The sequence below is a fragment of the Candidatus Methylacidiphilales bacterium genome (assembly GCA_028713655.1).
Taxonomy (GTDB): Bacteria; Verrucomicrobiota; Verrucomicrobiia; order Methylacidiphilales; family JAAUTS01; genus JAQTNW01.
The window spans coordinates 1-45,393 of the sequence record JAQTNW010000026.1 but is presented as its reverse complement, the minus strand read 5'-3'; the positions used below and the strand labels follow the sequence as shown (position 1 = coordinate 45,393).

At 56.1% G+C, this 45,393-nt stretch carries 56 protein-coding genes, 1 tRNA gene and 2 pseudogenes; 51 read left to right on the top strand and 8 right to left on the bottom strand.

The genetic code is table 11. The features are described 5' to 3' along the window. From PHD76_09795 to PHD76_09640, 32 genes and pseudogenes are all read left to right on the top strand, one after another. A partial coding sequence (locus PHD76_09795) for an EF-Tu/IF-2/RF-3 family GTPase (GenBank protein MDD5262124.1) occupies positions 1–1,122 on the top strand: 1,122 nt, incomplete at its 5' end. 4 nt (positions 1,123–1,126) lie between these two features. Beyond that, entirely contained in the window at positions 1,127–1,435 is a 309-nt protein-coding gene (rpsJ, locus tag PHD76_09790; protein ID MDD5262123.1) for a 30S ribosomal protein S10, read from the top strand. Positions 1,436–1,497: 62 nt separating this feature from the next. Continuing rightward, entirely contained in the window at positions 1,498–2,148 is a 651-nt protein-coding gene (gene rplC / locus PHD76_09785) for a 50S ribosomal protein L3 (protein MDD5262122.1), read from the top strand. After that, positions 2,149–2,760 (top strand): 50S ribosomal protein L4, encoded by a 612-nt coding sequence (rplD, locus tag PHD76_09780; GenBank protein ID MDD5262121.1) that lies wholly within the window; start codon positions 2,149–2,151, stop codon positions 2,758–2,760. A gap of 6 nt (positions 2,761–2,766) precedes the next feature. Then, the gene (gene rplW, locus PHD76_09775; GenBank protein MDD5262120.1) at positions 2,767–3,051 is read left to right on the top strand and encodes a 50S ribosomal protein L23; all 285 of its coding nucleotides are present in this window, start codon (positions 2,767–2,769) and stop codon (positions 3,049–3,051) included. A gap of 10 nt (positions 3,052–3,061) precedes the next feature. Beyond that, positions 3,062–3,895 (top strand): 50S ribosomal protein L2, encoded by an 834-nt coding sequence (gene rplB, locus PHD76_09770; GenBank protein ID MDD5262119.1) that lies wholly within the window; start codon positions 3,062–3,064, stop codon positions 3,893–3,895. 12 nt (positions 3,896–3,907) lie between these two features. Then, positions 3,908–4,186 (top strand): 30S ribosomal protein S19, encoded by a 279-nt coding sequence (gene rpsS / locus PHD76_09765; GenBank protein ID MDD5262118.1) that lies wholly within the window; start codon positions 3,908–3,910, stop codon positions 4,184–4,186. 3 nt (positions 4,187–4,189) lie between these two features. Beyond that, entirely contained in the window at positions 4,190–4,903 is a 714-nt protein-coding gene (locus PHD76_09760) for a hypothetical protein (protein ID MDD5262117.1), read from the top strand. Between the two features lie 4 nt (positions 4,904–4,907). After that, positions 4,908–5,237 (top strand): annotated as a pseudogene (rplV, locus tag PHD76_09755) (50S ribosomal protein L22). 95 nt (positions 5,238–5,332) lie between these two features. Next, a complete protein-coding gene (rpsC, locus tag PHD76_09750; GenBank protein ID MDD5262116.1) occupies positions 5,333–5,974 on the top strand; it encodes a 30S ribosomal protein S3 in 642 nt (213 codons plus the stop codon). A 7-nt stretch (positions 5,975–5,981) separates the two neighbouring features. Then, the gene (gene rplP, locus PHD76_09745; GenBank protein ID MDD5262115.1) at positions 5,982–6,407 is read left to right on the top strand and encodes a 50S ribosomal protein L16; all 426 of its coding nucleotides are present in this window, start codon (positions 5,982–5,984) and stop codon (positions 6,405–6,407) included. Beyond that, positions 6,404–6,616 (top strand): 50S ribosomal protein L29, encoded by a 213-nt coding sequence (gene rpmC, locus PHD76_09740; GenBank protein ID MDD5262114.1) that lies wholly within the window; start codon positions 6,404–6,406, stop codon positions 6,614–6,616. Before rplP ends, rpmC begins: the two co-directional genes overlap by 4 nt. 23 nt (positions 6,617–6,639) lie before the next feature. Beyond that, positions 6,640–6,903, top strand: coding sequence for a 30S ribosomal protein S17 (rpsQ, locus tag PHD76_09735; protein ID MDD5262113.1), 264 nt, complete (start codon positions 6,640–6,642; stop codon positions 6,901–6,903). A gap of 5 nt (positions 6,904–6,908) precedes the next feature. Beyond that, positions 6,909–7,274, top strand: coding sequence for a 50S ribosomal protein L14 (gene rplN / locus PHD76_09730; protein ID MDD5262112.1), 366 nt, complete (start codon positions 6,909–6,911; stop codon positions 7,272–7,274). Next, entirely contained in the window at positions 7,271–7,561 is a 291-nt protein-coding gene (locus PHD76_09725) for a 50S ribosomal protein L24 (GenBank protein MDD5262111.1), read from the top strand. Before rplN ends, PHD76_09725 begins: the two co-directional genes overlap by 4 nt. A 9-nt stretch (positions 7,562–7,570) precedes the next feature. Continuing rightward, complete coding sequence (gene rplE, locus PHD76_09720; protein ID MDD5262110.1) at positions 7,571–8,125, top strand: 50S ribosomal protein L5; 555 nt, start codon at positions 7,571–7,573, stop codon at positions 8,123–8,125. Positions 8,126–8,152: 27 nt separating this feature from the next. After that, positions 8,153–8,338, top strand: a complete 186-nt coding sequence (locus tag PHD76_09715) for a type Z 30S ribosomal protein S14 (GenBank protein ID MDD5262109.1) — start codon at positions 8,153–8,155, stop codon at positions 8,336–8,338. A 17-nt stretch (positions 8,339–8,355) separates the two neighbouring features. Next, on the top strand, positions 8,356–8,748 hold the full coding sequence (gene rpsH, locus PHD76_09710; protein MDD5262108.1) for a 30S ribosomal protein S8: 393 nt from the start codon (positions 8,356–8,358) through the stop codon (positions 8,746–8,748). Between the two features lie 5 nt (positions 8,749–8,753). Next, the gene (gene rplF / locus PHD76_09705) at positions 8,754–9,296 is read left to right on the top strand and encodes a 50S ribosomal protein L6 (protein ID MDD5262107.1); all 543 of its coding nucleotides are present in this window, start codon (positions 8,754–8,756) and stop codon (positions 9,294–9,296) included. An 18-nt stretch (positions 9,297–9,314) separates the two neighbouring features. Beyond that, positions 9,315–9,683, top strand: coding sequence for a 50S ribosomal protein L18 (rplR, locus tag PHD76_09700; protein ID MDD5262106.1), 369 nt, complete (start codon positions 9,315–9,317; stop codon positions 9,681–9,683). A gap of 276 nt (positions 9,684–9,959) precedes the next feature. Continuing rightward, on the top strand, positions 9,960–10,487 hold the full coding sequence (rpsE, locus tag PHD76_09695; protein ID MDD5262105.1) for a 30S ribosomal protein S5: 528 nt from the start codon (positions 9,960–9,962) through the stop codon (positions 10,485–10,487). A 4-nt stretch (positions 10,488–10,491) separates the two neighbouring features. Further along, positions 10,492–10,986 carry a 50S ribosomal protein L15 gene (gene rplO / locus PHD76_09690; protein MDD5262104.1) on the top strand — a complete coding sequence of 165 codons (495 nt, stop codon included), beginning with the start codon at positions 10,492–10,494 and terminating at the stop codon, positions 10,984–10,986. Between the two features lie 32 nt (positions 10,987–11,018). Next, complete coding sequence (secY, locus tag PHD76_09685) at positions 11,019–12,515, top strand: preprotein translocase subunit SecY (protein MDD5262103.1); 1,497 nt, start codon at positions 11,019–11,021, stop codon at positions 12,513–12,515. Between the two features lie 6 nt (positions 12,516–12,521). Continuing rightward, positions 12,522–13,286 carry a type I methionyl aminopeptidase gene (map, locus tag PHD76_09680; GenBank protein ID MDD5262102.1) on the top strand — a complete coding sequence of 255 codons (765 nt, stop codon included), beginning with the start codon at positions 12,522–12,524 and terminating at the stop codon, positions 13,284–13,286. Further along, positions 13,259–13,489 (top strand): translation initiation factor IF-1, encoded by a 231-nt coding sequence (gene infA / locus PHD76_09675; GenBank protein ID MDD5262101.1) that lies wholly within the window; start codon positions 13,259–13,261, stop codon positions 13,487–13,489. The genes map and infA overlap by 28 nt, the downstream gene beginning before the upstream one ends. Next, complete coding sequence (ykgO, locus tag PHD76_09670; protein ID MDD5262100.1) at positions 13,486–13,602, top strand: type B 50S ribosomal protein L36; 117 nt, start codon at positions 13,486–13,488, stop codon at positions 13,600–13,602. The genes infA and ykgO overlap by 4 nt, the downstream gene beginning before the upstream one ends. A 5-nt stretch (positions 13,603–13,607) precedes the next feature. Then, positions 13,608–14,003: a 30S ribosomal protein S13 gene (gene rpsM, locus PHD76_09665; GenBank protein MDD5262099.1), complete on the top strand. Its 396-nt coding sequence runs from the start codon at positions 13,608–13,610 to the stop codon at positions 14,001–14,003. A 154-nt stretch (positions 14,004–14,157) separates the two neighbouring features. Continuing rightward, positions 14,158–14,529 (top strand): 30S ribosomal protein S11, encoded by a 372-nt coding sequence (gene rpsK / locus PHD76_09660; GenBank protein MDD5262098.1) that lies wholly within the window; start codon positions 14,158–14,160, stop codon positions 14,527–14,529. Positions 14,530–14,550: 21 nt separating this feature from the next. After that, positions 14,551–15,159, top strand: coding sequence for a 30S ribosomal protein S4 (rpsD, locus tag PHD76_09655; protein ID MDD5262097.1), 609 nt, complete (start codon positions 14,551–14,553; stop codon positions 15,157–15,159). Positions 15,160–15,256: 97 nt separating this feature from the next. Next, the gene (locus tag PHD76_09650; protein MDD5262096.1) at positions 15,257–16,276 is read left to right on the top strand and encodes a DNA-directed RNA polymerase subunit alpha; all 1,020 of its coding nucleotides are present in this window, start codon (positions 15,257–15,259) and stop codon (positions 16,274–16,276) included. Further along, positions 16,273–16,638: pseudogene (gene rplQ / locus PHD76_09645) on the top strand (50S ribosomal protein L17). The gene PHD76_09650 and the pseudogene rplQ overlap by 4 nt, the downstream one beginning before the upstream one ends. Before the next feature lie 328 nt (positions 16,639–16,966). Further along, positions 16,967–18,292 carry a family 43 glycosylhydrolase gene (locus tag PHD76_09640; protein ID MDD5262095.1) on the top strand — a complete coding sequence of 442 codons (1,326 nt, stop codon included), beginning with the start codon at positions 16,967–16,969 and terminating at the stop codon, positions 18,290–18,292. On the opposite strand, the gene PHD76_09635 is transcribed toward PHD76_09640, so the two are convergent. Genes PHD76_09635 through PHD76_09625 form a run of 3 tightly spaced genes read right to left on the bottom strand, consistent with a single transcriptional unit; the run spans position 18,289 to position 20,105 of the window. Further along, positions 18,289–18,621, bottom strand: coding sequence for a hypothetical protein (locus tag PHD76_09635; protein ID MDD5262094.1), 333 nt, complete (start codon positions 18,619–18,621; stop codon positions 18,289–18,291). The genes PHD76_09640 and PHD76_09635 overlap by 4 nt on opposite strands. Before the next feature lie 6 nt (positions 18,622–18,627). Then, a complete protein-coding gene (locus PHD76_09630) occupies positions 18,628–19,257 on the bottom strand; it encodes a hypothetical protein (protein ID MDD5262093.1) in 630 nt (209 codons plus the stop codon). A 20-nt stretch (positions 19,258–19,277) separates the two neighbouring features. Beyond that, the gene (locus tag PHD76_09625; protein ID MDD5262092.1) at positions 19,278–20,105 is read right to left on the bottom strand and encodes a LysM peptidoglycan-binding domain-containing protein; all 828 of its coding nucleotides are present in this window, start codon (positions 20,103–20,105) and stop codon (positions 19,278–19,280) included. Positions 20,106–20,220: 115 nt separating this feature from the next. On the opposite strand from PHD76_09625, the gene PHD76_09620 reads away from it, so the two are divergent. Further along, positions 20,221–20,293 (top strand) — tRNA-Ala (locus PHD76_09620). 154 nt (positions 20,294–20,447) lie between these two features. Here PHD76_09620 and PHD76_09615 read toward each other — a convergent pair. Further along, positions 20,448–21,452 carry an AEC family transporter gene (locus PHD76_09615; protein MDD5262091.1) on the bottom strand — a complete coding sequence of 335 codons (1,005 nt, stop codon included), beginning with the start codon at positions 21,450–21,452 and terminating at the stop codon, positions 20,448–20,450. A gap of 180 nt (positions 21,453–21,632) precedes the next feature. Here PHD76_09615 and PHD76_09610 point away from each other — a divergent pair, with 180 nt between their 5' ends. The 9 genes from PHD76_09610 (at position 21,633) to PHD76_09570 (ending at position 34,006) form a co-directional block, all read left to right on the top strand. Continuing rightward, positions 21,633–22,151, top strand: coding sequence for an ORF6N domain-containing protein (locus PHD76_09610; GenBank protein MDD5262090.1), 519 nt, complete (start codon positions 21,633–21,635; stop codon positions 22,149–22,151). Positions 22,152–22,359: 208 nt separating this feature from the next. Then, on the top strand, positions 22,360–22,806 hold the full coding sequence (gene mce, locus PHD76_09605) for a methylmalonyl-CoA epimerase (GenBank protein MDD5262089.1): 447 nt from the start codon (positions 22,360–22,362) through the stop codon (positions 22,804–22,806). 15 nt (positions 22,807–22,821) lie between these two features. Further along, positions 22,822–24,375, top strand: coding sequence for an acyl-CoA carboxylase subunit beta (locus PHD76_09600; protein ID MDD5262088.1), 1,554 nt, complete (start codon positions 22,822–22,824; stop codon positions 24,373–24,375). A gap of 14 nt (positions 24,376–24,389) precedes the next feature. Beyond that, positions 24,390–24,776, top strand: a complete 387-nt coding sequence (locus PHD76_09595) for a hypothetical protein (protein MDD5262087.1) — start codon at positions 24,390–24,392, stop codon at positions 24,774–24,776. A gap of 41 nt (positions 24,777–24,817) precedes the next feature. Continuing rightward, complete coding sequence (locus PHD76_09590; GenBank protein MDD5262086.1) at positions 24,818–25,195, top strand: biotin/lipoyl-binding protein; 378 nt, start codon at positions 24,818–24,820, stop codon at positions 25,193–25,195. Positions 25,196–25,220: 25 nt separating this feature from the next. Then, positions 25,221–25,952: a biotin--[acetyl-CoA-carboxylase] ligase gene (locus PHD76_09585; GenBank protein MDD5262085.1), complete on the top strand. Its 732-nt coding sequence runs from the start codon at positions 25,221–25,223 to the stop codon at positions 25,950–25,952. Beyond that, positions 25,949–27,451, top strand: coding sequence for an acetyl-CoA hydrolase/transferase family protein (locus PHD76_09580; GenBank protein ID MDD5262084.1), 1,503 nt, complete (start codon positions 25,949–25,951; stop codon positions 27,449–27,451). Before PHD76_09585 ends, PHD76_09580 begins: the two co-directional genes overlap by 4 nt. Positions 27,452–27,756: 305 nt before the next feature. After that, positions 27,757–32,349, top strand: coding sequence for a glutamate synthase large subunit (gltB, locus tag PHD76_09575; GenBank protein MDD5262083.1), 4,593 nt, complete (start codon positions 27,757–27,759; stop codon positions 32,347–32,349). 178 nt (positions 32,350–32,527) lie between these two features. Further along, complete coding sequence (locus PHD76_09570; GenBank protein ID MDD5262082.1) at positions 32,528–34,006, top strand: glutamate synthase subunit beta; 1,479 nt, start codon at positions 32,528–32,530, stop codon at positions 34,004–34,006. Between the two features lie 219 nt (positions 34,007–34,225). Here PHD76_09570 and PHD76_09565 read toward each other — a convergent pair whose 3' ends face one another. The 4 genes from PHD76_09565 to PHD76_09550 all read right to left on the bottom strand — a co-directional run bounded on the left by PHD76_09565 (position 34,226) and on the right by PHD76_09550 (position 36,831). Further along, positions 34,226–34,459 carry an addiction module protein gene (locus PHD76_09565; GenBank protein MDD5262081.1) on the bottom strand — a complete coding sequence of 78 codons (234 nt, stop codon included), beginning with the start codon at positions 34,457–34,459 and terminating at the stop codon, positions 34,226–34,228. A 377-nt stretch (positions 34,460–34,836) separates the two neighbouring features. After that, positions 34,837–35,124, bottom strand: coding sequence for a hypothetical protein (locus PHD76_09560; protein ID MDD5262080.1), 288 nt, complete (start codon positions 35,122–35,124; stop codon positions 34,837–34,839). A gap of 107 nt (positions 35,125–35,231) precedes the next feature. Then, complete coding sequence (locus PHD76_09555; GenBank protein MDD5262079.1) at positions 35,232–35,558, bottom strand: SMR family transporter; 327 nt, start codon at positions 35,556–35,558, stop codon at positions 35,232–35,234. Between the two features lie 7 nt (positions 35,559–35,565). Next, complete coding sequence (locus tag PHD76_09550; GenBank protein ID MDD5262078.1) at positions 35,566–36,831, bottom strand: CHASE2 domain-containing protein; 1,266 nt, start codon at positions 36,829–36,831, stop codon at positions 35,566–35,568. 344 nt (positions 36,832–37,175) lie between these two features. Here PHD76_09550 and atpB point away from each other — a divergent pair, with 344 nt between their 5' ends. From atpB to PHD76_09505, 9 genes are all read left to right on the top strand, one after another. Beyond that, entirely contained in the window at positions 37,176–37,979 is an 804-nt protein-coding gene (gene atpB, locus PHD76_09545) for a F0F1 ATP synthase subunit A (GenBank protein ID MDD5262077.1), read from the top strand. Between the two features lie 78 nt (positions 37,980–38,057). Then, positions 38,058–38,273: an ATPase gene (locus tag PHD76_09540; GenBank protein MDD5262076.1), complete on the top strand. Its 216-nt coding sequence runs from the start codon at positions 38,058–38,060 to the stop codon at positions 38,271–38,273. A 34-nt stretch (positions 38,274–38,307) separates the two neighbouring features. After that, a complete protein-coding gene (atpF, locus tag PHD76_09535) occupies positions 38,308–38,808 on the top strand; it encodes a F0F1 ATP synthase subunit B (protein ID MDD5262075.1) in 501 nt (166 codons plus the stop codon). Positions 38,809–38,820: 12 nt separating this feature from the next. After that, positions 38,821–39,210 carry a F0F1 ATP synthase subunit delta gene (locus PHD76_09530; protein ID MDD5262074.1) on the top strand — a complete coding sequence of 130 codons (390 nt, stop codon included), beginning with the start codon at positions 38,821–38,823 and terminating at the stop codon, positions 39,208–39,210. Between the two features lie 12 nt (positions 39,211–39,222). Further along, the gene (gene atpA / locus PHD76_09525) at positions 39,223–40,758 is read left to right on the top strand and encodes a F0F1 ATP synthase subunit alpha (GenBank protein MDD5262073.1); all 1,536 of its coding nucleotides are present in this window, start codon (positions 39,223–39,225) and stop codon (positions 40,756–40,758) included. Positions 40,759–40,810: 52 nt separating this feature from the next. Continuing rightward, positions 40,811–41,686 (top strand): ATP synthase F1 subunit gamma, encoded by an 876-nt coding sequence (gene atpG / locus PHD76_09520; GenBank protein ID MDD5262072.1) that lies wholly within the window; start codon positions 40,811–40,813, stop codon positions 41,684–41,686. Positions 41,687–41,744: 58 nt separating this feature from the next. Continuing rightward, positions 41,745–43,157: a F0F1 ATP synthase subunit beta gene (gene atpD, locus PHD76_09515; protein ID MDD5262071.1), complete on the top strand. Its 1,413-nt coding sequence runs from the start codon at positions 41,745–41,747 to the stop codon at positions 43,155–43,157. A 33-nt stretch (positions 43,158–43,190) separates the two neighbouring features. Next, a complete protein-coding gene (gene atpC / locus PHD76_09510) occupies positions 43,191–43,601 on the top strand; it encodes an ATP synthase F1 subunit epsilon (GenBank protein MDD5262070.1) in 411 nt (136 codons plus the stop codon). A gap of 853 nt (positions 43,602–44,454) precedes the next feature. Next, positions 44,455–44,760, top strand: coding sequence for a hypothetical protein (locus PHD76_09505; protein MDD5262069.1), 306 nt, complete (start codon positions 44,455–44,457; stop codon positions 44,758–44,760). Positions 44,761–45,393 lie beyond the last annotated feature (633 nt).

Below are 45,393 nucleotides of genomic sequence, written 5' to 3'. Positions count from 1 at the left end.
CCGTTTGTCGGCAAACTCATTTTCTTCCGCGTTTACAGCGGCAAGCTCAGCAAGGGCGACACCATTTATAATCCGCGCACCAACAAGCGCGAGCGCGTCAGCCGCATCATCCAGATCCAGGCCGACAAGCGCGAGGACGTCGATTGCGTGTTTGCGGGCGACATTGCCGCGACCGTCGGCATGAAAGACATCCGCACCGGCGACACGCTGGTTGATGAAGATTTTACAATCGTGCTGGAACCGCCGTCCTTCCCGGATCCGGTTATCTCCATGGCCATCGAGCCCAAGACCAAGGGCGACCGCGAGAAGCTGGGCGAAGGCCTGCAGCGTCTTTCGGAAGAAGACCCGACCTTCCAGGTACAGTCGAACGAGGAAACCGGCCAGACCATCATCAAGGGGATGGGCGAGTTGCACCTCGAAATTATTTGCGACCGGTTGAAGCGCGAGTTCAACGTACAGACCAATGCCGGCGCGCCGCAGATCGCGTACCGCGAAACCATCACCAAGGTTGCCAAGGGCGAAGGCAAGCTGATCAAGCAGTCCGGCGGACGCGGCCAATACGGCCATGTGATTTTGGATGTGACTCCTGTCGAGCGCGGCAAGGGCGTTACGATTGAAAACAAGGTCGTCGGCGGCAACATTCCGAAGGAATACATCGGCGCGTGCCGCAAGGGCGTGGAAGAAGCGGTCGGCAACGGCGTTGTCAACGGCAGCCAGGTCATTGACCTTGAGATCCGGATTCTTGACGGTTCCTACCACGAAGTGGATTCCAACGAATTGGCGTTCAAGCTGGCGGCTTCCTTTGCTTTGAAGGACGCGCTGCAGAAAGCCGGATCGATCCTGCTGGAGCCGATCATGAAGGTGGAAGTCATCACGCCGGAAGAATATCAGGGCGACATTTTGGGCGACGTGAACCGCCGCCGCGGCAAAATCAATTCGATGGAAACCAAGAACGGCGCATGCGTCATGCAGGCTGACGTTCCGCTGGCCGAAATGTTCGGTTATGTGAACACATTGCGCTCGCTGTCGCGCGGACGCGCGGCCTACTCGATGGAGCCCTCGCATTTCGAGCAGGTGCCGGCGCAGATCCTGGCCCAGATTTTGGAGCAGAAGAAAGGTTAAATTTATGGCTGGAACGAGAATACGCATCCGTTTGAAAGGTTTTGACTACCGCTTGATCGACAAGGCGGCGTCGGAGATTGCCGAGACGGCGGTCCGCACCGGTTCCCGGGTCTCCGGGCCCGTGCCGTTGCCGGCGAAGATCGAGCGTTACACCGTGAACCGCTCGCCGCATGCCGACAAAAAGAGCATGGAACAATTTGAAATCCGGACCCACAAGAGGCTGATCGATATTGTGGACCCATCCGCCAAGACGGTGGATGAGTTGAAGAAGTTAAACCTGCCCGCGGGCGTGGACATCACGATCAAGATTTAAGTTTTTATTTTTGAGAAGGCGGCCTCCGGCTTTGAAAGCCAGGCAGCCCAAAGGAGTTAACCATGAGCATCGGAATAATTGGCAAGAAAGTCGGAATGACCCGGGTTTACGATGAAACCGGCACGGCCACGGCTGTGACGGTGATCGAGGCCGCTCCGAACATTGTAACCCAACTGCGCACCGAAGACAGCGACGGTTACAAAGCCGTGCAGTTGGCGTTTGACGATGTGAAGGAATCGCGCTCGAGCAAGCCGCTCCAGGGCCATTTCAAGAAGGCAAACACGACCCCGAAACGGATCGTGCGCGAGTTTGAGATGGACGGCCAGGAGATGACGCTGGGCGGACAGGTGACCGTCGCCAAGTTCCAGGTCGGCCAGATGGTTGATGTGATCGGCGTTTCCAAGGGCAAAGGTTTTCAGGGCGTTGTCAGGCGCTTCCATTTCGCCGGACAGGGCGAGACGCACGGCTCGATGATGCACCGCCGTCCGGGCGCCATCGGTTGCCGCAACAAGCCGGGCCGCGTTTTCAAGAACCAGAAACTTCCCGGCCACATGGGCGCCAAACGGATCACGGTACAGAATTTGAAAGTGGTGCAGATTCGCGAGAACGACCACCTGCTCGTCATCAAGGGGGCGATCCCCGGCGCGCGCGGCAGTTATGTGATCATACGCGACTCCGTCAAAGGCGCCAGAATTCCGGAGGCCAAGAAATAAATGAAAACCAAAGCTTTGGATTTAGCGGCCGCTGAAACGGCCCTCTCGGTAAAACTCATCGCCAACGGCAGGGGCACCCAGGCGTTGCATGACACGGTGGTGGCCTATCAGGCGAACCGCCGCCTCGGCACGCACTCGACCCTCACCAAGGCGACGGTGACCGGTTCCGGCAAAAAGCCCTGGCGCCAAAAAGGCACGGGCAATGCGCGCGCCGGTTATGCTTCCTCGCCCGTCTGGCGTGGCGGCGGCGTGGTTTTCGGACCGGCCCCCCGTGATTACTCCAAGACGACGAGCAAAAAAGTGAAGCGTCTCGCCCTGACCAAGGCGTTGAGCGAAGCCGCCAAATCCGGCCGTTTGTTTTCGGTCCCGGCATTCAGTTTGACCTCGCCCAAGACGAAAGAGCTGGCCCGGTGGATCAAGGACAGCAAGTTGTCCGAATCGCTGTTGATCATCACCAAGCAGGTGGATGCCACGGCCATGCTGGCGTCCCGCAACATTCCGAAGGTGGAGGTGATCAATGCGGTCGATGTGAATGCGGAGCAGATTTTGCGTTACAAACAGGTGGTGCTGGCCGAGGACGCCTACTCCATTCTGACAAACCGTTTGAAATAACAGGCCATGAAAAATCCATACGACATTATCAAGACGGCGCGGATCACGGAAAAAGCCGGGAAGCTGACCGAAAAACACAACCAGTATGTGTTTGTGGTGGACACCAAGGCCACGAAGCAGGACATCCGCTTCGCCGTGCAGGAAATTTTCAAGAAAAAGGTCCAGGGCGTAAACACCATGCGGATCACTGGAAAAAAGAAACGCGAACGCACGGCAGCCTTCGGACGCAAGCCGAGCTGGAAAAAGGCGATTGTGACACTGCGCGAAGGCGAGAAAATCGATCTGATCTGAGGACACGCATATGGCATTAAAAACTTTCAGACCCCTGACCCCGAGCCTGCGCTTCACCGCGACGGCGGATTTCAGCGAAATCACGAAGGGCAAACCCGAGAAGTCGCTCATCGAAAGCCTGAAGCGCACGGGCGGACGCAACCATTACGGGCGCCTGACCTCGCGCCATCGTGGCGGCGGGCACAAGAAATTTTACCGCTTGATTGATTGGAAGCGCAAACGCCAGGAAGCGGCGGAAGTCCTCGCGGTGGAATACGATCCCAACCGTTCGGCGCGCATCGCCCTCATTCAGTATCCGGATGGCGTGAAGTCATACATTGTCGCCCCTGCGGGCCTCAAGGTTGGCTCCAAAGTGCAGTCCGGCCCCACGGCGCCCCCGGAAGTCGGAAATTCGATGCCGTTGAAAAATATTCCGATTGGCTCCTCGATCCACAATGTGGAGATCATTCCCGGCAGGGGCGCCCAGTTGGTGCGCTCGGCTGGATCAGCCGCGATTCTCATGGGTTTGAGCGGGGAGTACGCGCAGGTGAAATTGGCTTCCGGCGAAGTCCGGTTGGTTCATGGAACCTGCTATGCCACCATCGGCCAGGTCAGCAATGTGCAGCACGAAAATGTCAGCCTCGGCAAGGCCGGACGCGCCCGCTGGTTGGGACGCCGCCCGCATGTGCGCGGCATGGCGATGAACCCGATTGACCACCCGAACGGCGGCGGCCAGGGCAAGAGCAAGGGCGGCGGCGGACGTCAGCATTTGCGGTCGCCTTGGGGCCAGTTGGCCAAGGGGTACAAGACCCGCCAGAAGCACAAGCCGACGGATAAATTCATTTTGGAACGTAAAAAGAAATAACGGAAACGAGTTATGGCACGCAGCTTAAAAAAAGGACCGTTCGTGGACGGCCATCTGATGGAAAAAGTGGAGAAGCAAAATTCTTCAGGTTCCAAAAAAGCGATCAAGACCTGGTCGCGGCGGTCGATGATCACGCCCGATTTCGTGGGGCACACGTTCCTGGTGCATAACGGAAAGATTTTCAACTCCGTCTTCGTGACGGAAAACATGGTGGGCCATCGTTTGGGTGAGTTCTCGCTGACGCGCATCTTCAAGAAGCACGGCGGACACACTGAAAAGGTGACCAAATAAGCCATGAGAATTTGGCCTGCAGTATTGGCGGGCATGATGTTGTGTGCCGGCCTTGCGTCGGCAGCCGGGGAGAAAAACCCGGATGGTTCTTTAAAAGTTAAGACCGAGGATCCTGTCAAAAGGATCAAGGAGCTGGAAGACAGCCTGGCACTTGCGCTGACGGAAGCGGATTACTTCCATCAGCAGTGGGTGGAGCTGAAGCTCAAGAATGAAGCGCTGGGAATCGACGCCCTGACGGACGATGAAAAAGCGCTTCAAGAGAAGCTCGTGCGCCTGGTCGGCGAGCTTTACCAGAGCGAGAAGCGCCGCCTGCAGGCGGAAAAGACGCTGCAGGGGTTGATCGATGCCGGACGGGCGCTGCATGAAGCAGGGATGCTCGAACAGGCCCAGCGGCGGGCGGAATATGAGGTGGCGGTACGACGCGCCCGGCAGGTGCTGGAAGGAAATGCGTCGGACCTGATCCGCATATCCCCGGATTACAATTCCGGGACGGTGACCTCGGCGAACGAAGAGTTGGGAGTGGTGGTGGTGAATTTTGGCCGGACACAAAAGGCCGAGGTTGGAATGCCCTACCGGATTCTTCGGGGAGAAAGAGTGATTGGAAGATGCCGCTTGATCGAGGTGCACGCGTATTTGAGCGCGGCGCGCATCGAAGGCATGATTGAAAAAGAAAAGGCGCAGCCGGGCGACCGGGTGCTCCTGGAAACAACAAAGTGATTGTATGGAAGTAAAGGCGATTACGAAGTATGCACGCATCTCCGCGTTTAAGGCGCGGGAGGTGACGCGCCACATTCAAGGCAAGCCCGCGCTCAGCGCGCTGGAGATGCTGGAGTTTTATCCGCAGAAGGCGGCGCGTTTCATAGGCAAGACCCTCAGGTCGGCGATTGCGAATGCCGAAAACAACAACTCCCTGGACCCCAAAAATCTGGTGGTGAAGGAAGCGGTTGTGGGCGAGGGGCCGAGCATCAAGCGGATGCGCCCGCGCGCGCGCGGCAGCGCAGGCCCGATCGTGAAGCGCACCAGCCACGTGAGAATTATTTTGGCAGAGCGGGCTGAAGAAACCGTTGAAGTGAAAGAGAAAAAAGAGCCTCGCGCCCGGAAAACAACCGGACGCAAAAAGGCAGATAAACCCGCCAAGGAATAAGTATGGGACAGAAAGTTCATCCGTTTGGATTTAGAGTGGCAGTCAAGCGCAACTGGCGTTCCGTCTGGTATGCCAGCAAGAAGGATTTCCCGATTTACATCTATGAGGACCGGAAGATCCGCGACTTCCTGAAGAAGCGCCTCGTCGGCGCCGCGATTTCGAAGGTGATCATCGAGCGCGCCTCCAACCGCGTGCGCGTGAACATCCACACAGCCCGCCCGGGCGTGGTGATCGGCCGCAAAGCCAGCGAATTGGACAAGTTGAAGGAAGAAATCCGCGATCTGGTGCCGGAACGCGAAGTGCTCGTCGATGTGAAGGAAATCAAGAATCCCGAGATCGACGCCCAGCTCGTTGCGGAAAACATCGCCCTGCAATTGGAGCGCCGGATTTCGTTCCGCCGCGCGATGAAAAAGGCGATCCAGACGGCCATGGATTTCGGAGCGCTCGGGATCAAGATCCGTTGTTCGGGCCGGTTGCAGGGCGCGGAAATCGCCCGGTCCGAGCCCTATCATGAAGGCAAGGTTCCGCTGCACACGCTGCGCGCGAACATCGAATACGGTTTTTTTGAGGCCCAGACGGTTGCGGGCAAAATTGGCGTGAAAGTTTGGATTTGTTTGAAGGAGGAGGCGGCTTTGGCCGCTTGATCGAGCTATGGCTTTGATACCAAAACGAGTTAAGTACAGAAAAACGCAACGGCGCAGCCGCAAGGGCTCGGCGACGAGGGGCAACACCCTGGCCTTCGGCACCTTCGGCCTGCAGACGCTGACCCGCGCCTGGTTGACCAACACCCAGATTGAAGCGGCCCGCGTGGCGCTGACCCGCAACATGAAGCGCAAAGGGAAATTGTTTATCCGTGTGTTCCCTGACAAGCCGATTACGGCGCGTCCCCCGGAAACCCGAATGGGCAAAGGCAAAGGCCAGCCGGAATATTGGGCGGCGGTCATCCGCCCCGGCAACGTCCTGTTTGAATTGGACGGCTTGACGGAAGGCGTGGCCCGTGAATCCCTGCGTCTGGCGGCCACCAAGCTGCCGATGCACACCCGGTTCATTTCCCGTAACCAAAAATTGAGCGTATGAAAATCTCCGAAGTAACCGCCTTGAGCGACATTGAACTCCGCAACCGCACGCAGGAGTTGAAACAGGAAAAGCTGAATCTCCGGATCCAGCAGCAGAGCGGCCGTTTGGAACGCCCGAGCCGGCTGACGGAAATCCGCAAGACCCTCGCGCGGATCGAAACGGTTTTGAGCAAACGCAGGCTGGAAAAACCCGCCGCGAAAAAGGCCTGAGACGGATTTGGAGGAATTTTATTATGAGCGAAACAGCCACCGTGAAAAAAGCCCGGAAAGAATGCCAGGGCGAAGTCATTTCGAACAAGATGCAGAAGACCATCGTGATCAAAGTGACCCGTCGTGTCATGCATCCCCGTTACAAGAAGATCGTCCGGGTTTCGAAGCGTTTTTATGCGCATGACGAAAAGGGCGAAGCCCAGATTGGCGACACGGTGCGGATCGCGGCAACCCGGCCCCTCAGCCGCTTGAAGCGCTGGGAACTGGTTCAAATCATCAAGAAGTAAAGCATATGATACAGATTCGAAGCTGGGTGGATGTGGCCGACAATACAGGCGCCCGAAGGGCGACCATGATCGGCGTGATTGGCAAGAGGACCTTGTATGCGCGCGTGGGTGACATCATCACCGCGAACGTGAAGGAAGCCGCTCCCGATGGCACGGTGAAGAAAAGCGAAGTGGTGCGCGCGGTTGTTGTGCGCACCAAGCAACCGGTGCGCCGCAGTGACGGTTCCTACCTGCGTTTCGACAGCAATGCGATTGTCATCATCGACAAGGATTTGAACCCGCGCGGGACCCGCATTTTCGGGCCGGTGGCCCGCGAACTGCGCGAACGGAATTTTATGAAGATCATTTCATTGGCGCCGGAGGTCTTATGAGCAAGACGAAGAAACGGATCAGCATCCCGGCCTCGTACCATGTGAAAAAGGACGATGAAGTCCTCGTGATCAGCGGTTCCCACAAGGGCAAGCAGGGCCGCGTGTTGCAGGTCCTGAAGGCGAAGGCGCGCGTGATCATTGAGGGAGTGAATTTAACCAAGAAGGCCATGCGGCCGAGCCAGGACCGCCCGAAGGGCGGGTTTGACGAAAAAGAAGGCACCATTCATGTGTCGAACGTCAAAGTGGTGAAAGCGGCCGTTCACAGCGGCGTGAAACCCAAGCAATAACGGAAAGTTATGACATCGGATTTAAAACAGGAATATACGGAGCAGGTTGTGCCGGCGCTGATGACCCAGCGCGGTTACAAAAACGCGCACCAGGTGCCGAAAGTCACCAAGGTGGTTGTGAATTGCAGTGTCGGCTCATCGACTGACGTGAAGGCTGCGATGGAAGACGCCGTGCATGACATTACGCTCATCACCGGCCAGAAACCCATCCGCACCAAGTCGAAAATCAGCATTTCAAACTTCAAACTCCGTGAGAACCAGGAAATCGGAGTCAAGGTGACGTTGCGCGGCAAGATGATGTATGAATTTCTCCTGCGCCTGACGCGCATGGCCCTGCCGAGAATCCGCGATTTTCGCGGGATTTCGACGCGTGCGTTTGACGGCCGCGGCGCCTACACGCTCGGGGTGAAGGACCACAGCATTTTCCCGGAAATCGAGCTTGATAAGATCAAGAGGAACATCGGCATGGATGTCACCATTGTCACCACGGCGCGCAACAAGGAAGAAACCAAGGCGCTTTTGATGCTGTTGGGGATGCCGTTTGCCGACCGTAAAAACGCTTAACAGTTGAATTAAAACAAGAGACAGCCTATGGCCAAGAAATCATGGATCGCCAAACAGAAGAGGAAACCCAAGTTTTCCACTCGTAAATACAACCGCTGCAGCCTGAGCGGCCGCCGGCGCGCGTTTATGCGCAAGTTTGGCGTCAGCCGCATTCAGTTCCGTGAAATGGCGCTGCGCGGGGAAATCCCGGGCGTGGTCAAGGCGAGCTGGTAATTGGAGATATAAAGATTATGCAGACAGATCCCCTGGCAGATTTTCTCACCCACATTCGCAACGCCAACCAGGCGTCAAAGCCCGAATTGATCGCGCCGTACTCGCGTTTGAAGAGCGACGTGGCCAACATTCTGGTCAAGGAAGGCTTTATTGGGGGCTGCGAGCTCGCCAAGGTGGACGGCAAGCAGAAGCTGAAGCTGACCCTCAAGGCCGGCATTCCGCGCAAGTCCATCCGCGGCATCAAGCGCGTGTCCAAACCCGGCCTGCGCCGCTATGTTGGCGCGACGGAAATTCCCAGGGTGCTGGGCGGGCTGGGCGTTGTCATCCTTTCGACATCGAAGGGCGTGATGAGCGGCCATGAAGCAAAGAAACAAAATGTGGGAGGCGAACTCCTGCTCTACATTTGGTAAAGATTATGTCACGAATCGGCAATAAACTGATTCCCATCCCGGACAAAGTAAAAGTCCTGGTTGACGGTCAAAACGTCAAAGTGGAAGGTCCCAAGGGCAAGCTGGAATTCCAGATGCATCCCCGCATCGGAGTTGCGCTCGAAAACAACAATCTTTTGTTGAAACGCAAGGGCGAAACCCGCCAGGAGAAGGCGCTTCACGGCCTGACCCGCAGCATATTGAACAACATGGTGCAAGGCTCGCTGGCCGGTTTCCAAAAACGGCTGGAAATCCACGGCGTGGGCTTCAAGGCGGCGGTTCAGGGCAAGATTTTAAACCTGAGCCTCGGCTTTTCGCATCCGATCCACTATCCGATCCCGGCGGACATTAAAATTACCGTCGAGGAAGCAACCCGTATTTTGGTCGAAGGACCGGACAAACAAAAAGTCGGCCAGGTGGCAGCGGACATCCGCGGCTATTATCCGCCCGAGCCTTACAAGGGCAAGGGCGTGCGGTACGTGGGCGAGACGATCCGCCGCAAGGAAGGCAAGACCGCCCAAAGCAAGTAATGCGGGAGTGAGAAACAGATGAAAGCTTCAAGAAAAACAACCAAACTGAACCGCACCCGTCTTCACGAGCGCATTCGCAAAAAAATTGCCGGAACCGCGGGGCGCCCGCGTCTGAGCGTTGCCTTCACAGGCCAGCATATTTACGCGCAGATCATCGATGACGAGACCAGCAAAACACTGGTGGGAGTTTCCACCACGGAAAAAAAACTGGTTGCCGAAAAAATCCTTCCGAACGCGAAGGGCGCCGCAAAAGTCGGCGAACTCCTGGCCAAACGGGCCAAGGACAAGAAAATTGAAAGCGTCGTCTTTGACCGGGGCGGCTTTAAATATCATGGCAAGGTCAAGGCTCTGGCTGACGCCGCACGCGAAGGGGGTTTGAATTTCTAACCTATGGCTGAAGAAAATACAGATTTGACGAAACAAACAGCGCAACCGGCCGTGACGCCGGTGGCGGAAGCAGCCAAGCCGGCGGAGGCTTCTGCGGCAGCGCCTGCAGCGCCGGCCACTTCATACCCGAGAGGCCCTGCAAGAGGCCCTGGTCGTGGCGGTCCCGGACGCGGGCCCGGCGGCGGTGGACGAGGCCCCGGTCGTGGCGGCCCAGGCCGCGGCCCCGGACGTGGAGGCCCTGCGCGCGGAAGAACCGGCGGTCCCGAGGAAAACAAGGTGGGCGGCTATCTTGAAAGTTCGACCGGCAAGGACGAACACCACGAGGAAGTCAGGGAACTGATCGAAAAAGTGGTTTATATCAACCGTTGCGCCAAGGTCGTCAAGGGCGGCCGCCGCTTCAGCTTCAGTGCTTTGGTGGTTGTCGGTGACGGAGCCGGAAAAGTCGGCATCGGATTTGGCAAGGCCAACGAGGTTTCCGATTGCATCCGGAAGGCGAACGAAGACGCCAAGAAGAACATGGAATTTGTCAGCCTGAACAAGACCACGATTCCGCACGAGGTCATCGGTGAATTCGGCGGCAGCCGGGTCTTGTTGAAGCCTGCATCCCCGGGAACGGGATTGATTGCGGGCGGCGGTGTCCGCGCCGTGGTGGAAGCCGCGGGAGTGCGCGATCTGCTGGCCAAATCCCTCGGGTCCGGCAATCCGTCCAACGTGGTGAAAGCCACGCTCGAAGGCATGCGCCAGCTCTCGACGTTTGAGGACATCCTCAAATCCCGGGGCAGAACGTTCAAGAAAAAGGAATAATGTTATGCGACTGCACGATTTGAAACCCCGTCCGGGTGCCAAGCACAGGACCAAGCGCCTCGGTTGCGGAGAAAGCTCCGGGCACGGTAAAACTTCAGGGCGCGGCCACAAGGGCCAGCGGGCCCGTTCGGGCGGCTCGGTCCGTCTCGGATTTGAGGGCGGCCAATGGCCGCTGTATCGGCGCCTTCCCAAGCGCGGGTTTAACAACGCCGCGTTTACCACCAATCTGGCGCCGGTGAACCTGGCTGCATTGAACGTCTTCAACGATGGTGAAACCGTGGATCTGGCGGCCTTGCGGAGCAAGGGGCTGGTCAACGGCAGATGGGACGGCGTGAAAATCCTGGGCACGGGCGATTTGACAAAGAAGATTGCCATTGTGGCTGAAAAAATCAGCGCGGGCGCGCTGGAAAAAGTCAGCAAGGCCGGGGCCACGTTCAAAGCCGTGGAGATCCGGATCAAACCCGCCGACGCCAAGGACAAAGCCAAGGCCAAGGCCTGACGTTTAATTAATCACCAGCCTATTCCGATCCCATGTTTTCCGCCTTTATCAACTGCTTCAAGATTCCCGAACTCCGGCAGCGCCTGATTTTCACCCTGGCCCTGCTCGTGATCGTGCGTCTGGGGGCGGCCATTCCCTGTCCCGGGATCAATCCCGCGGTTTTGAGTGAATACTTCAAGACCGTGATCAACCAGGGGCAGCAGGGCAATATTATAGGCATGGTCAATCTTTTCAGCGGCGGCGCGTTGGAAAACTGCGCCATCTTTTCGCTGACCATCATGCCGTATATCAGCGCCAGCATCATCATGCAACTGGCGGTCGGCGTGATTCCGCAGTTGGGCAAACTGGCCCGTGAAGAAGGAGGGCGCCAGAAAATCACCCAATACACCCGTTTTGGAACGTTGATCCTGTGCCTGCTTCAGGGGTACATGCTGGCGGCCAGTTTTGAAAATCCAGAAAAAATTCCGATGTTGAACGGCATTGGCGCCGTGATCGAACGGATGGGGCCGCTGGTTGCGGACCCCGGCCTGGCATTCCGGCTTACAACAATGATCACACTCACCGCCGGAACCATGTTGTTGATGTGGCTCGGGGAACAGATCACGGACAAGGGAATCGGCAACGGCATTTCGATGGTCATTACCATCGGCATTGTGGCCAAGCTGCCTGCGGCACTTGTTGCGGCGTGGAACATGATCAATCCCCCCGCCGGCAGCGGCAAGGATGCCCTCAGCCCGCTTGTGCTGGTCCTCTTGATAGGCTTTTTGTTTGTGGTGATCGCCGGCACGATCATGATCACGCAGGCCATGCGCAAGGTGCCGGTGCAATACGCGCGGCAGGTGCGCGGCAACAAGGTTTATGGCGGTCAAAGTTCCTTCCTTCCTCTCAAGGTCAATTACAGCGGCGTGATGCCGATCATTTTTGCCAACGCCATCCTGCTTTTTCCGGCCACCTTCATCAACCTGATGTTTCCGCATAACAACGCGGCCAACCGTTTTGGCCAGATGCTGAGCGATGGCTGGGTGCACTACACGCTCTACGCCTCGATGATTTTCTTTTTCTCCTATTTCTGGGTGGCGATGGTCTTCAACCCCACACAGATCGCGGATGACATGAAGAAGCACGGCGGGTTCATCCCGGGTGTGCGGCCGGGAACCCCGACCTCGGGCTTTCTGGATTTCTCCATGACCCGCCTGACCTTTGCGGGCGCGGTGTTTTTGACCGTCCTGGCTGTGCTTCCGATGGGCCTCAGCAAGTTGATGAAGGTGCCGTATATCACAGCCTCGTTTTTTGGCGGCACCAGCTTGTTGATCGTTGTGGGCGTCATGCTGGACACGATGCGGCAGACGGAGACCTATCTGTTGCAGCGGCATTATGACGGGTTCCTGAAGAAGGGCCGGATCCGCGGGCGTTCATTCGGTTCCGGAGGTGCGGGCGCGTCCGTCCCCGAGGAGAAAATTTTCTGGCTGCTGGTTGCGATCGGGGTGATTGTGATCGGCGGGATTGTCGCCAGTCTGCTTCGCGGTTAGCGGAAGATGATACCCATCAAAAAAGGCGGCGAAATCGAAGGCATGCGCCGGAGTTGCCGGACGGTCAGCGCCATTTTGGAGCGCCTGGCCGGCATGGTGGAACCCGGAGTCACGACCGGGGACCTGGACGCGGCGGCCGCGAAAATGATCCGGGAAGCGGGAGGCAAGAGCCCGTTTTACGGATATCGGGGTTTCCCGGGGCACATTTGCGTGTCGGTGAACGATGAGGTGGTGCATGGAATCGGCGGGACACGAAAGCTGATTTACGGCGACATCATCAAACTGGATGTCGGTATTTTGTTGGACGGCTGGGTCGGAGATACGGCGGTGACGGTGCCTGTGGGCGCTGTGACACCCGAAGTGGAAGCCTTGCTGGCCCGGACCGAAATGGCCTTGAGCGAAGGCATACGCCAGGCGAAGGCGGGCGGCCGGTTGGGTGACATCAGCGCCGCCATACAGAAATGTGTGGAGGATGCGGGTTACTCGATCGTGCGGGATTTTGTCGGGCACGGTGTGGGCCGGACCCTGCATGAAGAGCCGCAGATCCCGAATTTCGGGCGGCCGGGATCGGGGCCTGCGTTGAAAGCGGGAATGACACTGGCGATCGAGCCCATGGTGAACATGGGCGGGGCGCAGATCCGGATTTTGCGGGACGGATGGACGGTGGTGACGGTGGATGGAAAGCCTTCCTCGCACTTTGAGCACACGGTGCTGGTGACGGAAGGGGAACCGGAGATATTGACATGCCGGAACGTGACAGCCTCACGCTGAGGGGGACGGTGGTCAATGTGATTTCGACGACCCGGTTCCGGGTGGAGCTGGAAAATGGCCGTCAGGTGATGGCGACGTTGTCGGGGCAGGTGCGTTTGAGTGTTATAAGAGTCTTGCCAGGCAGCAAAGTTTTGGTAGAATTTTCGCCTTACGATTTGTCTCAAGGGCGAATTATTGAAGAGAAAGAACAGAAAAAAATATGAAAGTCAGAGCTTCAGTGAAGCGCAGAACGTCAGATTGCCAGATCATCCGGCGTAAGGGGAAGATCTACGTCATTAACAAGAAAAACCCGCGGCTGAAGCAGCGTCAGGGATAAAAAATATGCCACGTATTCTTGGAGTCGATATTCCCGGTGAAAAGCGCGTTGAAGCGTCGCTTCGTTACATCTACGGCCTCGGGCCCACACGGATCAAAGGTATTTTGGAGGAATCCGAAGTGGATCCGAACCTGCGCGCCCATGAGTTGACCGGCCAGCAGATCAACCGGATCATTCAGGCCATACAAGCGCGCGGCTTCATGATCGAAGGCGATTTGCGCCGCGAGCTGCAGCAGAATTTAAAACGGTTGCAGGCCATCAATTGCTACCGCGGAATCCGCCACAAAAAAGGGCTTCCGGTCCGCGGCCAGCGCACTTCCACCAACGCGCGCACCCGCAAGGGGCCCCGCAAGACGGTGGGCGTGGTTCGCAACAAAGACGCCAAAGCCGGCAAAGTTTAACCGATAACTGATCACCTATATGGCAGAAGAACAAAAAGCCAAGACTGAAAAAGCCCCGAAGGGAACCAAAGGCGCGCCGAAGGAAAAGACGCCTGAAGTTTCAACGGAGAACCTGAGCCTTTCACTGGATCCAAATTCGGATCCCAAGCCGAAGATTGTCAAGGCCAAGGGCAGCAAGAATGTCATCCAGGGCATCGCCCATGTGCTGGCAAGCTTCAATAACACGATTGTTTCCATCACTGACGCCAACGGGAACGTGCTCGGCTGGTCCAGCGCCGGCAAGTGCGGGTTCCGCGGCTCGAAGAAATCGACGGCGTATGTCGCCCAGGTGATCGCGCAGGACGCGTCCCGCCAGGCGATGGCCCATGGCCTGAAACAAGTGGAAGTCCGCATCAAGGGGCCGGGGACCGGGCGCGAATCCGCAGTCCGGGCGCTTCAAGGAATGGGATTGGAAATCACCTCCATCCGCGACGTGACGCCGGTGCCGCACAATGGCTGCCGTTTGCGCAAACCCCGCCGCGTCTAACTTTTAACAGGATATTATTTTATGGCACGATATACAGGTCCCAAAGCCAAGATTGCCCGCAGGTTTGGCATTGATATTTACGGAACTCCCAAGGCCCTTGAGCGCCGCAATTATCCCCCCGGAGTGCATGGCGCCAAAAGCCGCCGCAAACAATCCGAATACGGAGTGGCACTCGGCGAAAAGCAGAAATTGAAGCATATGTACGGTGTGCTGGAAGCGCAGTTCCGCCGCTACTATGAAACCGCCGCCCGCAAGCGCGGTGTGACGGGCGACACCCTGTTGCAGATGCTTGAAACCCGCCTGGACAATGTGGTGTATCGCCTGGGTTTGGCGAACACGCGCCGGCTGGCCCGCCAGTTTGTGACACATGGCCACATCCGCGTCAACGACATCAAGGTCAACATTCCCAGCTATCAATGCAAGCCGGGTGATGTGGTGGAAGTCCGGAACAATCCCAAATCCCGCCAGATTTCGACCAACAGCCTGGAAAAAACCCAAATTCGTCCCATCCCATCCTGGCTGGGCCTTGAAAAAGAAAACCACAAGGGAACGGTCAGCCGGGTTCCGACCCGTGAAGAGATCGGACCGATTGTGAATGAGCGTCTGGTCGTTGAGCTCTACTCGAGATAATTTTCCGGAATTTAAACAAAAAACTAAAACCGTTGGTCCCGGCGCCGCCTGTTGCGGCATTCGGGGAAACCCGGTTCGATTAAAGGAGTAACACAACATGGCTATCCGACTTGGCCGATTCGAGCTGCCAAACCGTCTGCAAAAGGACGATGCAACAGCAACTGAAACCTACGCGAAATTTGTCGCTGAACCCTTTGAAGCGGGTTACGGACATACCCTGGGCAATTCATTGCGCCGCGTACTGCTCAATTCCCTCGAAGGCGCTGCTGCCAGCACCGTGAAAATTGAAGGCGCATTGCATGAGTTCACCTCGCTGCCCGGCGTGGTGCAGGATGTGACGGAAATCATCCTCAACCTCAAGAAGGTACTGTTCAAGCTTCCCAACCGCGACACCCGCGTGCTCTTCCTGAGCGTCAACAAGGAAGGCGACGTTACCGCGGGCGACATCCAGTTGGAAACCGGCGTCGAAGTGGTCAACCCCGACCAGATCATCTGCACGCTCGACAAAAAACAAAAATTTGAGGCCGAACTGGAAATCAAAGTGGGAAGAGGTTATGCCAGCGGCGATGACAACAAACGTCCTGACATGGCGATCGGCGTTATCCCGATTGATTCCCTCTTCTCGCCCGTGCGCAAGGTCAAATATGCGGTGGAAGACACCCGTCTGGGCCAGAGGACCGACTACGACAAGTTGATCCTGGAAGTTTGGACCGATGGCCGTATTACACCGGACGAGGCATTGCTTCAGTCCTCGGCCATTCTGAGGCATCATCTGGATATCTTTGTCAATTTTGACAAGGAACCGATTGAATTTGAGGAACCCAAGCAACAGGGCGCCACGCAGGACAGCGCGCTCAAGAAGCTGCTCAACATGAGCGTGAACGAAATCGAACTTTCGGTCCGCGCGGCCAACTGCCTGAACAACGCGAACATCACCACGGTCGGCCAACTGGCTATGAAGACCGAGGCGGAAATGCTCAAGTATCGCAATTTTGGCAAGAAATCGCTGAACGAAATCAAGGACAAGCTCCAGCAACTGGGTTTGTCGCTCGGCATGAAGTTTGAGCCCGGCCTGGTGGAAATTCCGGCTGAAGTGAACGGAGAAAAGGTGTCATGAGACATCGCGCAAAATCTGTCAAAATCGGACGCAAGTCCCAGCATCGCGACATGATGCTGGCCAACATGGTCGGCAGCCTGATCCAGCATGGGCGGATCAAGACCACCCTGACGAAGGCGAAAGCGCTTCGCCCCGTGGCGGAAAAGCTGCTGACCCTTGGGAAGAAAGGCAGCCTGCATCACCGCCGGCTGGCCCTGTCCAAATTGTGCAACAACAACGACTGGGTGAAAAAATTGTTCGCCGAGATTGCTCCCCGGTTCAAGCAACGTACCGGCGGGTACACGCGCATCCTGAAGCTTGGACCGCGCAACAGCGACTCCGCCCCGATGGCATTTGTCGAATGGGTCGATGCCGAAGTCGCCGCCCCCGCGGAAGCGGTGACGGAAGAAAAGAAGCCTGCCAAGGCGAAGGCAAAGGGAAGCAAAGCCAAGGCTGAAAGGCCTGCCGAGGCTGAAGCAGCCAAGGACAAAGAATAATTTTCCAAACACGGAAACTTGAAAGGCGGAATCTAAAGATTCCGCCTTTTTTGTGTGCCAATCAGAACCGAGAAAACACTGGAAAATAGAACCAGTACTGGCTATGCTTGCGATGAAGTCAAACGCATGACAATAAGCTGTATAGATCCAGCACATGTCTTTCGATTGTTGTGTCACAGGGCCAACAGGTTGATCATTAAAATGAGCATGAAATATGCAGGTTAAGCAGAACGGGACAGCGCGTGGAAACAACTGGACTTCAAAGACCGAGCCTATTGGAGGCAGCGTCAATGCCGAGGTGTACAATTACGACGCTGTGAACCAAGTGGCGGTGGTGGATTACGGGACCGGACAAACCCAAAACTGCGCCTACGATGCGGGGGGCAACAGAATTCCGCGTCGCAAACCGTACGGACAGATGCTCGCCATTTTATTGTTCCTGGCTCAGGTATCAGGTGCATGGGCGACCGACACCCTGCCCACTTTTGTTTTTTCGACATTCCCGAACAGCGACCAAAAACTTTATCTTTTCACATCAAGCGACGGCAAAACATTTGCGCCAGTCGCGCCCGGGCCGGTTTATTCACCGATCAATGGCAATTTGCGGGATCCTTCGATCATTCGCTATGGCGGCCGGTATTACGTCTGCCACACCGCAGGCAACTTTGGACAGGTGAATTATTTCAGCATTGTGAGTTCTCCCGACCTCATAACTTGGACGAAACTGACCGATGTCAGCATGGCATCTATTCCGGGTGTGGTTTACACATGGGCACCGGAATGGTTTATTGATGATGACGGTTCTGTGCATATTTTCGCAAGCGTTTCCCCGACAATCACTTCTGAGAATGTGATTTATGAAATGCACCAGCAAACTGCCGGGGACTTTACAAAGTGGTCGGCCCCGGTACGTCTAACAGGCCCGGCTTTCCCTGAATTCGCTCCCGGAACTTTTCCGTCTGGCAACTACGACGCATATGTAGTGAAACGCGACTCGACATACTATATTTTTTACTTCAACCAGTGCAGCTCCTATGTGGAATGCGCTTCCAGTGCAAATCTGACAGGTCCCTACACTCCGTTTAAAACTCTTGATTGGGCGGGGATCGGCATTTATCAGGAGGGGCCGTGCATGGTGTCCCTTGGTGGTTCAAGATGGAGGCTTTATTACGCCGATGCCATCCATTCCTACCTCAAATACGTTGAATCAGGCGATGACTGGAACACCTGGAGTTCCCCTGTTGCTCTTAACCAGTCGCCGATAATTGCCAACCATGGAACAGTGATGCTGCTTCCCGGCCATTCAGACATCATCCCACGCTTGTCGGCTGACGGCCCTGATCTACATCTCACTTTCAAAACGGAATCTGGCAGGCAATATCAGATACAGAACAGCATGGACCTTGCTCAATGGTTTTTGGTTCCCGGAAAAATCACTGGCGACGGATCGGATTATGTTTTCACTGACGCCAATGCAACATTGACAGGCAGAAAATATTACCGGGTGAACCGCTTGCTGCAATCAAACGAACTTCCTTAACTCAACGCCCGCAGCACCACCAGGATGAGGATGAGAAGCAGGACGCAGGCGAAGATAAACCGGTTGCGCGCCATCCGGTTTTGAATTTTAAGGCGGTTCCGGTTGCGGCGGATTTCAGGCCTTTCCTCGAAAAGCGGCGATTCGGAGCTGAACACGGCGCCTTTGGGTTTCTTTTTTTCAACTTCATCCGCATCCGGTTCGGATTGGGAGGGGGGGCTTTGCATCGTTTCCTCGATGCGCGACATTTCTTCTTCGAGTTTGCGCTGCTCGCGCTCGAGCTTGTGCAATTCCTCAGCCAGGGGATCGGAGGGCCGTTTGAAGAACCACATGCCGCATCATGCCTTGTGGAAAATAACAAAGGCAAGGATCAAAAGCACCAGAAGCAACGGCAGGGTCAGCGCAAAGCCGCGTCGCACCAGTTCAAAGAAGGAAACCGATTCGGACTCGGCATATTCGCCGTCGCTTTCGCCGTCCGCTCCGCTTCCGTCGCCTTCGATGCCTTCAATGTCTTTTCCGCTGAGGGCGTCAATCCGCGCCCGGGCCTGGGTATAAACCGCGCGGGCGTGGTCGATTTGGGAAAGGCCCTTGGTCAGTTGATCGTCGATGGAGTCGGGCGTCCAACGGGAGGGATCGATTTCATCCAAGGTGGCCAGATGGTCGGCAAAGGCCTGGCGGGTCATCTGGATTTGTTCGATTTCCTTCCGGGCATCGTATTCGGCGTTTTCGAGGATGGCGATGGCGCGCGTCAACTTTTCGCGCATCGATTTCTGGCCGATGCTCAGCTCGACCCGCTTTTTGTTCAGCTCTTCGAGTTCGCGTTTCCGGCGTTCGATTTCCTCCTGCTGGCGTTTGAGTTCGAGCAGTTTTTCCTGCTGCTCCTGAAGCTCCTGGGAAAGGTCTTCAAGGGATCGGTTTGCAACCCGCGAGAGCAGGTCGTGGTCATCGGATTTGGAAAATGGATCCATGGTGGATTTGGATGAGGGGCTCAGGGAATGACAAGCGTGGTGCCGAGCTTGAGATTTTTGACATCAGACGTGGCCTGGGGATTGGCCTGTTTGATTTTTGCAATGCCGGCGGGGATGTCATCCGGATAATATTGTTTGGCAATTTTCCAGAGGTTGTCCCCCTTTTGGATGACATGGGTTTTGGACCCGGCGGCGGCGCCGGTTGTATCAGTTGCAGTTGTCGTTGCGGGTTTTGCCGCATTTGCGTTTGAGGAGGGCGGGACCGAAACCACGCTGGGAAATGCACCGTTATCGTTTTGCGGGGTTGCGGCGGCGGGCTTGGCTGGCTTGGCAGGCGGAGGGGAGGTCAGGGCCTGGGCCTTTGCAGCAGATTCATCGGATTTGACGGCGTTCTGGCCTTGCGCCTGGGCGAGGGCTTGTTTCAATTCGACGTTTTCCTTGTTGATGCGGGCCACTTCCTCCGAATTGTGCGCGGTGGAATTCGGCAGCGTGAGGGCAAAGTCGATTTTGGCCTTTTCAATCAGGGCCTGGATTTGTTCGCGATCGGCCGCATCGGGACGGATGCTGAGATATTTTTGATAGTGATAAATGGCGCTTACCGGGTCGCCAAGTTTTTCGCCGTACAATTGGCCGATCTGGACGTGGGCTTTGGCCACCTGCGGATTTTCTGCCAGGGCCTTTTCGTATTGGCCGATGGCGGCGTAAAAATTATCTTCCGAAACATATTTGGCGGCGCTGCGGAAGTAGGGATTGCGCTCGTCTTCGGCGTCCAAACCTTGCTGGGGCCGTTCGCAGGCGGCGATCAGGAGGGGAATACAGAGTGAGAATAGGAGTAAGTGGCGTCTCATAAGGTGGAAGCATAGATTCAGATAAGCACGGAGGCAAGACATCTTGAACATTCCTGTGAATAGCACTTTTTGTTTGATCTTTCAGAGGGGGCGGGCACACTTTCCCCTCCTATATGGGGTCATAGCTCAGTTGGTAGAGCACCACAATGGCATTGTGGGGGTCTGGGGTTCGAATCCCCATGGCTCCACAGGATTTTGAACCACCCGGTTCAAAAACAAGCAGGTATCTTTTCCTGTATCAGCATCCGCGCTCGTTTTATTTGATTTTGCAAGCTCGCAGGCTGTTTTTATCGATCAACGTGTTGAGCGCCGGAGTCGGCCAGGGCTTTTGTTCGTCAAGGATTAATACACTAATCTTGCTTCGATCCAGAGCATTCCGAAATGGATCCACAGCGGCAGGGTGATGATCGCCGCCGCGGACGTCGCGAAGATCACTTGCAGCGCCACGCTTACATTGCCGCCATGATGCCGCGCCAGCACGAGGGGAAGGATGCCCGCGGGCATGGCCGCCTGCACCACAAGCACCTCCTTGAGTTCGAGCGAGACTGGCAGCAACCATGCGAAGAGGAGAAACCCGAACGGGCAGATTCCATTGCGGACCGCGATGGCCAGCCCCATGACGCCCATTCCGCGCGTCCGCTGAAATTCGCCCCAAAAATCGGCCATCGTCGCGCCAATCAAAAGCACGGCCAGAGGAATGGAGCAGACCCCGATCATCTGGATCGTGGCCAGGACGGCTTTTACGGGCCAGCCCCACAATGTTGTGTCGAGCGAGGTGTTGTCCAGATGGATGCCAAGCTGGTGCGCGGTGAGATTGATTGTTATGCCGAGCAGGACCGCTTTTACCGGGGTTGTCAATGTCCGGCGCCAGTCGCGCAGAAAGGAGTGCCCCATGAACGCGCTGAATCCCACAGTCCAAAAGGCCACCTCTGTGCCGAGGTTGAACAGGAACAGCACCGCAAGCGCATTTGCACCAAAGAGCATCGCGACCAGTGGCACCGGAATGTATCCGTAATTGAATATGCCGGCAACGAAGGTGAATGTTTTGGTCTGCGCCCCATGGGGGAAGCGCCACAGGCGGGCGGCGACGCTTGCCGCCATCAGGCAGGCGGTGGTGATCAGAAAGCCAAGCAGCGGGCTCCACCACAAATTGCCGGATTGTCTCAGCGCGTCGCTGGTGATGGTGTGGTCGAGTATGAGGCAAGGCAGCAGCAGATGGACGTAAAGATCGAGCAGCGTTTGGTCGGCTTGTGCGTTGAGCACCCGCCGTTGCCGCAGCATGGCTCCGATTGCGATGAGCAGGAAGAGCGGAGCGATATTGCACAGGATTTTCAGATATTCCGGCATGAAACATTCAGCAAAGCAGAACGATTTTATAAAGCAACACAGCCTTGTGTCATTCAGGTGACAGAAGCGTTTCCATTTTGGTGTCATCCGCCTTTTCTGTCCTTTGACACTTGACTAACTAGATACAATCGCCTTTATTCTTCGACTGAGGGTTTGCGCCCAATTGGCGAGTCCTCTTTTATGTCCAAGCTGCTTGTTTCCCGCGACCTCGATCAAATCATTCTTACCATCCGGGATCACAAGGTCATCCTGGATTCCGATCTGGCTAAACTTTACGGCGTTCAGACTTTCCGCTTCAATGAAGCCGTCAAACGCAACCGCCACCGTTTCCCCGACGACTTTATGTTTCAACTTTCCAAAGAGGAAGCCGACGCTTTGACATCGCAATTTGCGATGTCAAAAACCGGGCGAGGTGGTCGCCGCTCTCTGCCCTGGGCGTTCACGGAACATGGCGCGTTGATGGCCTCAACCGTCCTTAACAGTCCCAGTGCCGTGGCCATAAGCACCTACATTATTCGTGCCTTCATCCGCCTTCGGGAAGAACTCTCTGCCAATACCACGTTGGAAAAACGCCTGGCTGTGATTGAAAAAACGCTTCTTACCCATGACTCCGCCTTGCGTGATGTGATTGCCAGGATGCGTCCGCTGCTTCTCCCGCCGCCTGAACCGCCCCGCAAAAAGATCGGGTTTGCGCTTTGAGATGGGGGTTTCTTCGTTCGTTTTTTAAAGCAGGATTTCCGGACCCACGTGGAAATGTTGGGCCAGTTTCTTGATGTGCTTGGTTGTAAGGGCTTTGGAGTCTCATTTTCTTCAGGAATTCGCATAAAAACATTAGTTGGAACGATAATTGTTTTGACAGTAGATCGGCTAATCTAGTATTATTCAACTATAAGTTGCATTTATTTAAGTGTTGACACTGAAGCACTTAGCTCGAAGTAAAGGAAAAATTATGATTCGTAAAATTGATCACCTGGGCATTGCTGTCCGTTCTCTGGATGAAAGCATCCCCTATTATGAAAAGGTCCTGGGCTTGAAGTGCGAAAAACGCGAAGAAGTGGCCTCTCAAAAGGTGCGCACCGCGTTTTTTGAAGTCGGTGATGTCCATCTGGAGCTGCTGGAACCGACAGCCGAAGACAGCCCGATCGCCAAATTTTTGGAAAAGAGCGGGGAGGGCATCCATCATATTGCCTTCCACACCGATGGGATCGAGGGGCAGTTGAAACAAGCGGCTGACAATGGCGCAAGGTTGATTCATGAAAAGCCGATAGAAGGTGCCGGCAACAAGCTGGTGGCTTTCCTGCATCCGAAATCGACCCACGGAGTTTTAACCGAATTTTGCAGCAGCAAGAATTGATACCGGAATATACCTATGCCGATTGGAAAATCATATTTGGATGAATTGGAAGCGCGCCGGGCCGAGGTTTTGGCTGCGGGCGGCGCTGATAAAATTGAGGCCCGCCATAAAAAAGGGCAGTTGGCCGCGCGTGAACGCCTGGACGCGATGTTTGAAGCCGGGACATTCCAGGAATTTGGGATGCATGCCCAGCACAAGTGCACAAACTTTGGGATGGAGAAAAAGAAATTCCCAGGCGACGGCGTAATTTCCGGCACAGGCTTGGTGGACGGGCGTCCGGTTGCGATTTATTCCCAGGATTTCACCGTGGGCGGCGGTTCGCTGGGTCGGGTTCATGCCGGTAAAATTTGTGATTTGATGGACTATGCCTTGAAATCGGGCATGCCGGTCATTGGGTTCAATGATTCGGGCGGGGCCCGGATACAGGAGGGCGTCGAAGCCTTGTCCGGTTACGGCCAGATTTTTTATCGCAATGTCGAATTGTCAGGGGTGGTTCCTCAAATTGCCGTCATTTCAGGCCCCTGCGCCGGCGGCGCCGCCTATTCCCCCGCGTTGACGGATTTCCAGATCATGATCAAGGATCAGGCCACCATGTTTATTTGCGGGCCGGATGTCATCAAGGCCGCGACCGGGCAGGTGACCACGATGGAGGAAATCGGCAGCGCGGCGGCGCACGCGACGATCAGCGGCAACATTCATTTTGTGGCCGAGAACGAGGAACACGCGCTTGCGCTTGCACGAAAGCTGCTGTCCTTCCTGCCGTCGAACAATCTGCAGGATCCGCCGCACTTTCTTGATGAACCCTTCCTGTTCGAGGACGACGAGGAAATCAACCAGTTGATTCCGAACGACGGCAAGATGCCGCTGGATGTGAAGCAGGTGCTCCTGCGCATCGTCGATAATGGCGATTATCTTGAGATCCAGGCCGACTGGGCAAAAAACATCGTGATTGCATTCGCGCGCATCGGCGGGGTGGTGTGCGGCATTGTCGCAAACCAGCCGATGGTTAAAGCCGGTACGCTGGACATTGACGCATCCGACAAAGCGGCGCGCTTCATCCGTTTTTGCAATATTTTCAACATCCCGATTGTGACGCTCGTGGATGTCCCGGGCTTTCTGCCGGGCGTGGCGCAGGAACGGGGTGGCATTATCCGACACGGGGCCAAAATGTTGTTTGCCTACGCGGCGGCGACGGTGCCGAAGATCACATTGATCCTGCGCAAAGCCTATGGCGGCGCTTACCTTGCCATGTGCAGCAAGGACATGGGCGCGGACCTGGTGTTTGCCTGGCCGACGGCCGAAATCGCGGTCATGGGCGCCGATGGTGCGGTAAATATTCTTTGCAAGAGGGAAATTGAAGCAGCGGCGAACCCGGCGGAAAAGAGGCAGGAATTGATCGAAGCCTACCGCGCGAAATTTGCCTCACCGTATGAGGCTGCCAGCCGCGCGTTTATTACGGATGTCATCAACCCCATTCAAACCCGGCGAACCCTGGCCCTGGCCTTGCGCAACTCGCTGACCAAGCGCGAAGCTCGCCCGCCGAAAAAACATGGAAACATCCCATTGTGAATATAATTTTCACCATGACATTGGCTGAATTATCCGCCGCTTCGTTTTGGAGCGGTTTGGCGCTTGGATTGGTGTTGGCGCTTGCGGCGCAGATCCTCATGCGGCTGGCCTGGCCCGCTCGCACAGACCTGCCGCAACATCCCGCCGTGAAGCAGGTCGATTCCGTACCCCAGCCGGAACAGAAACAGGCCGTACCCGCAATTGAAATGGCGAAGGATGAAATCGCCCCGGATATTCTGGTGGTTATTGCGACCGCTGTTCATGCGGTTCTTGGAGGGCGCCCGTATCGGATCCATTCTGTCACCCGCAGTGTGGGAATGATGGCGCACATGCATTTCAACCAGCCGGCGTGGTCCGTCGAGGGCCGCCGCCAGATCTTCCAATCCCATAAAGTCCGCTAACAAGCTGTAAATAGCATCCAAATCATATTGCATTTTAAATTATGAAAAAATTACGCATTACCGTTGAAGGAAAAGTCTATGAAGTTTCCGTTGAAATTTTAAACGCAGGATCGACACCTGTGGCCCCGGTGGTTTCCGCGCCTTTGGCGGGGGCCAGTGTTTCGGCCCCTGTGGCTTCCGCTCCTGCGGCCAAAGCAGCGGGAGGTCCGGATGTGGTTCCGAGTTCCCTCGCGGGCAAGGTGGTGTCGATCCAGGTCACGGTGGGCCAGGAGGTGAAGCAGGGGCAGGAATTGATCACCCTTGAGGCCATGAAGATGAACACCTTTGTGTACGCGCCGAAAGCCGGCAAGGTGGCCGAAATTCTGGTGAGCAGCGGCGACGGGGTTGAAGAGGGGCAGGGGCTTGTCAGGATTTCCTGAAGGCCATCGTGACAAAGAGACGAACATGGCTGCTTCTGTTAAATGGGAAATCGAGGATTTTGACGAAGTCGATTCCACCAACACCCTGGCGGTAGGACGTCCTCCTTGGTCCATGGTTCGCGCCCGGCGGCAAACTTCCGGCCGCGGAAGGCATGACCGTGTTTGGGTTTCCGGCGAGGGCGGGCTCTGGTTCTCCCTGGTTTTTCCGGTGAATCCCGCCAACCCGCAGGTGGCTTGCCTGCCTCTGGTCGTGGGGCTGGCTTTATACCGGGTCTGCGGCAGATTGGGAGTGCAGGGGCTGCGTTTGCGCTGGCCGAATGATTTGCTGGCGGGCGACTTGAAAATCGCCGGCGTCTTGCTGGAACGCCCGGCTCCGGATCGTGTGGTGATTGGAATCGGGTTGAATCTGTCCAACCATCCGGAACAGGAATCAACGGAGTTGAAGGGCATGGCGGCGGCTTTGAGCTCGCTGATCCCGGAGGCGCCAGATCGCGAAAAGATGACCCGCTCCATTTTGGACGAACTGGGCGGGCTGTTTCAGGCATTCGAGACGGCCGGCTTTTCGTCTCTTTGCGGCGAGATCAACCGCTGCTGGGGCGGAGTGAGAAATGTGGAATTGGAAGTGGACCGGGAAAAACTTTTTGGAGAGTTTATGGGGATCGATTCGGATGGAAACCCGCAATTGAGAAAACCGGACGGCCGCATTCAGGCTGTTTCAGGCCCCTATGTTTGGAAATTGACTGAGATAAAGAAATGACAACACACAATTATAAAATCATGTCGGCCGCGGAAGCCGCATCACTTGTTCAACACGGAGACACCATTGGATTCAGCGGTTTTACGCCCGCGGGCGCGGCCAAGGCGATTCCGAAGGAGATTGCCGTAAAAGCCACTGCGGAACATGCGGCGGGCAGGCCTTTTCAGATCGGAGTGGTGACGGGCGCGTCCACAGGACCTTCACTGGACGGCGCTTTGGCGCAGGCGGACGCGATTGCCTGGCGCACACCGTACCAGTCGAACAAGGATTTGAGAAAGGGCATCAACGAGGGCCGCATCCGCTTTTTTGACATGCATCTTTCCATGGCCCCACAGGCCGTGCGCTACGGGTTTCTCGGGAAGTTCAATTGGGCGATAGTCGAGGCGTGTGATGTGACGGCCAGTGGCGAAATTGTCCCAACGACGTCAGTTGGCGCCAGTCCTACGTTTTGCCAGGTGACCGACAAGATTTTGATAGAGCTGAACCGCTATCATCCCGCCAACCTGCGCGGGTTCCACGACATTTACGAACCGCTCAATCCTCCGCACCGTCTGCCGATTCCGATCCTCAAACCCTCGGACCGCATCGGAACGCCTTTCATCAAGGTCGATCCGAAGAAAATCGTCGGTGTTGTGGAAACCAATCTGCCTGACGAGACCGGCAGCTTTGACCCGTCGGATCCTGTGACGAACAAAATCGGTGAAAACGTGGCCTTGTTTCTGGCCGCTGAAATCCGAGCGGGACGCATTCCGAAGGAATTCCTCCCGATCCAATCCGGGGTGGGAAACATTGCCAATGCGGTTCTTGGGGCTTTGGGGGCCAATTCCGACATTCCGAATTTCGAGATGTACACGGAAGTGATCCAGGATTCCGTGATTGCGCTGATGAAGCAGGGCAAGGTCAAATTTGCCACCGGCACCTCCATCACCGCCAGCGCGGATGTGCTGGATCAGATTTATGCCGACCTGGAGTTTTTCCGCTCGCGCATCCTGCTCCGGCCCCAGGAAATTACCAACAATCCGGAAATGGTGCGCCGCCTGGGCATTATCACCGTGAACACAGCCCTGGAAGTGGATTTGTTTGGCAACGTCAACTCAACGCATGTGTTGGGCAAGAGCCTCATGAACGGAATCGGCGGTTCCGGTGACTTTACCCGCAACGGGTACATCTCGATTTTTACCTGCCCGTCCACCGCGAAAGGCGGCAAGATCAGCACCCTGGTTCCCGTGGTCAGCCACATGGACCACAGCGAGCACTCGGTCCAGGTGATTATTACCGAGCAGGGAGTGGCGGACCTGCGGGGCAGGACACCGAGCGAGCGGGCGCAACTGATCATCGAGCAATGTGTGCATCCGGATTATCGCGCCGAATTGCGCACCTATCTGGCCCAATTCAAAGGCGGCCATACGCCGCACACGCTCAGCGCGGCCTATGCCATGCACCAGCAATTCATGAACACCGGCAGCATGCAGGGCGTGGACTGGTCCAAGTATTTTTGAGGGTTTGGAAGAGAATTTTGGTTGTCTAAACCGGAGCGCGGGCGTCCCGCTCTGCTGGGCATCCTGCCCGGCAGTCTTGCCTCTATAATATAATAATCAAAAAAATCTTTCAAAACAACCGAGAGGCAGGATGCCCTCTCGGAGCGGGCGAGACGCTCGCGCTCCATCAAACCGGGATATGTCTTTCCGCTTGACCAAGCTCATGTCCAGCGACTTTTATTAAATTTGTGTGAATTTTTGTCGCAATCCAGAAGCAGATGCCTAAATTTCGCACTGGAATACGCTGTGCTAATTTAATGGAAGAAATGAAACACTCTGGATTACCGCCCAAACAAGGCCTGTACGACCCGCAATTTGAGCATGACGCCTGCGGGGTCGGATTTATTGTCAACATGAAGGGGAAGAAGTCGCACGAGATCGTGCGGCAGGCGTTGACCATTCTTGTAAATCTCGACCACCGCGGAGCCTGTGGTTGTGAGGTGAACACGGGCGACGGCGCCGGCATCCTGATGCAGATGCCCGACTCCTTTCTTCGCAAGGTTGCCAAGCCGCTGGGCATTTCGCTTCCTGCAGCCGGACAATATGGCGTGGGGATGGTTTTCACGTCGAAAGACGCGGCCGTGCAAAAAGCAACCCGCGGGATTTTTGAAAAAATCATAACCGAGGAAGGCCAGACGGCGCTCGGTTGGCGTGAGATTCCGACATCTAACACTTCTCTGGGTGAGACAGCCAGGGCGGGCGAGCCGGCTATGCGCCAGGTGTTCATCGGGCGCGGCAAGAACTGCGCCGACGACCAGGCGTTTGAGCGCAAGCTCTATGTCATCCGCAAGCGCGCCGCCAGCGAAATCCGGACCAACGGAACCGATCCGGCCTGGTACATCGCGAGCCTCTCGTGCCGGACCCTTATTTACAAGGGCATGCTCATGCCCGCGCAGGTGGATCTGTATTATCCCGACCTGCAGGATCCGGACATGGAGACGGCGCTCGCGCTGGTGCATTCGCGGTTTTCGACCAACACGTTCCCCAGTTGGGACCGCTCGCATCCCTACCGTTATCTCGCCCACAACGGCGAAATCAACACCCTGCGCGGCAACATCAACTCGATGCACGCGCGGCAGTCCCTTTTTCAGAGCGAATTGTTTGGCGACGACATCAAAAAGATCCTTCCGATCATCAGCGAGGGCGGGTCCGACTCCGCGATGTTTGACAACTGCCTGGAGCTGCTCGTCATGGCGGGCCGTTCCCTGCCTCATGCGATGATGATGATGATTCCCGAGCCGTGGGAAAATCACGAGAGCATGCCGGACGACAAGCGGGCGTTTTACGAATATCACTCCAGCCTGATGGAGCCTTGGGACGGCCCCGCTTCCATTGCTTTTACCGATGGCGCCTGCATCGGCGCGGTGCTGGACCGCAACGGACTGCGCCCGTCGCGGTATTATGTCACAAAAGACGATTTGGTTATCATGGCCTCCGAGGCCGGTGTGCTCCCGATTGAACCGGAACGTATTTTGAGCAAGGGCCGCCTCCAACCGGGGCGGATGTTCCTGGTGGATATGCAACTGGGCCGGATTGTGGCCGACGAGGAGATCAAGCAAAAGATCGTCCGCGAACTGCCGTACCGCGAATGGCTCGACAAAAATCTGGTGTCGCTTTCGGACCTGCCCGAGCCGCCGCATGTGCATGAGTCGGATCATGAGACGGTGCTGCAGCGCCAACAGGCTTTCGGATATTCGTTCGAGGATTTGCGCGTGATTATCGGGCCGATGGCCCGCGAGGGCGTGCAACCTGTCGGCGCGATGGGGACTGACACGCCGCTGGCGGTTTTGTCCAACCGCCCGACCCTGCTCTATGATTATTTCAAGCAGCTTTTTGCGCAGGTGACCAATCCGCCCATCGATCCGATCCGGGAGGAACTCGTCACCTCGACCGACACCCTGCTGGGTTCGGGCGGCAACCTGCTCAAGCCCACGCCGGAAAGCTGCCGGATGATCAAGCTGGAGCATGCGATTCTGACCAATGAGCAATTGGAACAGTTGCGGCATGTGGACCGCCCCGGATTCAAGTCGGCGACGTTGTCCATGGTCTTTCCCGCATCGGAGGGAGCGCGGGGCCTGGAAAAGGCGCTGGACCGCATTTTCGCGGAAGCGGATGCGGCGATTGAAAAAGGAATCAATCTGCTGGTGCTGTCCGACCGTGGCGTGGACAAGGACCGTGTGGCTGTCCCCGCGTTGCTCGCCGTGTCCGGCCTGCATCATCACCTGATCCGCCAGGGCACCCGGACCCGGGTCGGCCTGGTTCTGGAATCGGGCGAACCGCGCGAGGTGCATCACTTTTCGGTGCTGATCGGTTACGGCGTGGGCGCGATCAACCCGTATCTCGCGTTTGAGACCCTGGACGACATGATCCGCCAGGGCCTGCTGCCGGGCCTGGACCACAAGACGGCGGTTAAGAACTACATCAAGGGGGCGATCAAGGGCGTGGTGAAGACCATGGCCAAGATGGGCATTTCCACCGTGCAGAGTTACCGCGGCGCGCAGATTTTTGAGGCGGTCGGCCTTAACCATACGGTGGTAGATAAATATTTCACCCGCACGCCGTCGCGCATCGAAGGCGCCGATCTCAACGCCATCGCGGCGGATTTGTTGCGGCGCCATTCCCACGCCTTCCCCGCACGACAGGTGAACGGGAACACGCTCGATGTCGGCGGTGAATATCAATGGCGCAAGGAAGGGGAGGCCCATCTTTTCAGCCCGGAGACGATTCACAAGCTGCAAAAGGCTGTTCGTACCGGCAGCTACGAAACGTACAAGGAATACGCCAAGCTGGTGAACGAGCAGGACCGGCAGCATTTCACGTTGCGCGGATTACTGGAGTTCAAGAAGGGCGATTCGGTCCCGCTCAGCGAGGTGGAATCGGTTGAAACGATCGTAAAGCGATTCAAGACCGGGGCCATGAGTTATGGTTCGATTTCCAAGGAAACGCACGAAACCCTTGCGATTGCCATGAACCGGCTCGGCGGTAAATCCAATACCGGCGAAGGCGGGGAGGACCCCGAGCGCTACACTTGGACGAATGAAAAAGGCGATTCGAAAAACTCAGCGATCAAGCAGGTCGCTTCCGGGCGTTTCGGAGTGACCAGCCTGTATCTTTCCAAGGCTCAGGAAATCCAGATCAAGATGGCCCAGGGCGCCAAGCCCGGCGAGGGCGGCGAACTGCCCGGCCGCAAGGTGTATCCCCCGATTGCCAAGACCCGGCACACCACGCCGGGCGTCGGACTTATTTCGCCGCCACCGCACCATGATATATATTCCATCGAAGACCTTGCGGAGTTGATCCATGACTTGAAGAACGCCAATCGTCGCGCTCGCATCAGCGTGAAGCTTGTGTCGGAGGTCGGTGTCGGCACCATCGCCGCCGGTGTGTCGAAAGCGCACGCCGATGTGGTGTTGATCAGCGGCTTTGACGGCGGCACCGGGGCATCGCCGCTTTCGAGCATCAAGCATGCGGGCCTTCCATGGGAGCTCGGTCTGGCCGAGACGCACCAGACGCTCGTGCTTAACAACCTGCGCAACCGCATCGTGGTTGAAACGGACGGCCAGTTGAAGACCGGGCGCGACGTGGCGGTTGCCGCGCTGCTCGGCGCCGAGGAATTTGGTTTTGCCACCGCGCCGCTGGTGACGCTGGGTTGCATCATGATGCGTGTCTGCCATTTGAACACCTGCCCGGTGGGCGTGGCCACGCAGGATCCGCAGTTGCGCAAAAACTTCACGGGCGACGCGGAATACACGGTCAACTTCATGCGCTTCGTCGCCGCTGAACTGCGCGAGATCATGGCGCAACTCGGTTTCCGGACGATCAATGAAATGATCGGGCGCACCGACCGGCTTGAAGCTGGAAAGGCCGTCGGCCACCTGAAGGCGCAGGGCCTCGACTTTTCAAAAATTTTGTACCAGCCGGAAGTCGGGCCCGAGGTGGGGCGTTACTGCCAGGTTCCGCAGGACCACGGACTTGACAAGTCGCTGGATATTACGCAGTTGCTGGACCTTTGCAAGCCGGCCATCGAACGGGGCGAGAAGGTGAAGGGCGAGCTGCCCATTCATAACGTGAACCGCGTGGTGGGTACGATCCTGGGCAATGAAATCACGCGCAGCCACGGGGCCGCCGGATTGCCGGAAGACACCGTGCAGCTTCATTTCAAGGGGTCGGCGGGACAAAGCTTCGGCGCATTTGTGCCCAAGGGCGTCACGTTGAAACTGGAAGGCGATGCCAACGACTACCTCGGCAAAGGCCTCAGCGGGGGTAAAATTATTGTTTATCCGCCGGAAGGTTCGACCTTTTTGCCGGAGGAAAACATCATCACCGGCAACGTCGCGTTTTACGGCGCCACCGCGGGAGAGGCTTACATCCGCGGCATGGCCGGCGAACGGTTCTGCGTCCGCAACTCAGGCGTGCATGCGGTTGTCGAGGGCGTCGGTGACCATGCCTGCGAGTACATGACCGGCGGAACGGTAGTGGTGCTGGGCGCCACTGGACGCAATTTTGCCGCCGGCATGAGCGGCGGTGTGGCCTATGTGCTGGATGAAGCCGGCGATTTTGCCGGACACTGCAATACCGCGATGATCGGACTGGAAAAAGTTGTTGAAGCCGGGGAAATCGAAGAGTTGCGCCAGAGGATCAAACGGCATGCTGACATCACCGGAAGCAAGCTTGCATTCAAGGTGCTCGCGCTCTGGGAGGAGAAACTGCCAAAATTTGTGAAGGTGATGCCCAAGGATTACAAGCGCGTGTTGCAGGCGTTGAAGAAGGCGCAACAGTCGGGGTTGAGCGGCGACGATGCGCTGGCCGCGGCATTTGAAGAAAACTCGAAGGACGTGGCACGCATCGGCGGAGGTTGACTTTATCCGCAGATTACGCTGATTTACACCGATTGAGTGCAATGCAGGAAGATCAACAAACTTACCAGATTATTGGCGCAGCGATGGAAGTTCATCGTCAGCTTGGACACGGTTTTTGTTTTAAATCTGCGGGAATCTGAGCAATCTGCGGATAACTCCGAAATTAAATTTTAAGATTATGGGCAAACCTACAGGCTTTATCGAATACCTGCGCGAAGTTCCGGCGGACCGCGGACCTTTGGAGCGTACCAAGGACTGGAATGAATTTCACCTGCACATGCCGGAGGACAAACTCCGCAACCAGGGAGCGCGCTGCATGGATTGCGGCATTCCGTTTTGCCACACCGGCACCTTGATCAGCGGCATGGCCAGCGGCTGCCCGGTCAATAATCTGATTCCCGAATGGAACGATCTGGTGTATCGCGGGCTCTGGCGCGAAGCGCTTGAACGCCTGCATAAGACGAATAACTTTCCCGAATTCACAGGCCGGGTTTGCCCCGCGCCCTGCGAGGGTTCCTGCACGCTGGGAATCATCGACCCGCCGGTGACGATCAAGAATATTGAATGCGCGATCATCGACAAGGGTTGGGCGGAAGGCTGGGTGGTTTCCCAGGCTCCGAAAGTCCGCACGGGCAAAAAAATTGCGGTCATCGGCTCCGGTCCGGCCGGTCTGAGCGCCGCGGCGCAACTCAATCGCGCGGGCCACACGGTCACGGTTTATGAGCGGGCTGACAGGCCAGGCGGCTTGCTGATGTATGGCATTCCGAACATGAAACTCGACAAGGAAAAGGTCGTGCTCCGCCGCATCCGCCAGATGGAAGCCGAGGGCGTAAAGTTTGTGTGTGGCACCGAAGTGGGGAAAAACCTTGAAGCGAAAAAATTGTTGAAAGAGGTCGATGCGGTTGTGCTTTGCACCGGCGCGACGTTCCCGCGCGATCTGCCGATTGAAGGCCGCAAGCTCAGCGGCATTCATTTCGCAATGGAATTTCTCACGGCGAACACCAGGGCCGTGCTCGACAAGAGCGGCGACATTATCAGCGCCAAAGGCAAGGATGTGGTGATCATCGGCGGCGGTGACACGGGTACCGACTGCGTGGGCACGTCGATGCGGCACGGTTGCAAGAGCGTGGTGCAGCTTGAGATTCTGGCGAAGCCTCCGATGGAACGGGCGGCGAACAATCCATGGCCCGAATGGCCGAAGGTGTTCAAGGCGGATTATGGCCAGGAGGAAGCGGCTGCGAAATTCGGCGACGATCCGCGGATTTACCTGACAACGGCGGTGAAATTTGAGGACGACGGCAAGGGCGGCGTCAAGGCCGTCCACACGGTGCAGGTGAGCTGGGAGAAGAACGAGAAGGGCCAGTTTGTTCCGAAGAATGTTCCAGGGACGGAGAAAGTGCTGCCCGCGCAGTTGGTTTTGCTGGCCATGGGTTTCCTTGGGCCGGAGCAGCCGTTGCTGGAGTCGCTCGGCGTTGCGCGGGATCCGCGCAGCAACATCCAGGCGGAGTATGGAAAATATCAGACCAGCATTTCGAATGTATTCGCCGCGGGCGACTGTCGCCGGGGCCAGAGCCTTGTCGTTTGGGCGATCAATGAAGGCCGGGAAGCCGCCCGTGAATGCGACCGCTATCTGATGGGCGCGACGGACCTGCCGTAAAGGCGCTAACACATTTTCTCACGCAGAGACGCAAAGGCGCAGAGGGAAATGCGGAATTCAGAACACTGCTGAGAACTGATTGAACCACGGATGAACACAGATGTACACGGATATTGGGACTGGTAAACTTCGATCGCAAACTCATTTCCCAGGCCCTCTTGACGTTGGTTGTAATAGTCAACCGCTTCCTGCAACTCCAAAGAGGCAGGAAGAAGAAAATCATATCTTATTTTTCAGCCGCAGGCGTTTAAATACCAGTTCGCCGGGAATCGAGGGAATATGGCCGGCATCGTAAGCGTTGATTCGATTCTCTGCTTCTTGAGCCCATAAATTACGCAGAGAAGTTGCCTTGGGTCCTTCCAAGCTATCAAGGATTCGGGAAGCCAATCGGGCTCGGGAACGGGGAGGAAGGGAGAGAGCATCTTTAGTCAATTTTTCAACGGCTTTGACCATGTAAAAAGTGTTGCTCAATCCGGAAAGAGGTCAAGTTCTCGTTTTCAGCCAATCCAGTCTGAAGGCAGGTGCTTGTAGCGCGGGCGTCCTCGCCTGCGAGTTAAGGCATCGTCCCGATGCCAGAATGCGGGGCGTGACGCTGCTTGAACCCGCAGCCGGGACGTCCGCGGTACACTACGGATCGTTGCGCCTTGCTTGTGGGACAAGCTGGAACCAATCCCGAGCATAGCATAGTTAGGCCTTTTCATTCTTATTATTGAAGCGTGGAAATACTGATGGCCAGTTAGTAATAGAAAAAAGAAGCGTGAGGTACCCGTAAATCGAAGTGTCGCCCAAGCTCTGGAACCGTTCTTTTGTCTGTGGATCAGTGTGTAAGGTCATCTGGCTTGCTGAGGCCGAATACGCAAGCAAAGCAATGCAGCGAGAATCATGTTGCCGTGCCAGACTTGGCGAAGTAACGGGAGCCGAAGTGGCAGGCCAACCACAGCGCAAAAGGCAACGCAAACAAAACTAAAGCCTGCAGCGCAAAAGGGCTGAAGAATGAGGGAAGGAATGCCGTCATAGACTGTAACTGCAACGGCAAAAAAATAAATGACGGCACCGATAGCCCAGGCCATGCCAAAGCGCAGTAGAAATGGAATGCTCTTGGTAGTCAGGTTTTGCATGTAACTAACATTTTGATTGTAGAACAAATCCCCTGTCTTTAAAAAGTTTTAAGTCCTAAATTTCCATTTTCTAAATTCCTCATTCTGCATTCTACATTTCCCCCGCGTTAGCTGCGGATCTGCAAAAGTACAATCCCGAGCGTGATGAGCGCGATGCCGCCCCATTGCCAGGACGAAAGCGGTTCGCGGAAGAGCAGGCAGGAGGCGAGTTGGAGGAAGGTGAACCCCCCGCCGATGGCGAGGGCGTACACCAGATTGGGATTGGACAGTTTGAGTGCGAAGGGAAGCGCAATCACGGAGGCAAAGCCGGTGGCGTTGGCAAGGGCGAAAAAAATCCACCAGCGCAGGCCTTGCGCCTGGCTGGCAAATTTCAGAAAAATATTGGCGGACGTCATCGACAGGGCGTAAATGAGAATCAAAGAATAAAACTTCATATCCGGGTTAGAATCTTAAATCCAGCTCCTGCTGGGGGTTGGGGTCGTAGAGGCAAAAAAACAGGGCCCGGCAAAAAATCCAGGTGAAGGAGGCTGTGAGGATAATGAGGCCCGCCGGTACCCAGAGCGAGGCATGCTCGTAGAGCAAGGCACTGCCGCAGGCGGTCAGGGTAACGGCCAGGGAAAGCAGCGACAGGCTGAGCGGCAGGTGGCGCAACAGGGCCGCCTGAGAGGCGAAGATGCCGATCAGCAACAAAATCCCCAAAACAGCAGGAGGCGCCAACGGGCGCGTGAAGTCGCGGTTGAAAAGATTTTCCAAGGCCTGATATTGCACGCGTACCGGCGCTGTTTTTCCCACCGGCGTATGAACCGGGCTGTAGGTCCCGGGCACTTCAGCGCCAACCAAAACGATTTTTTGTCCGGCCTGGCTGATGTTCATGATGGGGTTTAATCCGTTGCGCACCTGTTCCGAGGCGACCACGGCCTGGTAAAATTCAACCGCGGATTTATGGATCGTATCGGGATGATAGTGAAGCATGAGGCAGCCCTCCTTGTCCACCGGGATGCGGGCCAGTTCCCTGCCTTTTGAATTCCGCAGAATGATCTCGGAATCCGAATATTCGGAGCGCCGCCAGTCTGTTTTCAGGTACTCCGCGTAAACCTGCAGAAGAAAGGTGGCGGTGAGATTGTTATGGTACAGCGCCAACAGGGGGATTTTTTTTGTCAGACCGTTTCCGTCAACGGGGAGGATGTTCAAGCCCACGGGGGCCTGCCGGAGAATCTCAGGTATGGGAAGGCCGGCCCCATTGAATGAAAACAAGTCCGGAGGCGGGACGCCCTTGAGCAGGGCCGAGGAAAAGGTTGTGTCTGAAAAGGGGTTGGGTTCCGCCCCGGAACAGGACAGCACCACCTTGTTTAATTTTTCAATCTGCTTGCCCAGTTGAATGTCGTAAACCCGGTAAACCGGATCGCCTTCCAGCAGGGGGATGGACAGCGCCACAACCTCGGGATGGAACGGTCCCAGCGCATTCATCAGCACCGCGTAGTCGAGGCTGGACCAGGGCCAGCCGCGTTGTCCCGCATCCTGAATGGTGACCAGCATGACGGGAGGTTCCACGGGGCTGGATTTCAAGCGCTGCAATTGCGCCAGGACCCGGCGTTCAAGAGGCAGGGAAAAACCTTCCAGATGGGCGACCCAGGCGGCGACGCTCAGGATCAGGCCCAGGCCCAGGCAGATCCAACGGATTTGAGTAATGGGCAGATTCAGCTTCAAGAGAGGCTTTCTACGCGGTGTTGCCTAAAAATAGAAGTGGATTTGGAGGTCATTAACGAGCACTGAGTATGCCTGTGTCATGGCTTGGAAAGGAAGATTTAACCGCAGATCGGAATTTCGAACCCGACAGGGATTGAGGGATAAGCGCGGATTGAGGCGGATTTAGAATCACGCGAAAGCTTACGGGGATCTAATACTGATTCAAGCTATTCTAATACATCATAAGCTCAAGGCTTGTCACACAACACGTTGTGATTAAATAAATTACTACACGGAATACTTAAATTAGGCGAACTTTTGCTTGCCTTATTTATCTGTTCGAGGATTATTTTTCTTCCCTTGTTATGATTTTTTTTGCATCAGTCAGCCCCCAAGCCCAAAGTTTCGGCGGAGTAAATTGGTTTACCAACGTTACTCTATTCACTATTTTGGTGGTGGCCGTTCTGGTCGCGTTGGTTCAACTGGGGTTGCGCAAAATCGAATTGGTGCCCGGCTCCCTGCAAAATTTTTGCGAGTGGGTGGTGGAGCAGCTTTACAATCTGGTGGAGACGGTGGTGGGCAAGCGCATGACGCCCAAGGTATTTCCCCTTTTGGGTTCGTTTTTTATTTTCATCCTGGTTGGCAACTGGATTGGCCTGCTGCCGGGAGTCAGCACCATCGGTTTTGGCGAGGTTCAAAACGGTGTTTTTGAAGTGACTGAGCCGTTGTTGCGCCCTTCCAGCACCGATTTGAACGTCACCGCCGGTCTGGCCCTGTTGTTCATGGTTATTTGGATTTATTGGGTGTTCACGGAGGAGGGCATTGTCAATTTTCTCAAGCACATATTCGTGCCCGACGTGCAGTTTCCCCTGGTGGTCAAAATCGTGGTGGGCGTGATTTTTCTTTTTGTCGGGATGCTGGAGCTGTTGTCGATTGCCCTGCGTCCGATTACGCTGGCCGTGCGGTTGTTCGCCAATATTTTTGCCGGTGAGAACATTCTGCATGCCATGAGTGCGATTGCCGGGCCGGTGTGGTCGGTTGTTTTCACTTTTCCATTTTACTGTCTGGAATTAATGGTTGGCTTGGTGCAGGCCTTGGTGTTTGTGGTGCTTTGCGCCGTTTATACCCGGTTGGCCATACCGGACAGGGAGCCCGGCGGGGCTCATTGAATTTGAGCGGGTCGCGCCGCTTCCGCGCGGCAGGCCCGGTCGAGAAAAAGAAAAACCAACAAGAAAGAATTACTTACTATGATGTTGCTAGCAGAAGTCACAGGTAATATTACCCTCGCCATGGCCCTCCTCGGCGCGGCCATCGGCATTGGGATCATTGGCGCCAAAGCAGTGGAAGCCGTTGGGCGGAATCCGGGCGCCATCGGCGTCATTTTGGTCATGGCGATCCTTTGTATCGCGCTGGCCGAAGCCATTGCGTTTTACACCCTCTTCCTGCCCCAGTTGATGCATTGACGGGTGGAACGGCGCCGCTTAGGACCAAACGGGTATGGAAATCCTCAATAATTTCGGCATTGATCTGGGCCGTTTCTTCGGACAGTTGGCCATCTGGCTGGTGCTGTTTATTATCCTTAAAAAATACGCCTTCGGGCCGATCCTGAATGTCTTGGAGGAGCGCAAGCGGCTGATCGCCGAAGGCGTGGCCAACGCGGAACGGATCCGCCAGGAACTGGAAGCTGCGGAAAAAAAACGCGTTGAATTGATGGCCCAAGCCGGCGCCGAGGGCAACCGCCTGATTGAAGAGGCCAAGAAGAGCGCGGACTTGATCGGCGCAAAAAAAGTCCAGGAAGCGGTGCAGCAGGCGGAAACCCTGATTCGCAAGGCTGAGGAAGCCGCCGCGCTGGATCGCGAACGCATGATGGGCGAATTGAAACAGGAACTCGGGCGGCTGGTGGTGGCGACGACCTCGCAGGTCACCGGAAAAATCCTGACGGCCGAAGACCAAGTGCGCCTTCAAAAAGAAACCATCAGCGGGTTGGCGGTCCATTGACCTGTTGCCTCCATGAAAATCAACCGAGAAGCCCGTGCCGCAGCGAGAAAATGGTTTGCCTTTTGCCATGCCGGAGGCCGGCTGGATGAAAACCGGATGCGCGAAGTGGTGAAGCAGATCGCTGCCCTGCGCCCGCGCAACCATAGGGCCATTCTGCTCGGCATTTACAAGCTGGTGGAACTTGATGAGCGGCGCCGCACGGCTTTGGTGGAAAGCGCCGTGCCGCTGGAGGCCGAGGAAGCGGAATTGCGCAACCGTCTGCTGGCCAGGTTTGGCGATGATTTGAAAATTGAAGTGGTTTCGAACCCGGCCCTTTTGGGAGGACTTCGGATTCAAGTGGGAAGTGATTTGTGGGATGGCAGTGTACAGGGCCGTTTGGATGCCCTGCAGCGGAGTTTTTGATAATTAAAAATTATGAGCACCTTATTGGCGGATATTGAATCGCAGATCAAAGGCCTGAAAACGGACGTCTCCAAAACCAGCGTGGGCACGGTCCGCGAGATCATGGACGGCGTTGTTAAGATCGAGGGCCTTGCCGGAGTGGCTTATCATGAAATGATAGAGTTTCCAGGCGGCGCGATGGGCCTGTCATTGAACCTGGAAGATACGCAGGTCGGCGCCATTATACTGGGCGACTATCTGGGCATCAAGGAAGGGGACGAAGTCAAGACCACCGGAAAGCTGTTGCAGGTCCCCGTGGGCAAGGCCTTGCTGGGACGCGTGGTTGATGCGCTCGGTTCTCCGTTGGACGGCAAGGGACCTGTCAAAGCCGAAAGCTTCAATCCGCTCGAAAAACTCGCGCCCGGCATCATCCAGCGCAAACCGGTGAGCCAGCCCGTGCAAACCGGGATCATGGCGATTGATGCGATGATTCCCATCGGCCGCGGCCAGCGCGAATTGATCATCGGGGACCGCGCGACCGGCAAAACCACCGTGGCGGTTGATACCATCATCAGCCAGGCCAAGTTGAACCGTGAAGCCGAGCAGACGGGCAATAAGGAATACCGCCCGTTGTATTCGATCTATGTGGCGATTGGCCAGAAACGCGCAAACCTGGCGCGGGTCATCGGCACTCTGGAGGCAAGCGGAGCGTTGCCTTACACCATTGTGGTCGCCGCGACGGCGTCGGATTCGGCGACAGCGCAATACCTGGCGCCGTTCGCCGGGGCAGCCATCGGGGAATGGTTCATGCAAAACGGCATGGATGCGCTCATCATTTATGACGATCTCTCCAAACACGCCGTGGCCTACCGGCAGATTTCGCTGATCCTCAAGCGTCCCTCGGGGCGTGAAGCTTATCCGGGCGACGTTTTCTATTTGCATTCCCGGTTGTTGGAACGCTCGGCGCGCGTCAACGAAAAGAACGGCAACGGTTCCCTGACGGCCCTGCCGATCATTGAAACCCAGGCGGGTGACGTTTCCGCCTATATTCCGACCAACGTGATCTCCATCACGGACGGCCAGATTTACCTGGAATCCGATTTGTTTTACCAGGGTGTCAGGCCTGCGATCAATGTGGGTTTGTCCGTTTCGCGCGTGGGGTCCGCGGCACAGATCAAAGCCATCAAACAGGTGGCGGGCAAGGTCAAGCTGGAACTGGCCCAGTTCAGGGAATTGGCCGCCTTTTCCCAGTTTGCCTCGGATCTGGATGCGGCAACCAAGACAAAGCTGGATCGTGGCGCGCGCATTGTCGAAATTTTCAAACAACGCCAATACAATCCCATTCCGGTCGAGCTTCAGGTTGCGATTCTTTGGGCGGCGCAGAACGGCTATTTCGACGGCGTTCCGGTGGACAAGATCAAGGCCGTGCAGGAAAAAATGACGGAATATCTCGTCACCCGCAAGGAAGCGATGCTGAAACAGATTGCGGCCAAGAAGGCGCTTGATGACGGGCTTATCGACGAGATTCGAAACGCGCTCGTCGAATTCCACGCGACGAACCCCCAATAAGCGGCGGGCGGGATCGTTGAAAATTTCAGGTTTTTAAGTTGGCGATATTATTATGGCAGCATTGCGGGACATACGGCGGAGGATCAAATCCGTCAAGAACACGGCCCAGATCACCAAAGCCATGCAGATGGTGGCGGCGTCCAAGATGCGCCGTGCCCAGGACCAGGCTTTGGCCGGGCGTCCTTACGCCGAACAGATGGACAAAATGCTCCGTTCGCTCAGCCGCAGGGCGGGCAGGCTTGAGCATCCGCTCTGGAACAGCCGTCCGCAAAAAACGCCCTGTGCTCTGTTGATCACGACCGACAAGGGTTTGTGCGGCGGGCTGAACACCAATCTGTTGCGCGAAGCGGCGGGCCTTCCCCGCGAAACGGTCTTTGTCAGTGTTGGGCGCAAGGGAAAGCAGTTTTTGGCACGGAGCGGACGCAACTTGCTGGCTGATTTTGAGATCGCTGAGAAGGCGGGTTTCGGCGAGGTCAAGCAGGTCTCCAAATTTTTGATAGACAAGTTCCTTGCCCGGGAGGTCGATTCCCTGTCGGTTTTATATCCAAAATTTATCAATACGCTGGTGCAAAAATCCCAGAAGCTCCAGGTTCTGCCGATTCAGGACCTGGCGAACACGGACCCCGGCCTGCTCGCAGGCAAATCCCACGCCCAACAGGAGGCCAATCCGGTGGAACATTTGTACGAGCCGGATGTGGAAACATTATTGTCGGAACTGCTTCCGGCGTACGTGCATTTTCAGGTGTACCATATGCTGTTGGAAGCCCGCGCGTCGGAACACAGCGCGCGCATGGTGGCGATGAAAACCGCAACGGACAATGCCAGCCAACTGGTCAAGGAGTTGACTTTGGAATACAACAAGGCGCGCCAGGCTGCGATTACAAACGAGATCCTTGAGATTTCCTCCGCCCAGATGGCGGCGGAATAGCCTGGCAAGACGCTAAACGGCTGGATGTGATGGAAGATTTAAATGAATCGGAGATGATATGAGCAATATAGGTAAAATTGTACAAATAATCGGACCGGTGGTTGACATCGAATTCGAGAAGCAGGTGCCGGCACTCTATTCGGCTGTAAAAGCGACTTTTCCGCGCGAAGGCAAGGAAGTCACGGTGGTATTTGAGGTGCAGCAGCATCTTGGTGAAGGATGGGTGCGCGCCGTGGCCATGTCTTCGACCGACGGTCTGAAGCGCGGCATGGAAGCGGAGGACACCGGCGGGCCCATTTGTGTCCCGGTGGGCGAAGGCGTGCTTGGCCGTGTTTTCAATGTTCTCGGCGAACCGGTGGATGAGCGCGGGCCCGTCAAATATGAAAAAACCTATCCCATTCATCGTCCCGCTCCGTTGCTGACCGAGCAGGACACCAGAGCCCAGGTCCTTGAGACCGGCATCAAGGTCATCGATTTGATCTGTCCCTTCACCAAAGGCGGCAAGGTTGGCGCGTTCGGCGGGGCCGGCGTCGGCAAGACTGTTGTCATCATGGAGTTGATCAACAACATTGCCAAGGCGCACGGCGGCTATTCGGTTTTTGCGGGCGTGGGCGAGCGTACGCGCGAAGGTAATGATCTTTACAATGAAATGTCCGAATCCGGCGTCATCAACCTGGACAAGATCGAGGAGTCCAAGGTGGCGCTGGTTTATGGCCAGATGAACGAACCCCCCGGAGCCCGTATGCGTGTGGCGTTGACGGGCCTGGCCATGGCGGAATATTTCCGCGATGAAAAAAACCAGGACGTGCTGCTGTTCATCGACAACATTTTCCGCTTCTCGCAGGCGGGCTCGGAAGTCTCAGCCCTGTTGGGGCGTTCCCCGAGCGCGGTGGGCTATCAACCCACTCTTGCAACGGAAATGGGCGATCTGCAGGAACGCATCACCTCGACCAAGCGGGGTTCCATCACGTCGTTCCAGGCGGTTTATGTGCCTGCGGACGACTTGACGGACCCGGCCCCGGCGAACACGTTCGCGCACCTGGACTCTACCATCGTGCTGGAGCGTTCGATTGCCGAGCTCGGCATTTACCCCGCCGTGGACCCGCTGGCCTCGACATCGAAGGCGCTTTCGCCTGAAGTGGTTGGAGAGGAGCATTATGCGGTCGCCCGCGGCGTGCAGCGCGTGCTTCAGAAATACAAGGAACTTCAGGACATTATTGCGATTCTGGGCATGGATGAACTTTCGCCCGAGGACAAGCTGACGGTGTATCGGGCGCGCAAGATCCAGCGCTTTCTCAGCCAGCCGTTCCATGTGGCCGAAATATTCACCGGATTCTCCGGCCAATATGTGACGATCGCCGACACGATCCGCGGTTTCAAGGAAATCCTGGATGGCAAGCATGACGAAGTGCCTGAAGCCAACTTCTATATGAAGGGCGGCATTGACACCGTCTCGAAGGCAAAAACCTGATGTGTTGATGAGACGGCAATCGGAATTCTGAACATGGCAAAACTGCATCTGGAAATCGTGACCCCGGAGAAGAGGGCGTACTCTGATGACGTGGACGGAGTGGTGATTCCCGGTGTCGAGGGAGAATTGGGTATATTACCCGGCCACACCCCGCTGCTGACCATGGTCAAGCCCGGTGAGTTAAAGGTGAACAAGGGGGGCCATGTGGATCTTCTGGTGGTGGGGGATGGCTTTGTGGAGGTAACGGGAACAACGGTCACGCTGCTCACGGACCTTGCGGTGACGGAAGCGCAGATCGACGAAGGCAAGGTTGAGGAAGCTCTGCAGCGTGCCGAGCAGGCCTTGGCGGCGGCGAAGCACGAACCTGACCAGGCTGCCGTTCTCATGGCCACGATCCGGAAATCGGTGGCCCAGTTGAATCTCAAGCGCCGCAAGCGCGGCTGATCTGAAATGTTTAAATGTAGAGTGCGGTGGCAAGTGCAGCGCGACACCGCTTTGGATCTTGAGCGCGGCGATACGTCGGAATATTCCGTTGTGCGGGGGAAATGAAGGCGGGTTTTGTTTGCCCGTCAAAAACAATAAATTTTATTTCTTTGCGTGCGCCGCTGGCGCATTGCGGCTTTGCGTTAAATCCCTTTCCCTCACTCGTCCAACGGCGACACGACGGCGATCCCCGGGCGGTTGAGGACGTGGGTATAGATCATCGTGGTGATGTCTCCGGATTTTTTCAAAATTGTCACCTGTTAAACATTCAGAAGGAATAAATGTGTTTATGTGAAAATGCTGCAGGACGCCGTGGATTTTCTTGATCGGAAGCTATCGGAGTGCAAAAATCCCACAAATGAAGCACCAAAGACGAATCTCCCGATTTTGGGTGGTATTGATCTGTGATATAGCACCGGTGGCCTTTAACCAGATACAAACACCGGTGGTTGAATAATACTGTTAGACGGACATAAAATGAAATCAGATGTTTCGATTATCGCCCCCGGCTGCAAAAGTCTGTCGGTTGAGCAACATCTTGCGGAAAGACAAAAAATACGGGCCGAGTTGATGGTGAAATTTCAAAAGGACTTGGTCAACGCGGCAGGGTGGAAAAACTCTGGATTAGGATCAAGATCGAGAGGGAGATTTCTCGACTTTTGCGGAACCGGATTTACGCTCAGTAGAACAAACCGTCTAACCAGCGCATCCAGCCAATGACCTACTTCGTCACGCCTCCTGCTTGTCGCTACGCTCCGGCAGGAGCCGCGCCGTCGCAGGTCATGCCTGATGCGTAACGTTCGGTGAAATAAACATGAATCCACGCAAGCATTTATTAATCGGTGGTTTAGTCGCCATGGGATTTGATGCCTCAGGGAACTATTTACTCGCCATTTCGCACTCAGGTCGCGGCGTATATGAAACCCACACTTGGGAGCGCATCGCTCGCGATACCACACTGGCATACCCAACTGACGGAAAAGCAATCGGTATTGGCCCAATTAATGGGCAGGAGATCGCCGTCCTTGAAAGAGACGAGAAGCGACCCCAGATAGAAATGCAATCACCGGATGGAAGCTTCAATTTAGTGGGTGAATCGGATGGAATCACAATCACATGAAAACACCGAACCAGGCGCTGCACACCAACGGCTCTCCGCGCGGGTCGTTTAAAAGCGCGGTCACAACTCCACCGGCTCAGTCACGGACGCTGCTTCCGCAGCCTCCGCGCCTTCGCCTTGCACCGTTTTGCTGCCAGCCGCCGCTTCCAGAGAGCCGTGGGTGAGCTTAGCGTTAGACGGACACAAAATGAAATCAGATGTTTCGATTATCGCCCCCGGCTGCAAAAGTCTGTCGGTTGAGCAACATCTTGCGGAAAGACAAAAAATACGGGCCGAGTTGATGGTGAAATTTCAAAAGGACTTGGTCAACGCGGCAGGGTGGAAAAACTCTGGATTAGGATCAAGATCGAGAGGGAGATTTCTCGACTTTTGCGGAACCGGATTTACGCTCAGTAGAACAAACCGTCTAACCAGCGCATCCAGCCAATGACCTACTTCGTCACGCCTCCTGCTTGTCGCTACGCTCCGGCAGGAGCCGCGCCGTCGCAGGTCATGCCTGATGCGTAACGTTCGATTTAGAAAAATGAAACTGAGCCTGATTATTACTTTTTTCGTTCTTACTGTCATTTCCACGCATGCGCAGAATTCTGAGGATTCGATATTTCAGCGTTTGGCAAAAGTCGAGCGGTTTGC

Bases quoted from the DNA above. Each gene is read 5' to 3' on its own strand.
- rpsJ (MDD5262123.1), top strand. From the start codon at position 1,127: ATGGCTGGAACGAGAATACGCATCCGTTTGAAAGGTTTTGACTACCGC.
- rplC (MDD5262122.1), top strand. From the start codon at position 1,498: ATGAGCATCGGAATAATTGGCAAGAAAGTCGGAATGACCCGGGTTTAC.
- rplD (MDD5262121.1), top strand. From the start codon at position 2,149: ATGAAAACCAAAGCTTTGGATTTAGCGGCCGCTGAAACGGCCCTCTCG.
- rplW (MDD5262120.1), top strand. From the start codon at position 2,767: ATGAAAAATCCATACGACATTATCAAGACGGCGCGGATCACGGAAAAA.
- rplB (MDD5262119.1), top strand. From the start codon at position 3,062: ATGGCATTAAAAACTTTCAGACCCCTGACCCCGAGCCTGCGCTTCACC.
- rpsS (MDD5262118.1), top strand. From the start codon at position 3,908: ATGGCACGCAGCTTAAAAAAAGGACCGTTCGTGGACGGCCATCTGATG.
- PHD76_09760 (MDD5262117.1), top strand. From the start codon at position 4,190: ATGAGAATTTGGCCTGCAGTATTGGCGGGCATGATGTTGTGTGCCGGC.
- rpsC (MDD5262116.1), top strand. From the start codon at position 5,333: ATGGGACAGAAAGTTCATCCGTTTGGATTTAGAGTGGCAGTCAAGCGC.
- rplP (MDD5262115.1), top strand. From the start codon at position 5,982: ATGGCTTTGATACCAAAACGAGTTAAGTACAGAAAAACGCAACGGCGC.
- rpmC (MDD5262114.1), top strand. From the start codon at position 6,404: ATGAAAATCTCCGAAGTAACCGCCTTGAGCGACATTGAACTCCGCAAC.
- rpsQ (MDD5262113.1), top strand. From the start codon at position 6,640: ATGAGCGAAACAGCCACCGTGAAAAAAGCCCGGAAAGAATGCCAGGGC.
- rplN (MDD5262112.1), top strand. From the start codon at position 6,909: ATGATACAGATTCGAAGCTGGGTGGATGTGGCCGACAATACAGGCGCC.
- PHD76_09725 (MDD5262111.1), top strand. From the start codon at position 7,271: ATGAGCAAGACGAAGAAACGGATCAGCATCCCGGCCTCGTACCATGTG.
- rplE (MDD5262110.1), top strand. From the start codon at position 7,571: ATGACATCGGATTTAAAACAGGAATATACGGAGCAGGTTGTGCCGGCG.
- PHD76_09715 (MDD5262109.1), top strand. From the start codon at position 8,153: ATGGCCAAGAAATCATGGATCGCCAAACAGAAGAGGAAACCCAAGTTT.
- rpsH (MDD5262108.1), top strand. From the start codon at position 8,356: ATGCAGACAGATCCCCTGGCAGATTTTCTCACCCACATTCGCAACGCC.
- rplF (MDD5262107.1), top strand. From the start codon at position 8,754: ATGTCACGAATCGGCAATAAACTGATTCCCATCCCGGACAAAGTAAAA.
- rplR (MDD5262106.1), top strand. From the start codon at position 9,315: ATGAAAGCTTCAAGAAAAACAACCAAACTGAACCGCACCCGTCTTCAC.
- rplO (MDD5262104.1), top strand. From the start codon at position 10,492: ATGCGACTGCACGATTTGAAACCCCGTCCGGGTGCCAAGCACAGGACC.
- secY (MDD5262103.1), top strand. From the start codon at position 11,019: ATGTTTTCCGCCTTTATCAACTGCTTCAAGATTCCCGAACTCCGGCAG.
- map (MDD5262102.1), top strand. From the start codon at position 12,522: ATGATACCCATCAAAAAAGGCGGCGAAATCGAAGGCATGCGCCGGAGT.
- infA (MDD5262101.1), top strand. From the start codon at position 13,259: ATGCCGGAACGTGACAGCCTCACGCTGAGGGGGACGGTGGTCAATGTG.
- ykgO (MDD5262100.1), top strand. From the start codon at position 13,486: ATGAAAGTCAGAGCTTCAGTGAAGCGCAGAACGTCAGATTGCCAGATC.
- rpsM (MDD5262099.1), top strand. From the start codon at position 13,608: ATGCCACGTATTCTTGGAGTCGATATTCCCGGTGAAAAGCGCGTTGAA.
- rpsD (MDD5262097.1), top strand. From the start codon at position 14,551: ATGGCACGATATACAGGTCCCAAAGCCAAGATTGCCCGCAGGTTTGGC.
- PHD76_09650 (MDD5262096.1), top strand. From the start codon at position 15,257: ATGGCTATCCGACTTGGCCGATTCGAGCTGCCAAACCGTCTGCAAAAG.
- PHD76_09640 (MDD5262095.1), top strand. From the start codon at position 16,967: ATGCAGGTTAAGCAGAACGGGACAGCGCGTGGAAACAACTGGACTTCA.
- PHD76_09635 (MDD5262094.1), bottom strand. From the start codon at position 18,621: ATGTGGTTCTTCAAACGGCCCTCCGATCCCCTGGCTGAGGAATTGCAC.
- PHD76_09630 (MDD5262093.1), bottom strand. From the start codon at position 19,257: ATGGATCCATTTTCCAAATCCGATGACCACGACCTGCTCTCGCGGGTT.
- PHD76_09625 (MDD5262092.1), bottom strand. From the start codon at position 20,105: ATGAGACGCCACTTACTCCTATTCTCACTCTGTATTCCCCTCCTGATC.
- PHD76_09615 (MDD5262091.1), bottom strand. From the start codon at position 21,452: ATGCCGGAATATCTGAAAATCCTGTGCAATATCGCTCCGCTCTTCCTG.
- PHD76_09610 (MDD5262090.1), top strand. From the start codon at position 21,633: ATGTCCAAGCTGCTTGTTTCCCGCGACCTCGATCAAATCATTCTTACC.
- PHD76_09600 (MDD5262088.1), top strand. From the start codon at position 22,822: ATGCCGATTGGAAAATCATATTTGGATGAATTGGAAGCGCGCCGGGCC.
- PHD76_09595 (MDD5262087.1), top strand. From the start codon at position 24,390: ATGACATTGGCTGAATTATCCGCCGCTTCGTTTTGGAGCGGTTTGGCG.
- PHD76_09590 (MDD5262086.1), top strand. From the start codon at position 24,818: ATGAAAAAATTACGCATTACCGTTGAAGGAAAAGTCTATGAAGTTTCC.
- PHD76_09585 (MDD5262085.1), top strand. From the start codon at position 25,221: ATGGCTGCTTCTGTTAAATGGGAAATCGAGGATTTTGACGAAGTCGAT.
- PHD76_09580 (MDD5262084.1), top strand. From the start codon at position 25,949: ATGACAACACACAATTATAAAATCATGTCGGCCGCGGAAGCCGCATCA.
- gltB (MDD5262083.1), top strand. From the start codon at position 27,757: ATGAAACACTCTGGATTACCGCCCAAACAAGGCCTGTACGACCCGCAA.
- PHD76_09570 (MDD5262082.1), top strand. From the start codon at position 32,528: ATGGGCAAACCTACAGGCTTTATCGAATACCTGCGCGAAGTTCCGGCG.
- PHD76_09565 (MDD5262081.1), bottom strand. From the start codon at position 34,459: ATGGTCAAAGCCGTTGAAAAATTGACTAAAGATGCTCTCTCCCTTCCT.
- PHD76_09560 (MDD5262080.1), bottom strand. From the start codon at position 35,124: ATGCAAAACCTGACTACCAAGAGCATTCCATTTCTACTGCGCTTTGGC.
- PHD76_09555 (MDD5262079.1), bottom strand. From the start codon at position 35,558: ATGAAGTTTTATTCTTTGATTCTCATTTACGCCCTGTCGATGACGTCC.
- atpB (MDD5262077.1), top strand. From the start codon at position 37,176: ATGATTTTTTTTGCATCAGTCAGCCCCCAAGCCCAAAGTTTCGGCGGA.
- PHD76_09540 (MDD5262076.1), top strand. From the start codon at position 38,058: ATGATGTTGCTAGCAGAAGTCACAGGTAATATTACCCTCGCCATGGCC.
- atpF (MDD5262075.1), top strand. From the start codon at position 38,308: ATGGAAATCCTCAATAATTTCGGCATTGATCTGGGCCGTTTCTTCGGA.
- PHD76_09530 (MDD5262074.1), top strand. From the start codon at position 38,821: ATGAAAATCAACCGAGAAGCCCGTGCCGCAGCGAGAAAATGGTTTGCC.
- atpA (MDD5262073.1), top strand. From the start codon at position 39,223: ATGAGCACCTTATTGGCGGATATTGAATCGCAGATCAAAGGCCTGAAA.
- atpG (MDD5262072.1), top strand. From the start codon at position 40,811: ATGGCAGCATTGCGGGACATACGGCGGAGGATCAAATCCGTCAAGAAC.
- atpD (MDD5262071.1), top strand. From the start codon at position 41,745: ATGAGCAATATAGGTAAAATTGTACAAATAATCGGACCGGTGGTTGAC.
- atpC (MDD5262070.1), top strand. From the start codon at position 43,191: ATGGCAAAACTGCATCTGGAAATCGTGACCCCGGAGAAGAGGGCGTAC.
- PHD76_09505 (MDD5262069.1), top strand. From the start codon at position 44,455: ATGAATCCACGCAAGCATTTATTAATCGGTGGTTTAGTCGCCATGGGA.